Here is a 57,671-nt window from a genome sequence, read left to right as displayed (position 1 = left end):
GTAGTATTTCGCCATGAAGTCGAGATACCGCTTCATGCCGGCATCGTCCTTCCAGGTCGGATCGAGCGGGTCCTTGCCGTAGTTGACGCTGATGACGCCCTTGGCGGCATCGAGCCCCGCCGGCTTCATCACCGCGCCGACCGAGGTCGCGTTGATGTCGACGATCTGCACCGGATGCCAGCCGAGCTCGGCGATCTTCTTGATCGCCTGCGCCGCCTGCTTCGGCGTGGTCGCACTGAAGAACAAATCGGCGCCGGCATCCTTGATCTTGAGGATCTGCGAATCGACGGTCGGGTCGGACACCTCGTAGGACGCCTCCGTCACGATCATCTTGGCGGCCTTGTCGCCGAGGCCGGCCTTGATGCCGTTCAGATAGTCCTTGCCGAGGTCGTCGTTCTGATAGAGCACGCCGATCTTGGCGTTCGGATGCTCCCTCAGGATGTATTGGCCATAGATGCGGCCTTCGACGAAATAGTTCGGATTGTAGCCCATGGTCCACGGGAAGTTCTTGGGGTCCGTGAACTTCGAGGCGCCGGTGGCCGCGAACAGCTGCGGCACTTTCTTGGAGTTGAGATATTTCTGCACGGCCGCGTTCGACGGCGTGCCGATGATCTGGAAGGTGAGCAGCACCTCGTCTCTCTCGACGAGCTTGCGGACCTGCTCCACCGCTTTCGGCGGCGAATAGGCATCGTCGTATTGAATCAGATTGATCTTGCGGCCGTTGATGCCGCCATGGTCGTTGATCATCTTGAAGTAAGCGGCCTGGGTCTTGCCGATCGACGCATAGGCCGACGCTGGCCCCGAGAACGGCACGGTCTGGCCGACCTTGATCTCGGTGTCGCTGGCGCCCGGATCATATTTTTTCTGGGCATTGGCCGCAGAGATCGACAGCGCCAGGGTCAGCGCCGTTGCCGTGGCCAGATGCAGCATTCCATTCCTCATTCGCAATTTCCTCAGCTTGTTATTGCCGATGATCTGCCGGACGCACTGTTGCGCGCCCGGCGCCATCGCTGCCGGGGAGTGTGGAGGAGGCGTTGCTGCAACGCAAGGCGGGGATGTGCCCGCAGTTCGTAGGGTGGGCTGCGGTTCGCCAACCCACCCTGTGACGTCTCCGAGTCGCTAGCCCGACGGACCGTTGTCCTCGATGATCGGTCCGAACAGCTCCCAGCGCTCGCCGTTGAACTTCATCATCTGCATCTGCTTGTTGACGCGGTAGTCGTTCGGCCCGGTGTTGATCTTGATGCCGGGCAGCGCGAAGCTCGGGGTGAAGTCCTTGATGTTGGCGACCTGCTTCATGACGTTCTCACGCGTGAGGTCGTCGCCGCATTGCTTCAGGACCTGCACCAGCAGCTCGGCCACCGAATAGGCATAGGTGTTGACGGTGTTGAGCTTGTCGCCTTCCGGGAAGTACTTGTCCATGAAGGCGAAGAAGGCCTTCACGCCCGGATCGTCCTTCCACTGCGGATCGCTGGGTTCCTTGCCATACTGGGTCGAGATGATGCCCTTGGAGATCTCGAGGCCGGCCGGCTTCAGCGTCGCCGAGATCGGGCTCGCATTGATGTCGAGGATGTGCACCGGCGTCCAGCCGAGGTCGGCGAGCTTCTTGATGGCCTGCGCGGCGAATTTCGGCGTCGAGGCGTCATAGAACAGGTCGACGCCCATCGACTTCAGCTTGACCACCTGCGAATCCACGGTCGGATCGGTGACCTCGTAGGACACTTCGCCGACGATCATGCTGGCGGCCTTGTCGCCGAGGCCGCTCTTGAGTCCCGCGAGGTAGTCGCGGCCCATGTCGTCGTTCTGGTAGAGCACGCCGATCTTGGCGTTCGGATGCTCCTTGAGGATGTACTTGGCGTAGATGCGCCCCTCGGACACATAGTTCGGATTGTAGGCAATGGTCCAGGGATAGTTCTGCGGATCGTTGAAACGCGCCGCGCCGGTCGAGGCCAGCAGCTGTGGCACCTTCTTTCCATTGAGATATTTCTGCACGGCGGCGTTGGCCGCGGTGCCGATGAGCTGGAAGGTGAAGAGCACCTCGTCGCCTTCGACCAGCTTGCGGACCTGCTCGACGGTCTTCGGCGGCGAATAGGCGTCGTCATACTGGATCAGGTTGATCTTGCGGCCGTTGATGCCGCCCTGATCGTTGATCATCTTGAAGTAGGCGGCCTGGGTCTTGCCGATATTGGCATAGACCGAGTAGGCGCCGGAGAACGGCACGGTCTGGCCGATCTTGATCTCGGTGTCGCTCGCACCGGTGTCATATTTCTTCTGTGCGAGGGCTTGGCTGGCGGAGACCGCGAAGGCGAGCGCCGCCGTGGCAGCCATGAAGACTCTGCGATTGCTCATGTTGGGTTGTTCCTCCTGACGGAATTTTCGGCCGATGGTCTTTTTCCGTTGGTTGCAACGGTCGCCATCGCTGCCGAAGAGTGTGGAGGAACGTTCGCCGCCGCGCAAGGATCGCGGCACTGCGCCGTAGCGTCTCAGGCCAAGGATCTTAGGCCCAGGATCTTAGGCCCAGGATCTTAGGCCAAGGATCTTAGGCCAGCGGTCCTAGGCCAGGAACAATGCCACCAGCGCGATCGCCGCCGGCAGCGCCTGCACGAGCAGGATGCGCGTGCTGACGGTCGCCGCGCCATAGGCGCCGGCCACGATCACGCAAAGCAGGAAGAACGCCTTGATCTGGAATGCGAAGGCCGGGTTGCCGTGAAGCAAGCCCCAGATCAGGCCGGCGGCAAGGAAGCCGTTATAGAGGCCCTGATTGGCAGCCATCACCTTCGTGATCGCGGCCTTTTCCGGCGTATTGCGAAAGACCTTCAAGCCCTGCGGCTTGTCCCAGAGAAACATCTCCAGGATCAGGAAGTAGGCGTGCAGTGCGGCGACCAGCGCCACCAGGATATTCGCGATCAGACTCAAGTTGAGCTCCCCCAAAGCGTCAGCTTTCGGGTGGACGGTAGCACGTCCGGCATGGCAAGTGCGATCCCATGATTTGAAGTGATGGAGTCGCAATGGCCGCTCGATCAACCAGCCTGCCGGAACGCTTCGGCCTCGATCGTCTGGCGACGCCGATCGGAACCGCCCTGCTCGTCACCGATGCCGAGGGCGCCTTGCGTGCGCTCGACTGGGACGACTACGAGCACCGCATGCGCGAGCTGCTGCGCCTGCACTACGGCGCGGTGGATCTGAGCCAGCGCTCCGCGCCGGCAGCGATCAAGGCCGCGCTGTCGGATTACTTCGCAGGTAACCTCGGAAGGCTATCAGCGATCGCATGGCGCATCGCCGGCACACCGTTCCATAAAAGGTCTGGACCGCGCTTGCGCAAATCCCCGCCGGCACCACGATGAGCTACGGCGCGCTGGCCGCAAGGATCGACATGCCCAGGGCCATTCGCGCCGTCGGCCATGCCAACGGCTCCAACCCGATCAGCGTGGTGCTGCCCTGTCACCGCCTGATCGGCGCCGACGGCTCGCTGGTGAAATACGGCGGCGGGCTCGAGCGTAAGCGCTGGCTGCTGCGGCACGAGGGAGTGGAGGTCTAGGTTCTCACTCCCGTGGTCATTCCGGGGCGCGCGTAGCGCCGGAATCCATTTATCCGCGTCACCAGTGGCTCGATGGATTCCGGGCTCGCCGCTGCGCGGCGCCCCGGAATGACGAGGGGAGAGAGGTGCGCGCGACCGCCGTCACGCCGCGGGCTGAACCGCCTTGTCGCCGGCCATCACATGGGTCAGCGCGCTCTTGATCGCGGACTGGCGGGTCGGCGCGTTGATCTGCGCGCCGAGCAGGTCGGTGACGTAGAACACGTCGCGCGCGCGCTCGCCAAAGGTCGCGACGTGGGCGGAGGCGATGTTCAGATTGAGCTTCGAGATCGCGGTGGTGAGCTCGTAGAGCAGGCCGGGCCGGTCGAGGCCGGATACCTCGATCACGGTGTAGCGGTCGGACCACTGGTTGTTGATGGTCACTTCAGGCTCGATCACGAAGGGCCGTGCCTTGCTGCGCACCGTGCGCCGCGCCACCACCTCGGGCAGGCGCAGCTTGCCTTCCAGCACGTCCTCGATCATCTCGCCGATACGGGTGGCGCGCCTTCCCTCGTCCTCGTCGCGGTCGTATTCCCGGGAGATCGAGATCGTGTCGAGCGCGCGGCCGTCGGTCGTGGTGTAGATCTGGGCGTCGACGATGTTGGCGCCGGCGGAGGCGCAGGCGCCCGCGATGATCGACAGCAGCCAGGGATGGTCGGCCGCGAAGATAGTCAGCTCGGTGACGCCGCGCACCTCGTCGAAGCCGACATTGATCGCGAGCTTGTGGCCGGCCTGCTCGCTGGAGCGGACGAAGCGCGCGTGGCGGATCTTGCGCGGCAGCTCGACCTTGAGCCAGTAGGCCGGGTAGTGCCGGGCGATATAGGCGTCGAGCTCGTCCGCCGGCCATTCGGCGAAGGCGTTGCGGAATTCGGCGTATGCGGCCGTGAGGCGCTTGCCGCGGTCGACTTCCGAGAAGCCGCCGGTCAGCACCGGTTCTGTCTCGTAGTACAGTGAACGCAGCAGCTGCGCCTTCCAGCCGTTCCACACGCCGGGACCGACGCCGCGGATGTCGGCGGTAGTGAGGATCGTCAGCAGCTTCATCTGCTCGACCGACTGCACCACGGCAGCGAAATTCTCGATCGTCTTGCGGTCCGACAGGTCGCGCGACTGCGCGACCGTGGACATGGTCAGATGCTCCTCGATCAGCCAGGCCACGAGCTCGGTGTCGGCCGGGCTGAAGCCGAGCCGCGGGCAGAGCCGCCGCGCCACCTTGGCGCCAGCGATGGAGTGATCCTCCGGCCGGCCCTTGGCGACGTCGTGCAGGAGCGTCGCGATGTAGATCACCGAGCGATGCTCGGGCCGGATCTTGCGCATCAGGTCGCTGGCTACGGCGAATTCCTCGATGCCGCCGCGCTCGATGTCCTGGAGGAAGCCGACGCAGCGGATCAGATGCTCGTCGACGGTGTAGTGATGATACATGTTGAACTGCATCATCGAGACGATCTTGCCGAAGGCCCGGATGAAGTGGCCGAGCACGCCGGTCTCGTTCATCCGACGCAGCACGATCTCCGCGTTGTCGGAGGTGAGGATCTCCATGAACAGCCGATTGGCTTCGGGGTTCTCGCGAAGCTGGGCGTTGATCAGGCCGAGCGAGCGCGTCACGTCGCGCATCGCATCTGGGTGGAAGGCGAGGTTGTGCTTCTGCGCCAGGCGGAAGATGCGGATCAGGTTGACCGGATCGTGCTTGAAGACGTCGGGCGCGGCGACGTTGATGCGGTTGTTGTCGACGATGAAGTCGTCGCTGTCAGGCACGCGCCGCTTCGCGGGGGTCGGGCGCAGCCGCGCCATCATCCGGCTCAGGACCGGCGCGGGCTTGGCCTGCTGGTCCTCGAGCTTGGCGCAGAGGATGGCGGTGAGGTTGCCGACTTCCTTGGCGACCAGGAAGTAGTGCTTCATGAACCGCTCGACGTCCTGCATGCCGGGATGCGAGGTGTAGCCGAGCCGGACCGCGATCTCGCGCTGGAGATCGAAGGACAGGCGCTCTTCGGCGCGGCCGGAGTAGAAGTGCAGGTTGCAGCGCACCGACCACAGGAAATCGGCGCAGCGGCGGAACGTGCGGTATTCCTGCGCGTCGAACACGCCGCGCTCGACCAGCTCGTCGGTGTCGCGGACGCGGTAGACGTATTTGGCGATCCAGAACAGCGTGTGCAGGTCGCGCAAGGCGCCCTTGCCGTCCTTGACGTTGGGTTCGACCAGGTAGCGCGACTGGCCGCCGCGCCGGTGCCGCTCCTCGCGCTCGGCGAGTTTTGCGGTGACGAATTCGGACGCGGTGCCCTGCACCACTTCCTTGTCGAAGCGCTCGACCAGCTCGTCATAGAGCGGCTGGTCGCCGGTCAGGAAGCGCGTCTCCAGGATTGCGGTGCGGATCGTCATGTCGCCGCGCGCCTGCCGGATCGACTCGTCGACCGAGCGCGTGGCGTGTCCGACCTTCAGCCCCATGTCCCAGAGGCAATAGAGGATCGCCTCGGCGACCTGCTCGCCCCAGGCGGTCTGCTTGTAGGGCAGGATGAAGAGCAGATCGATGTCCGATTCCGGCGCCATCAGGCCGCGGCCATAGCCGCCGGTCGCGACCACCGCCATGCGCTCGGCGCCGCTCGGGATCGGCGAGCGGTAGAGATGGCGGGTCGCCGCCGAATAGAGGATGCGGATGATCTCGTCCTGCACATGGCACAGCCGCTCGGCGCAGCGACGGCCATGGCGGTCCTTCAGCAGGATCGCCTGCGCGGCGGCGCGCGCCGCGATCAGCTCGGCCTTGAGCAATTGCGCCATGGCCGTGCGGAACGCGTCCTCGCGTCCCTGGTGCTTTTCAGCAAGCGCATCGACCGCGGCGGTGATCCGCGCGGTGTCGAAGCGATCGTCCACCTCTTGCTTGTGCTCTGTCGTGACGCTGTCCATGTCACACCGGATATAAGAGGTGACAGGCGCTGTCACCCGCCATTCGCTGGCAATAGTCGTTCCATGCTTGAAAAGCCCGGCATCGGGCAAAGTTGTTCTCGGGCGACCCGCTTTCAAGGGTGGGATTTTCTCGTTGACCTCTAGATATAACTCATTGAAAAACAATGAAGTTTTTGAGGATGGCGGGCATGACCAAGGTGACACGACGCATTCTGCTGGTGGGCGCGATGGCGCTCGCCATGACCCCCGCGGCGCGGGCGGCCGATCCGCTCAAGGAAATCCGCATCGACTGGGCGACCTACAATCCGGTGTCGCTGGTGCTGAAGCAGAAGGGGCTGCTGGAGAAGGAGTTCGCCAAGGACGGCATCACCATCACCTGGGTGCAATCGGCCGTTGTCCCTGATAGTGAGTCTGACGAATCATTTCCGGAGGTGGTCGAGGTTCGGGACCCCCACCATCCTTTGTGGGGGCGCTCATATCGAGTGATTAGGAAGATCGGTCAGCGAGGCCGAGGCATTCCCGCTTCGTATGAAGTTGAGTATCGCGCAGGAAGCAGTCTTCTGATTCAAGCAACCGCAATCGAATATTATGAGCAAGAGGCAAATCAGATTAAGCTGAGTATGGAGGCTCTACTCGAGCTTTTATCGACAGCGGATTGTCCCGACGCACATGAGCATGGATCCAGCCGATCTTTGGTCGACGCTGACGCCCGCGCTCCGACGCCAGATCGTCGAAGACGTCGCCGCAATTTTGGCGGAGATCCCTCATGAAGTCCGAGCTGGTCACACCAAGCCACTTGGCGCGCAAAGCCGTAGTCTACATCCGGCAGTCGACGCCCCATCAGGTCGTAAGCAATCAGGAGAGCCTGCGCCTTCAATACGCGCTTCGCCCAGCGCGCCCGCGAACTCGGATGGCGTGAGGCGGCCATCGACGTGATTGATGCCGATCTCGGGTTGAGCGGCGCGTCTATAGCACAGCGTAACGGCTTCAAGGAACTCGTTGGCCGTGTTGGCCTGAGTGAAGTGGGACTCATCCTGTCGATCGACGTGACCCGCTTGGCGCGTAATTGTACCGACTGGTATCCGCTCCTGGATATCTGTGGTCTACGTGGCTGCCTGATCGCCGACCGCGATGGTGTCTATGATCCGGGCACTCCCAACGGACGGTTGCTTCTCGGGCTGAAGGGTTCGATCTCCGAGCTTGAGCTACATACGATCCGCAGCCGGCTGACCGCCGGCCTGCTGGCCAAAGCCGAACGCGGCGAACTTGCGGTTATGCTGCCAATCGGGCTGATGCGGGACCCGAGCGGTGTGGTCGTTAAGGATCCCGACATGGCCGTGCAAGGGCGGCTCGGTCTCGTCTTCCAGTTATTCCTGCAGCTGCGCAGCGTTGCCAAGGTCATGCGAGCGTTGAACGAGCGTGACCTGGAACTGCCGCGTCGTGATCGATATGGCGATTTGTGCTGGACGCGCGCGACGCTGGCTGCCGTCGCGGCGATCTTGAAGAACCCCGCATACGCGGGCGCCTTTGTCTATGGACGAACCCGCTTCCGGCCGCCGAAGCGGGAGGGGGCCCTGCCACAAAAGGCTCCGCGGCCGATGGAGGAGTGGCGGATCGTCGTTAAAGATCGATATCCAGCCTATATCGACTGGCCAATTTATGAAAAAATCCGATCCGTCATCAGAGATAACCGACCGAATACATGCGCATCAAAACCCGCGGCGCGCCTCGCAATGGCGAGCTCCTGCTCCACGGCATTGCCTGGTGCGCACGATGTGGCCATAAGATGTACGTCCGCTACAAGGGCGGCGGCGAATATGTATGCAATCACCTGCGTACCCAGGAAGGTCAGCCAACCTGCCAACACATCCGCGCCGCCCATATCGATGCAGCCGTTGGCGACGCATTCCTAACCGCACTAGCGCCGGCCGAACTCGATGCCTTGTCGCGCTCCCGCCGGGTGCAGCAGCAGACGAACAATGCGCTACGCTCCAGTGCAGAACGAGAGCTCGAGCGCAAGCGATACACGGCGGCGCTCGCCGAACGGCAGTTCAACCGAGCTGATCCAGATAATCGGTTGGTCGCCTCGGAACTCGAGCGTCGATGGGAAGCGGCGCTAAACGACGTGCGCGCCGCCGAAGAGGCGCTTGCCCGACAGACGCCGCCCAAAGCCATCACACAAGTGGCCATAAGCAAGGAGCTCAACGACAAGGTCATCAGCCTCACCGGCCGCCTCCCGCAGATATGGGGTGACGAGACTATCTCGGATGCGCATCGCAAGGCGTTGTTGCGATGTCTCATCGAAAAGGTCGTTCTCGACCGCGGTGAGCGCGACTTGGCCCTGGCTAGGATCGTCTGGCGGGGAGGCGCCGTGACGGAGCTCGAAGTGAAGATGAGCGTCAACTCCGTCACCAGATTGACGCGAGGCACAGAGATGCGGGAACGCCTTCTGACGCTCGCTCGCGACGGCGTCCCAGACGACAAGATCGCCACAATCCTTACTCGGGAAGGTCACCGCTCTCCCCGTTGCGCCGATAAGGTGCTGCCTATCACCGTTGGGCGGCTCCGTCGTGCCGCCGCCATCAAGGTAACTGCCCAGCGCAGCCGATGGGAGCATGACGACTCATACCTCAGCCCGCCCGAACTGGCCCGAAGGCTCGAGATTCCAGTAAACTGGCTCTATGTTCAGATCCGAACCAAGCGTTTGCTAATTGATCGCCAGCCCAGCGGCGCCTATCTCTTCCCGAATACACCATCCGTTCTTCACGCCATCGGAGACCTTCGAAACCACGTCATCGCGCAACTTGATCTAAGAATCTGTCAGCCTAACAAGGAGGGGCATCAACATGGGTGATCGAACAAGGCACTCGAATTCCTCAATGCCGGCTCGATCGATTTCGGCTCGACCGCGGGCTCGGCGGCGCTGGTGGCGAAGATCAACGGCAACCCGATCAAGTCGATCTATGTCTATTCGCGTCCCGAATGGACCGCGCTGGTGACGGGCAAGGAGTCCAGGATCGCAAGCGTTGCGGATCTCAAGGGCAAGCGCGTCGCGGTGACGCGCGGCACCGATCCGCACATCTTCCTGGTGCGCGCGCTGCTTGGCGCCGGCCTCACCGAGAAGGACATCACGCCGGTGCTGCTCCAGCACGCCGACGGCAAGACCGCGCTGATCCGCGGCGATGTCGATGCTTGGGCCGGGCTCGATCCGATGATGGCGCAGGCCGAAGTGGAGGAGGGCGCCAAGCTGTTCTACCGCAAGGCTGACGCCAACACCTGGGGCATCCTCAATGTGCGAGAGCATTTCCTGAAGGACTATCCGGACGTGGCCCGCCGCGTGCTCGCCACTTACGAAGAGGCGCGCAAATATTCGCTGGCGAACTATGACGAACTGAAGAAGACCTTCATCGCCGTGACGAAGCTTCCCGAGGCCGTCGTCGACAAGCAGCTCAAGGAGCGCACCGAGCTGACCCACAGCCGCATCGGCTCGCCCCAGCGCGAGTCGATCCTCGCCGCCGGCCTGGCGTTGCAGCAGGCGGGCGTCGTCGACGCCAAGGTTGACGTGAAGGCGACGCTGGATGCGCTGATCGACGACCAGATTCCGCTGCCGACGAATTAGTCGGCAGGAAGAGGCAGCCGCGCGTGCATCAAACTCCGCCGTCGTCCCGGCCTAGTTGCGCAATTGCGCACGGGGGGCCGGGACCCATCACCACAGGGAGTGGTTGTTGCGCGAAGGCGGTCACTCCGAATCCCCGTAACCACTCCTCCCCGTGGTTATGGATCCGGGATCGGCGCGCGCTTGAGGCGCGCTTGTCCGGGACGACGGTCGTGGGTGTGGCGACACTGTTGCATTCCCTCACAAGACGCGCTTGCTATGACCATGATCTCCGACGCGCCTGCCTTGCAACGATCCTCTGAACCGGCCGAGGGCGCCGCCGCGCCGTCGCGCATCGCGCGTTACGCGCGGCCGGTGCTGGGTGTGCTGTTGCCGCTCGCTCTCGCGCTCGGCTGGGAGCTCGTGGTGTGGTCCGGCTGGTCCAACGGCCGGCTGGTGCCGCCGCCCTCGCGCGTCTTTGTCACCATCACTGACCTCGCCCGCTCCGGCGAGCTGGTCCGTCACATCGCCGCGACGCTGTGGCGTGTCGGCCTTGGCTTCGCGTTCGGAGTGGTCGCCGGCACGCTGCTCGGCGCGATTTCCGGCTATTGGTCGCTGGCGCGCCGGCTGCTCGATCCGACCGTGCAGGCACTGCGCGCGATACCCTCGCTGGCCTGGGTGCCGCTGTTCATCCTCTGGCTCGGTATCTTAGAGACATCGAAGATCGCGCTGATCGCGGTCGGCGTGTTCTTCCCGGTCTATCTCGGCGTGATGGGTGCCATCCTCTCGGTCGATCGCAAGATCGTCGAGGTCGGGCGCACCTTCCGCCTCTCCGGCCCGGCGATGATCCGCCGCATCCTCTTGCCCGCGGTGCTGCCGGCCTATGTGGTGTCGTTGCGCGTCGGCCTCGGTCTCGGCTGGATGTTCGTGGTGGCGGCCGAATTGATCGGGGCGTCCGAAGGTCTCGGCTATCTCCTGCTCGACGGCCAGCAGCTCGGCAAGCCCGCGCAGATCCTCGCCGCGATCGTGATCTTCGCCATGCTCGGCAAGCTCACGGACTGGCTGATCGAGGTCGGGTCCGCGCCCTTCCTGCGCTGGCAGGACGGCTTCGGTAGCGCGATGCTCGTGCTCGACAGGGTCAGCAAGACCTATCCCAACGGCGTCGAGGCGCTGGCGCGTTTCTCGGCCGCGATCCGCCAAGGCGAGATCGTCGCCATTATTGGCGGCTCCGGCTGCGGCAAATCAACATTGCTGCGCGCCATCGCCGGCCTCGATCGCGCCAGCTCAGGCACGGTGACGCTCGACGACGAGGCGATCGCCTCGCCCCACGCCAAGATCGGCATCATCTTCCAGGAGCCGCGGCTTTTGCCCTGGCTCAGCGTCGCCGACAATATCGGCTTTGGCCTTGCCGATTTGCCCGCGGCCGAGCGGCGCGAGAAGGTGGCGCGCGCGCTCGCGCGCGTCGGGCTCGCCGACAAGGCGCAGGCCTGGCCGCGCGAGCTCTCCGGCGGGCAGGCGCAGCGCGTCGCGATCGCCCGCGCGCTGGTGCCGCAGCCCGAGGTGCTCTTGCTCGACGAGCCGTTCTCCGCGCTCGACGCATTCACCCGCAGGGATCTCCAGGATCATCTGCTCGATCTCTGGGCCGACACGCGCCCGACCTTGATCCTCGTCACACATGACGTCGACGAGGCCGTGGTGCTGGCAGATCGCGTGCTGGTAATGCGGCCGCGGCCGGGCCGCCTGTTCGACCAGATCGAGATCAATCTGGGCCGGCCGCGCGACCGCAATTCGCCGCTGTTCGAGAACTTCAAGCGAAGTGTGCTGACGTCACTCGACCGTTCGCTCGACCGCAGCGTGCCCGACCGTGACGCAACCCAGGGTCCCGGTCAGGCCATGTGGTGGTGACAATTTCTCCTCAAGCCGGTACATCGAGGGGCGATTTTTCCGGGAGAGAACGAAAATGGACGCTGCCCAACTGCGCCAGATGCAGGCCCCGATCAAGGAACGCTACAAGACCGATCCCAAGACCGCGCTGATCACGTTGAAGGCCAAGGGCTCGACCGACAGCGACGGCATCGCCTGCAAGGTCGAGACCGGCCGGGCTATCGCGCTTGCCGGCCTGCATCCGGCCACCGGCGGCTCCGGCCTCGAACTCTGCTCCGGCGACATGCTGCTCGAGGCGCTGGTTGCTTGCGCCGGCGTCACGCTGAAATCGGTCGCGACTGCGATCGAGGTGCCACTCAAGACCGGCAACGTCTATGCCGAGGGCGATCTCGATTTCCGCGGCACGCTCGGCGTCGACAAGGAGACGCCGGTCGGCTTCGCCGAGATCCGCCTCCGCTTCGAGGTCGACACGCCGGCGCCGCAAGACAAGCTCGATCTGCTGCTCAAGCTCACCGAGCGCTATTGCGTGGTCTACCAGACCATCAAGAACGGCCCGAAGGTTTCGGTGTCGATGCAGCGGATGTGAGACGCGAGAGTCGCTGCTCTACAATTGGTGTCGTTCCCGCGGAGGCGGGAACCCATAACCCCAGGCCGTCGTGATTTCGGACGGTCGTAGCTCCAGCTCTCGAATCACTACGCCCTGTGCCTATGGATTCCGGGTTCGCGCTTCGCGCGCCCCGGAATGACGGACAGAATGCCTTCCTTCCGGATCTGCGCTTCGCTTGTCCGGCACGACAAACAAAAAATGTCCCCCGAGCTCCACTTCATCCTCTTCCTGCTCCTGCGCATGGCGATCGCGGCGGCGTTCGTCGTGACCGCCTCGATCATCACCGAACGCTCGGGTCCGGTGATCGGTGCGCTGATCGCGACCCTGCCGGTCTCGGCCGGTCCGTCCTACGTCTTCCTCGCGATCGACCATGACGCCGCCTTCATCGCGCAGGGCGCGCTGGCGAGCCTGCCGGTGAACGCGGCGACCATCTTCAGGTGCCTCACCTATGTCGTGCTGTCGCAGCGGCACAATCTCGCGGTGAGTTGCGGCAGCGCCGTCGCGGTGTGGATCGGGCTGGCCTCGATCATCCGCCAGTTCGACTGGTCGCTCACCGCCGGGCTTGCCGCCAATCTGATCGCGTTCGGCATCTGCATTCCGCTGCTCGCAGGCTATCGCCACGTGAAGATGCCGCTGGTGACGCGGCGCTGGTACGACGTCCCGATGCGGGCTGCGCTGGTCGCGACCCTCGTCGCCATCGTGGTCTCGACTTCCAGCTGGGTCGGCCCCCGCATCAGCGGCATCATCGCGCTGTATCCCGTGGTGTTCTCCAGCATGATGGTGATCCTGCATCCGCGCATCGGCGGTCCGCCGACCGCCGCCGTGCTCGCCAACTCCGCCTGGGGTCTGCTCGGATTCGGAATGGCGGTCGCCGTCATGCACGTCGCGGTGGTGCAGTTCGGCCTGGCCGTCGGCTTGAGTCTTGCGCTCGGCACTTGCGTCACCTGGAACCTGACGCTGTGGGGGATCGGCCGGCGCGCGATGCACAAGGCTCGGCAGAAGCCGTGAGACTACGGATGAACGCGAAATGATGTCGAAGACATATCTGCGGCTAGTTCATTCGAGCAATCAGCGCGGCGTCCCGCAAGCCGTTGAATGACAAATGTCATTTCAAATTCGGGCCGAGACCGCCGCGGGGCGCCGTGTGCACCGGTGATTTTCCCCGGCTGCTGCTTTCCGACATTTCTATTAGAACTTTGTTCGAGCTTTTCCCGTACGAATCAACTTGCATACCCGCGTCCGACACCGCCCGCGTATATTTTGGCGGATCTCAATTCAAGCGATCGGACCTGCGGGAACCGCTGATTGGAATACGGCATCGCTGCCGCGCGGTCACATCCCCTGGTTCCGACGGGCACGTCCCGATCGGTGTTGTTTCGAGATGGAGATTCTTTGATGTTTGGTCGCAACTCCCGCAGTGATGCAGACGCACAGCTCGCCGCCATCGGCCGGTCGCAGGCCGTGATCGAGTTTGCGATGGATGGCACGATTCTTACGGCCAACCAGAACTTCCTGAAGGCGCTCGGCTACTCCTTCGACGAGATCAAGGGGAAGAAGCACGCCATGTTCGTGCCGGCCGACCAGCGCGACAGCGCCGAATACAAGGCGTTCTGGGCGCAGCTCAACCGCGGCGAGCCGCAGGCCGCCGAATTCAAGCGAATTGCCAAGGGCGGCCGCGAGGTCTGGATCGAGGCGTCCTACAATCCGGTGCTCGACAATGCCGGCAAGCCGGTCAAGGTCGTGAAGATCGCGACCGACATCACCGCCAAGAAGGTCCGCGCCATGACGGAAGCCTCCAAGGTGTCCGCCATCAGCCGCGCCCAGGCCGTGATCGAGTTCAAGCTCGACGGTACCGTCGTCACGGCCAACGAGAATTTCTGCAAGGCGCTCGGCTATTCGCTGGCCGAGATCGAGGGCAAGCACCACAGCCTGTTCGTGGCTCAGTCCGAGCGTGACGGCGGCGCCTATCGCGAATTCTGGGCCGCGCTCAACCGCGGCGAATACCAGATACGGCGCCGTTACTGCTTCGGCAGCTTGGCCTTCAACGCATACAGCGCGTCGAGCGCCTCGCGCGGCGACATCTCGTCGGGGTGCAGCGCCTTCACGGCGTCCATCAGCAGCTCCGCCTCGCTCGGCGGCGCGGCTTCCGCGGCGGCGCGTGAGGGCACGGCGAACAACGGCAGGTCGTCGGCGAGGGCCCGCGCGGTCTGGCCGCGATCCTGCGCCTCGAGTTTCGCCAGCACGGATTTGGCGCGCGTGATCACGGCCGGCGGCAGGCCTGCGAGTTTTGCCACCTGGATGCCGTAGGAGCGGTCGGCCGAGCCCGGCAGCACCTCGTGCAGGAACACGACATTGCCCTGCCACTCCTTGACGCGCACGGTGGCGTTGAACATCCGCGGCAGCTTGGCCGAGAGCGCGGTCAGCTCGTGATAATGCGTCGCGAACAGCGTGCGGCAGCGGTTGCTCTCGTGCAGATGCTCGATCGCGGCCCAGGCGATCGAGAGGCCGTCGAAGGTTGCCGTGCCGCGGCCGATCTCGTCGAGGATCACGAGCGCGCGCTCGCCGGCCTGGTTCAGGATCGCCGCGGTCTCGACCATCTCCACCATGAAGGTGGAGCGGCCGCGCGCGAGATCGTCGGCGGCGCCGACGCGCGAGAACAGGCGATCGATGATGCCGATGCGGGCGCGCGTCGCCGGCACGAAGCTGCCGATCTGCGCCAGCAGTGCGATCAGCGCGTTCTGGCGCAGGAAGGTCGATTTACCAGCCATGTTGGGACCGGTCAGCAGCCAGAGCTGTCCGGATTTTTGCGCGGGCGCCGGCGAGAGATCGCAGGCATTGGCAATGAACGGCTCGCCGTTGCGCTTCAGGGCCTGCTCGACGACGGGATGGCGGCCGGCTTCGATCGCGAAGCCGAGCGAGGAGTCCACTTCCGGCCGCACATAGTTCTCGTCGACTGCAAGCTTGGCCAGCGAAGTCGCAACATCGAGCAGCGCAAAGCCTTGCGCGGCGGCGCGCAGGTCGTCGCTGATCTCCAGCGCCTTGGCGCAGAGCCGCTCAAAGATCTCGAGCTCGAGGCCGAGCGCGCGGTCGCCGGCATTGGCGATCTTGGCTTCGATCTCGCCGAGCTCGGAGGTCGTGAAGCGGACCTGGCCCGCAAGCGTCTGGCGATGGATGAAGGTCGCGTTGAGCGGTGCCGACATCAGCTTGTCGCCATGCTGCGCGGTGACCTCGACGAAATAGCCGAGCACGTTGTTGTGCCGGATCTTGAGGCCTTTGACGCCGGTGTCGTCGGCGTAGCGGGCCTGCATCGAGGCCACCACGAGGCGCGAGGCGTCGCGCAGGTTCCGGGCTTCGTCGAGCGCGGGCTCGTAGCCCTGGCGCACGAAGCCGCCGTCGCGCTTGATCAGCGGCAGTTGCTCGTCGAGCGCTGTCGCAAACTCGGCCGCGAGCTCGCGCGATGGTCGCGTCAAGGCCGCCATCACCGCCGCGATCTCCTGCGGCGGCTGGTCGAGTTCGCCGAGCCGCGCTAGCACCTGGTCGGCGGCGATGATGCCGTCGCGCAAGCCCGCGAGGTCGCGCGGTCCGCCGCGGCCGACCGAGAGACGGGCCAGCGCCCGCGACATGTCGGGCGCGCCGCGCAGGATGCTGCGGATGTCTTCGCGCGCGGCCGAATCGGCAACGAAGGCGCCGACCGCGTCGAGCCGCCGCGCGATCGCCGGCGCATCCGTCAGCGGCGCCGCCAGCCGCTGCGCCAGCAGGCGCGAGCCCGCCGAGGTCACGGTGCAGTCGATCGCATCGAGCAGGGAGCCGCGGCGCTCGCCGGCGAGCGTCCGCGTCAGCTCGAGATTGGCGCGCGTGGCCGGATCGATCGCCATGGTCGCGCCCGAGGCTTCGCGCGCGGGCGGTGATAGTGGCGGGTGCCTGCCGACCTGGGTGCGGTCGACATAGGTGACGGCGGCGGCCGCGGCCGTCGCTTCGAGCCTGGTCAGCTGTGCCAGCCCGTCCATGGTCGCGACGGCAAAGTAGTCGCACAGCCGCTTCTCGGCGGTGGCGCCGTCGAAGACGTCGCGGGTCAGCGGCGTCACCGCCGGCAATTCGCGCAAGGTCTGTCCGAGCTCGTTGTCATTGTAGAGCGCGTCGGTGACGATCGCCTCGTTCGGATTGATCCGTGCCAGCGTTGCGGCGAGCTCGCCGCCCGAGCATTCCGTCACCATGAATTCGGCGGTCGAGATGTCGATCCATGCGAGCCCGAAGCGGTCGCCGCCGGTGGACGAGCGGGCGCGCGCGATCGCCAGCAGGTAATTGTTGGCGCGCGCATCGAGCAGCGTGTCCTCGGTCAGCGTGCCGGGCGTGACCAGCCGCACCACGCCGCGGCGCACCACGCTCTTGTTGCCGCGCGCTTTCGCGGCGGCGGGATCCTCGGTCTGCTCGCAGACCGCGACCCGGTGGCCGGCCGAGATCAGGCGGTGCAGATAATCCTCAGCGCGCTCGACCGGAACGCCGCACATCGGGATATCCGCGCCCTGGTGCTTGCCGCGCTTGGTCAGCACGATGCCCAGCGTCTTGGAGGCGATCTCGGCGTCCTCGAAGAACAATTCGTAGAAGTCGCCCATCCGGTAGAACAGCAGCAGGCCCTGATGCGCCGCCTTGATCTCCAGGTACTGTTCCATCATCGGCGTGACGCGCGCGGCGGCTTCCGCCTGCGGCGCGGGCGTTTCGTCGGGCGGCGGTACGGGTATCGGCTGTTGCATCGTCATGGGCGGCGCAACCTACAAAATTTCGTCCCGCGCTCCTATCGGTTTGGCCGGGGAAGCGAGGTTTTCCACGCTGTCCGTATGGCGGGATAAGCGCGCCTCATCTTCGGTCGTCATTCCGGGATGCGCCGAAAGGCGCAGGCCCGGAATCCATAACCCCGGCTTGTGGTTATGGATTCCGGGCTCGCCCTCCGGGCGCCCCGGAAAGACGGAGGGGTTTGAATGACGGCCACCCGCGAAACCGTCAATTGACCTGCCGCGGGCGCCCTCCTAAAACTCCGCCGGAATTGAAGAATTTGGCCGGACCGCGGCATTCAGGGAGAACAACGATGCGTGACGTCTTTATCTGCGATGCCGTGCGGACCCCGATCGGCCGTTTCGGCGGCTCGCTTGCCAAGGTGCGTGCCGACGACCTCGCCGCCGCGCCGATCAAGGCGCTGATGGCCAAGCACCCCAATCTCGATTGGGCGCAGGTGGACGAGGTGTTCTTCGGCTGCGCCAACCAGGCCGGCGAGGACAACCGCAACGTCGCACGCATGGCGTTGCTGCTCGCAGGCCTTCCCGACTCGGTTCCCGGCCAGACCCTGAACCGCCTGTGCGCCTCCGGCCTCGATGCAGTCGGTGCCGCCGGCCGCGCCATCCGCTCCGGCGAGATCGAGCTCGCCATTGCCGGCGGCGTCGAATCCATGACCCGCGCGCCCTTCGTGATGGGCAAGGCGCAGGAGGCCTTCTCCCGCTCGGCCGAGATTTTCGACACCACCATCGGCTGGCGCTTCATCAATCCGCTGCTGAAGGCGCAGTACGGCGTCGATGCGATGCCGGAGACCGGCGAGAACGTCGCCGAGGAATTCCAGGTCTCGCGCGCCGACCAGGACGCTTTCGCCATCCGCTCGCAGCAGCGCGCAGGCGCCGCGATCGCGGCCGGCTATTTCGCCGAAGAAATCACGCCGATCAGCATTCCCGGCGGCAAGGCCGGTCCGATCACGGTGGACAAGGACGAGCATCCGCGTCCCGAGACCACGCTGGAAGGCCTCGCCAAACTGAAGCCGATTGTGCGCAATCCCGGCACGGTCACCGCCGGCAACGCATCCGGCGTCAACGACGGCGCCGCCGCGATGATCCTGGCGTCCGAAGCTGCCGTGAAGAAGCATGGCCTGACGCCGCGCGCCCGCATCCTCGGCCTCGCCTCGGCCGGCGTGCCGCCGCGCATCATGGGCATTGGACCCGTGCCTGCGACCCGCAAGCTGATGGAGCGGCTCGGCAAGAAGATCAGCGATTTCGACCTGATCGAGCTCAACGAGGCCTTCGCCTCGCAGGGCATCGCCTGCATGCGCCAACTCGGTGTTGCCGACGATGCCGACTTCGTCAATCCGCATGGCGGCGCCATCGCGCTCGGACATCCCCTCGGCATGAGCGGCGCGCGCCTGGCGCTCACCGCCGTGCACGGCATGGAGAAGCGCGGCGGCAAGCTCGCGCTCGCCACCATGTGCGTCGGCGTCGGCCAGGGCGTTGCCGTGGCGATCGAGAAGCTGAACTGACGGGACGCTGCGCGTCCCGTCATCCCGGAGCCGCTCGTTAGAGCGGAATCCGGGATCTCGAGATTCCGGGTTCAGCCCTGTCGGGCTGCCCCGGAATGACGGGCGACCGGGAGGCAAGCATGATCATCGAACGTGAGCAGGACGTCACGGCCGCGGCACTGGCGGTGATGGAGCGGACGTCCGATCCGCGGCTTCGCCAGATCATGGTCTCACTGGTCAAGCACCTGCACGCCTTCGTCCGCGATGTTCGCCTGACCGAGGCGGAATTCCGCGACGCCACGGCGATCGTGGCCGAGCTCGGCAAGCTGACCACCGATACGCATAACGAAGTCGTGCTGATGGCCGGCTCGCTCGGCGTCTCGCCGCTGGTGTGCCTGCTCAACAATGGCGATCAGGGCAATACGGAAACCGACCAATCGCTGCTCGGACCGTTCTGGCGGTTGAACTCGCCGCGGGTCGAGAACGGCGGATCGATCGTTCGCTCCGAGACCCCGGGTGCGCCGCTGTTCGTCAGCGGCCGCGTCGTGGACAAGGATGGCCGTCCCGTCACTGGGGCGGAGGTCGATGTCTGGCATGCCTCGCCGGTCGGTCTCTACGAGAACCAGGACCCCGAGCAGGCGGACATGAACCTGCGCGGCAAGTTCACGACCGACCAGGACGGGCGCTTCGCCTTCCGTTCGGTGATGATGGTTGGCTATCCCATTCCGACCAGTGGTGTGGTCGGCCGCCTGCTGAAGGCGCAGAGCCGGCATCCCTATCGTCCCGCGCATCTGCACGCGCTGATCTTCAAGCCCGGATTCAAGGTGCTGATCTCGCAGGTCTACGACCCCGCCGATCCGCATATCGACAGCGACGTGCAGTTCGGGGTGACGCAGGCGCTGATCGGCAAGTTCCTGCGCCACGATACGCCGCATCCGACCGCGCGCGACGTCGCGACGCCCTGGTACTCGCTCGACCACACCTACCGGCTCGAGACCGGCGAGGCCGTGCTGCCACGTCCGCCGATCAAATAGGGCGCGGCTGCGGCGCAGAGAGGCTGCTAAACCCGCTTCCCCCAATTAGTTATATCCTATAATGATTGGCGGAAGTGTTGACCGGCCGGACCAAAATGGGCCGGGGGAGGAGTTCGCCAATGACATTCATCTATCCCGTCGATAGCAACAAGGCGCATCCGCTGCCGCTGTCGCCCGAGTACAAGAGCTCGATCAAGCGCGCACCGAACAAGCCCTTGATCCCGATGCGCCACACGCTGTCGGAATTGACCGGCCCGGTCTACGGCCACGAGACCGTGCGCGAGGGCGACAACGATCTCACCACACAGCATACCGGCGAGCCGATCGGTGAGCGCATCATCGTGCACGGCCATGTGCTCGACGAGGACGGCCGCGGCGTGCCGAACTCGCTGGTCGAGATCTGGCAGGCCAATTCGTGCGGCCGCTACGTTCATGTCCGCGACCAGCATCCGGCGCCGCTGGATCCGAACTTCACCGGCGCAGGCCGCACCCAGAGCGATGCCTCCGGCTACTACCGCTTCGTCACCATCAAGCCCGGCGCCTATCCGTGGGGCAATCACCACAACGCCTGGCGTCCCGCGCACATCCATCTCTCGGTGTTCGGCCATTCCTTCGTCACGCGCCTGGTGACGCAGATGTACTTCCCGGCCGATCCGCTGTTCCCGTTCGATCCGATCTTCAATTCGGTGCCGGACGAGAAGGCGCGCGCGCGGATGGTCTCGTCGTTCGATCTCGAGAACACCCAGCCCGAATGGGCGCTGTGCTACCGCTTCAACATCGTGCTGCGCGGCAAGAACGCCACGCCCATGGAGAACCACTAACGTGCAGGATTCTGTGAAGCCCGAGGGGATCACCCCATCGCAGACCGTCGGTCCGTTCTTCAAATACGGCCTGACGCCGACCGGCGACTACGCCTGGAACGACGCGTTCACCAACTCGACGCTGACGCCCGACGTCACGGGCGATCGTGTCCGCATCGAGGGTCGCGTGCTCGACGGTGACGGCGTCGCCGTGCCGGATTGCATGCTGGAGATCTGGCAGGCGGATGCTCAAGGCCGCTTCGCCGACCCGCAGGACAAGCGCGCGCTGCCGAACGCCAGCTTCCGCGGTTTCGCCCGCTGCGGCACCGACAAGGACGGCAATTACGCCTTCGACACCGTCAAGCCGGGCGCGGTGCCCGATCCCGACGGCAAGCCGCAGGCGCCGCATATCCTCCTTGCGGTGTTCGGCCGCGGCATGCTGCGGCATCTCTACACCCGGATCTATTTCAGCGACGAGGCCGGCAATGCCGCCGATCCCGTGCTGGCGCTGGTGCCCACTGAGCGCCGCGCCACGCTGATTGCAACGCGCGAGGCCGGCAAGCCGGTCTATCGCCTCGACCTGCGTTTGCAGGGCGACAACGAGACGGTGTTCTTCGACGTGTGAGGCGGCACGCGTGGCGGCGATATCGACGGCCGGCACGCGTTTCTCATCCAGCGCAACCGAGTCGGCTGCTGCTCCGCATCGGGCCTGAGTCGTTTCTCTTCGCGCCGTGAGTCGGTCTCGCTGCCTGAAAACCGACCGTTCGACATCCAATTCCCGTAATTTTCCGGTCTCCGCGGAATACAATTTCCGCGCGAAGCAATCCCGTGTTTACCGCAATCGTTTAGGGTCCGTTCGGATTTCGACCAGCGGCATTGGATTGTTCCATGAAATTTCGTCTCTCGCTTTCTTCTGCGGTCATTGCATTCGGGATCGTTCTCGCCATCGGCTTCACGGCGGTCGTTTCCACCAGCCTCTACGCCCTGCGCGAGCTCAAGGTCGGCGGTCCGCTCTATTCCGACATCAAGCTGGGCAACGACCTCATCGCGGACATCCTGCCGCCGCCGGAATATGTCATCGAGGCCTATCTCGAAGCGACCCTCGCCATGCGCGAGCCGGATCAGCTGGCGGCCCATGGCGAGCGCCTGGTCCAGCTCCGCAAGGATTACGACGAGCGCAAGGCATTCTGGATCGCCTCCAGCCTCTCGGCCGATCTGAAGAACGCGCTGGTGTCGAAGTCCGATGCCGAGGTACAGAAGTTCTGGAAAGTCCTGTCCGATCAGCTCCTGCCGGCCCTCAAGGCCAAGAACAGCGCCGCTGCCGAAGGCGCCTACGCGCAGCTCAAGGACGCCTACACGGCCCACCGCGCCGTCATCGACAGCATCGTCGAGAGCGCCAACAAGCAGAACGCCGACATGGAGAAGCTGGCCGCGGAGCGCGACAGCACCATGCTCTATATCCTCCTCGGCGTCTCTGCCGCCGTCCTGGCCTTCGTTGCCGCAGGCCTGCTTGGCGTTGCCCTCGGCGTGGTGCGCCCGATCGTGCGCATGACGGATACGATGCAAAGGCTCGCGACCGGCGATCTCGCCGCCGACATTCCATTTGCACACCGCCAGGACGAGGTCGGCTCGATGGCGGGCGCGCTTGTGGTGTTCAAGCAGGCGGCGGCCGAGAATTCGCGGCTGCGCGAGGAGCAGTTGCAGAAGGAGCAGGAGGCCGCGCTCGCCAAGCGCGGCGCCCTGCACCAGATGGCCGAGACCGTCGAGCGCGAGACCGGGCGCTCGGTCGACACCGCGAGCGCGGCGAGCCAGGGCGTCGAGCGGGCCGTCTCCAGCCTGTCCGAGATCGCGCGATCGCTGTCCTCGGAGTCGCAGGCGGTGGCCGCGGCCTCCACCCAGGCCCTCGGCAGTTCCCAGACCGTTTCGGCCGCGGCCGAAGAACTGAGTGTTTCGATCCGCGAGATCGCGGGCCAGGTCGCGCGGACCAGCACGGTCACCAGATCGGCCGTTGCCGGCCGTGAGCAGGCGCGTTCGACCATTCAAGCGCTGGCGGGATCGGTGAAGAAGATTGCCGAGGTCTCCGATCTCATCGGCGGCATCGCCGGCCAGACCAACCTGCTGGCGCTCAACGCCACGATCGAGGCGGCGCGCGCCGGCGAGGCCGGCCGCGGCTTTGCGGTGGTGGCCGCCGAAGTGAAATCCCTGTCCGACCAGACCGCCAAGTCCACGGAGGAGATCGGGCGGCTGATTGCCGAGATCCAGGCCTCGACGCAGGCCGCGGTCGATGCCGTCGAGACCATGGGGGGCCACATCGTCGAGATCGACGGCGTGGCGTCCTCGGTTGCTGCCGCGATGGAACAGCAGGACGCCGCGACGCGGGAGATCGCGCGGTCGATTTCCGAATCGGCGTCCGCCGCGAAGGAGGTCTCGGCCAAGATCGGCAATGTCAGCCGCGACGCCGCCTCCGTGAACGAGCGCGCCGCGGAGGTCAGGCAGGCGATCGCCGGCATGGCGTCCAATCTCGAACAGCTGCGGTCGGTCGTGGTCCGGACTGTGCGCGACTCGACCGCCGCGGCTTGAGCCCGGCATCGCGTCGGCCGCTGGTGCCCGGGGGCGTGATCGTGCAGTATGGCGCGGGACAGGGGCATCGTGGCTATGACATCTCCACAATTGCCGGCGGTCGTTGAGTCCGCCCAACTGACGGCGGCGCTGCGCAGGGGCGGCGTGCTTGACGCGGGCGCGGTGCGCGAGGTGAAGGTGCTGCATCAGCGTGACACCCTCGTGTCACAGATCGTCAGGCTCGGGCTGCGCTATGTCGGCGAGTCCGCTGGCGCCCCGCAGTCGCTGATCCTCAAGACTCCCAATTCCGCTTTCGCCGAGAGCCTCGCCAATGGCGGCCGGCGCGAGGTGGACTTCTACACGCAGCTTGCGCCGAAGATGCCGCCGGGACTGGTGCCGCGCTGCTTTGACGGGCATTTCGACGAGGACGGCCCCACCTGGCACCTGCTGCTCGAGGACCTTACCGACAGCCATGAGATCGCAACGAAGTGGCCGCTGCCGCCGTCGCGTGAGCAGGCGATGGCGATCGTCACGACACTGGCGCGCTGGCATGCGGCATGGTGGGACCATCCCGGTCTTGGCGACACCGTCGGCACCTGGGCGAGCGCCGAGGACCGCGCGCAGCACATGGAAACCTTCGCCGGCCATTACGACCGCTTCGCCGATCTGCTCGGTGATCGCCTCGGCGAAGAGCGCCGCACCCTCTATCGCCGCCTGATCGAGCACTCGGCTCGGCTATCCCAGCGCTATCATTCGCGGCGTCACATCAGCATTGCCCATGGCGATGCCCATATCTGGAATTTCATGCTGCCGCGCCCCGGCGTCGCGGATACCGTGCGCATCTTCGATTTCGACCAGTGGCGCATCAACGTGCCGACGAGTGACCTTGCCTACATGATGGCGATGCAATGGTACCCGGACCGCAGGCAGGCGCTCGAACGGCCGCTGCTCAATCGTTATCACGAGACGCTGGTCGCGAACGGCGTCAGCGGCTACACGCGCGGCGCGCTCGATCAGGACTATCGTCTGTCGGTGCTCTGGCACATCACGGGGCCGGTCTGGCAGTGGAGCATCAACATCCCGCCGCTGATCTGGTGGAACAATCTGGAGCGGGTGATGATGGCGGTCGAGGATCTGGGGTGTGAGGAGTTGTTGGGGTAGGCGACGCTACATACTTGCTGTCGTCCTGGCGAAAGCCAGGACCCATTACCCCAGGGCGAGGTTGTGGCGCGAAGCTGGTAATCACGAGTCTTCGCCAAACTCCTCCCTGGGGTAATGGGTCCTGGATCTGCGCTTCGCTTGTCCAGGACGACGGCGGAGCTTGTGACGCCCCTCCCCTTACTCCATCACCGCATGTTCCGGCCCCGCGGCCTGCCTGCGCAGCGTGGCCTTGGTCGAGCCGATCAACAGGGCGAGCGGGATGGTGCAGAGGATGAAGACCATCACCAGCATATAGTCGTGCGCGAAGGCGATGATCTGCGCCTGCACGCTGACCATCCTGTCGGCCATGGCGCGGCCCGCGTCGGTGGATAAGTTGATCATGCCGCTGACGCTGGGCATCTGGAGCGCGTGGTTGAACGGGTTGACGTGCTCGGACAGGATCGCATAGGTCCGCCGCGTGCCCTGCGTCAGCTGGGCGATGACGACGGAAATGCCGACCGAGCTCGCGACGTTGCGCATCAGGGTCAGCATCGCGGTGCCGTCGGTGCGCAGCTCGTTCGACAGCGTCAGGAACGCAACGGTCGAGAGCGGCACGAAGACCAGGCCGAAGCCAAAGCCCTGGATGACGCTGACGGTCACGATCTCCGGCACCTGGGTCAGGTCGGTCCAGCCGGTCATTTGATACAGCGAGCCCGCGGTCAGCGTCAGGCCGGAGATGATCAGCGTGCGTGCCTCGAAATAACGCATCATGCGGCCGACCAGCATCATGGCGAAGAAGGTGCCGAAGCCGCGGCTCGCCAGCAGCAGGCCGGCGGTGATGATGGGGTAGCCGATCACGTTCTGCATGTAGGGCGAGGCCAGCGCCATGGTCGAGAACAGCACGAGCCCCATCACGACCATGAACATGCAGCCGGTGACGAAATTGCGATCCTGGAACAGCGCGAAGCGGATGAACGGCGTCGAGGTCGTGAAGGAGTGCGCGACGAAGAAGTAGAACGCGACGGCGGAGACGATGAACTCCGCGACGATCTCATTGGATTCGAGCCAGCCCAATTGCTCGCCGCGGTCGAGCGCGAGCTGAAGCGAGCCGATCGCGACCGCCAGCGCAGCGAAGCCGAACCAGTCGAATTTGAGGCTGATGTCCTTCCTGGTCTCGTCCATGAAGATGATCAGCCCGAGCACGGTGATGGCGCCGAACGGCAGATTGACGAAGAACACCCAGTGCCAGGAATAGGTCTCGGTGAGCCATGCCCCTAGCGAGGGACCCATGATCGGGCCCATCATCACGCCCATGCCCCAGATCGACATCGCCTTGGCGCGTTCCTGGAGCGTGTAATAGTCGAGCATCACCGACTGCGACAGCGGCACCAGCGCCGCGCCGAACACGCCTTGCAGCAGGCGGAACAGCACCATCTGGTTGATGTCCTGCGCGAGGCCGCACAGCACCGACGCCATGGTGAAGCCGGCGGAGCAGATGATGAAGATGCGCTTGCGGCCGAAGCGGTTGGCGATCCAGCCCACCGGCGCCGTCATGATCGCAGCAGCGACGATGTAGGAGGTCAGGACCCAGTTGATCTGGTCCTGCGAGGCCGACAGCGTGCCCTGCATGTAGGGCAGGGCGACGTTGGCGATGGTGGTGTCCAGCGCCTGCATGATGGTCGCGGTCATGGCGCAGATCGTCACCATGTTCCGGCGCAGGCCGGGGACCATCAGGCTGGCATTGGGGCCGGACATCGGATCAGTCCTTGTCCTGGCCCGCGGTCGCCGACAGGCCGAACAGGCCGGCGAGCGAGCGCCGATGGCCGGTGTCGATGGTGGCGTAGACGCTCATGCCGGCCTTCAGCTTCCGCACGTATTTGTCGGTCTCGTCGAAATAGATGCGGATCGGCACGCGCTGCACCACCTTGACGAAATTGCCGGTGGCGTTCTGCGGCGGCAGGATCGCGAACTGCGCGCCGGTGCCGGGCGAGAGCGAGCCGATCTTGCCCTTGAACACGTGGTTCGGGAACGCGTCGACCTCGAGGGTAACAGGCTGGCCTTCGGTGACGTAGGTGAGGTCGCTTTCCTTCGGATTGGCGTCGACCCAGGGATGGGCGACGTCGATGATGGAGAACACCGGCGTGCCGGCAGTGACGTAACGGCCGAGCTGAATCTGCTCGACCTGCGTCGCGACGCCACCCATCGGCGCGCGCACCACGGCGTGATCGAGATTGCGCTCGGCGTTGTCGAGCTTGGACTTGGCCTGCGCGTAGGGCGGGAATTTCTCCAGCGGCAGGTCGGTATCGCCGAGCAGTTGCGTCTTGGCCGCCGAGATCTGCTGCTTGACGTATTGCGCGATCGAGCCTGACGTGACCAGCGCGTTCGCGGCGTTGTCGAGGTCGAGCTGCGAGCCGTAGCTGTTCTTGACCAGCGCCTGCTTGCGCTCGACGTCGCGCTGCTTGAGGTCGACGCCCTGCTGGGCGAGGCTCAGCATGTCGCCGTAGATCTTGATGTTGGCGCGGAGATTGTCGTAGGTCGACTGCGCCTGCGCGAGCTGCGCCCTGGCCTCGTCCACCGCGAGGCGGAACGGCACGGGATCGATCTCGAACAGCTCATCGCCCTGCTTGACGAGCTGACCTTCCCTCACGACGACCTTCTCGATCTTGCCGGAGATGTCGGGCGTCACCAGCACCTTCTGCGCGCCGACATAGGCGTCATCGGTACCGACATAGCGGCCGCCATTCAGATAGAAGGTCAAGCCGCCAATGGCGACGACGATCGGCAGCACGACCATCAGCAGGAAGCGGCGATAGCGCCGCAGGCCTGCGACGATGCGGCGGCGGGGATCGGTGCCGGCTTTCTTGGTGGGCTTGCCGCTGTCGATCTTCTGCTCGGGCTGGAACTTGATGACTTGATCAGCCATAGCGCTGCTCCTTACGTGCTTGTTCCGCTCCGGATGTCTGGATCGCGGTACGCACGTTTTCCTTGATTGCTTCGAGTTGGGTGAGGAGGCGATGGGCATCCGCCGGATTGATACCGTCGAGCGCGTTGGCCGTGATTTCGGACCTGAGCCCGCTCATCTTGCCGAGCAATTGCCGGCCGGCCTTCCTCAGGTAGAGGCGCTTGACGCGCCGGTCCGAGGCGTCGCTGCGGCGCTCGATCCAGTCATTGTCGCAGAGCTTGTCGATCAGGCGCGTCAGCGTGATCGGCTGCACCTCGAGGAGCTCGGCGAGCTCCGACTGCTTCATGCCCTCGCTACGCTCGACCTTGGCCAGCACCGCCCATTGCGCGCGGGTGATGCCGAAGCGCGACGCCTCCTTGTCGGCATAGACGCGCAGCAGGCGATAGAGCTCGGCGAGCGTAAACAGGAAGTTCTGGTCCACGGGCCCGCGGCTCATGAGCTTGGTCTCCTATAAGCTTGAGATACTATAAGCAAGCTTATGATTTTTTCATGGCGGGGTAACGGGACGCTGTCCCGCTGCAAGAGCATGGCTGACCGCCGTTCGCCGGTCGTGCTTTGGGTTCCCTCGCCGAAATGCTAGAAGGCAGGCCAAATGACCCTCGCAAAGCCGGCATTCCCCGCGCCCGACCACGATCACGGCCGCTGCACTGCGGACGCGCTGGCGCATGCCGAGGAGGTTTGCGAGCAGCGCGCGCAGAAATTCACGCCGATTCGCCGCCAGGTGCTCGGGGCGCTGCTCTCCAGCCACCGCCCGCTCGGGGCCTACGAGGTGATCGACGAACTCGCCAAGTCGATGCCGCGGCCGGCCCCGATCACGATCTACCGTGCTCTCGATTTCTTGATGGCCAACGGCCTCGTGCACCGCATCGAAAGTCGCAACGCCTATCTCGCCTGCGCCGCCCACGACCACGATGCGACCTCCGCGGTGGCGTTCCTGATCTGCGAGCGCTGCGGTCTGGTCGGCGAGATCCCGTCGGCGTCCTTCGCCAAGGATATCAACGCCGCTGCGCGCAGCTCAGGTTTTGCCCCCAAATTGTCTGTGGTGGAGATCACGGGCATCTGCACCCATTGTCAGAAAACTGCATAAAGCAACAACGGCGCAAAGCCGATATCGGGAAGAAATGTCCTCACCTCAAGCCATACCGTCCGCCGGTCGCCCCCTCAGTGCCGGCGCCATCGCCCTGATGCTGATGCTGTGCCTGACCTGGGGGTTCAACCAGATCGCGGTGAAGCTGGTGCTGCCGGACATCCCGCCGATGCTCCAGGCGATGATCCGCTCGATGGGCGCGCTGCCGGTACTCTTCATCATCGGCACGCTGCGCGGCGTCAAATTCTTCGAGAAGGACGGCACGTGGAAGCCCGGCCTGATCGCCGGGCTGATGTTCGGCATCGAGTTCGTGCTGATCTTCCAGGGCCTGCGCCTCACGCCGGCGTCCCGGGCCGTGGTGTTTCTTTACACCGCACCGTTCTTCGTCGCGCTCGGCTCTTACCAGGTGCTCGGCGAACGGCTCGGCGGCACGCAATGGCTGGGGCTCGCGGTGAGCTTTGCCGGCGTCGCGCTCGCGATCGGCGTGCCGCAGCCGGATGTCGACGCCAAGGTGCTGCTCGGCGACCTCATGATCGTCGGCGGTGCCGCGCTGTGGGCGGCCACCACGCTGGTTGCCAAGGGCACGCGGCTGCGCTTCGCCGCGCCGGAGAAGGCGCTGGGCTACCAGGTTGCGACCTCGATCCCGATCCTGGGCCTGGCGGCCTGGTTGTTCGGCGAATCCATCACCCACACCCCGGCGCCGCTGTCCCTCGCCCTGATGGCCTTCCAGGCGATCTGGGTGGTGGGAACCACGTTCACGCTTTGGTTCGCGCTGGTGAAGGCCTATTCGGCCAGCAAATTGTCCGCTTTTACCTTCATCACCCCTTTGTTTGGCGTGGTGGGTAGCTATTTCATCATGCACGACACCTTGAGCCTGACATTCGGGGCCGCCGCGGTCCTTGTAATTGCTGGGCTTTTTCTGGTTAACCGTCCCAGCCAAACGGCTGCGGCGCCGCGCGATGCATTGCTGAACGTCACCAAAACCTGATATTTGGACCCCATGAACAAGCTCGAAGACACCATCGATTCAGACATCGCGGGCCCCGCGCCCCGGCACCGGACCACCCAGGTCAAGGTCGGAGACGTCGCCGTGGGCGGCGGTGCGCCGATCGTCGTGCAGTCGATGACCAACACCGACACCGCCGATATCGACGGCACCATCGCCCAGGTTGCAGCGCTCGCGCGCGCCGGCTCCGAAATGGTCCGCATCACCGTGGATCGCGAGGAGGCCGCGGCCGCCGTCCCGCACATCCGTGACGGCCTCGCCAAGCGCGGCATCACCACGCCCTTGATCGGCGACTTCCATTATATCGGCCACAAGCTGCTCGCGGCCTATCCGGCCTGTGCCGAGGCGCTCGCCAAGTACCGCATCAATCCCGGCAATGTCGGCTTCAAGGACAAGCGCGACACCCAGTTCGCCGACATCATCGAGATCGCGAACAAGAACAGCAAGCCGGTCCGCATCGGCGCCAATTGGGGTTCGCTCGACCAGGAGCTGCTGACCAAGCTGATGGACGAGAACGCCGCGTCCGCCAATCCGCGCGACGTGCGCGCGGTGACGCGCGAGGCCATGGTGCAGTCGGCACTGCTCTCGGCCGCGCGCGCCGAAGAGCTCGGCATGCCCAAGGACCGCATCATCCTCTCCGCAAAGGTCTCGGCGGTGCAGGATCTCATCGCGGTCTACCAGGATCTCGCATCGCGCTCCGACTACGCCATCCATCTCGGTCTCACCGAGGCCGGCATGGGCTCGAAGGGCATCGTCGCCTCCTCGGCCGCGCTCGGCATCCTGCTGCAGCAGGGCATCGGCGACACCATCCGCATCTCGCTGACGCCGGAGCCCGGCGGCGACCGCACCCGTGAGGTGCAGGTCGGCCAGGAGCTCCTGCAGACCATGGGCTTCCGCACCTTCGTGCCGCTGGTCGCGGCCTGCCCCGGCTGCGGCCGCACCACCTCGACCACGTTCCAGGAGCTGGCGCGCTCGATCCAGGATTTCATCCGCGACGAGATGCCGGCCTGGAAGACGAAATATCCGGGTGTGGAAGAGCTCAACGTCGCGGTGATGGGCTGCATCGTCAACGGCCCCGGCGAATCCAAGCACGCCAATATCGGCATCTCCTTGCCGGGCACCGGCGAAGCGCCGGCCGCGCCCGTCTTCGTCGACGGCAAGAAGTTCCGCACGCTGCGCGGCCCGACCATTTCCGCCGACTTCAAGGCGCTGGTGATCGACTACATCGACCAGCGCTACGGCCAGGGCGCCAAGGTACCGGTGACCGCGGCGGAGTAGTCGTTCCCAAACATTGGAATCGTGAGGCGGGTTCGCGAAGCGTAACCCGCCTTATTTTTTGCGCGGGTCGTAGCCCAGATTGCGCTTCGCTCCATCCGCGCTACGATGTCTCCAATCAAAATGATCGGGAGACACGCCATGAGCTCACTCGCCGGCAAGCAGGGTCCGCGCTATCGCCACATGGCCGAGGACGGCGCGCCTTACGAAACCATCGCGGTCGAAAAGCTCACACCGATCATCGGCGCGGAAATCTCCGGCGTCGACATCGGCAGGCTCGTCTCCGATGACGTTCGTTCCAATCAACAGATGGACGAGATCCATCGCGCACTCGCGGAAAATCTCGTCATCTTCTTCCGCGACCAGCACATCTCGCCACAACAGCATCTCGCCTTCGGCCGCAAGTTCGGCGAGCTGCATTTCCATCCCGCAGCGCCGCACGAGGACGAAGACCCGGCACTGATGAAGATCTATGCCGACAAGAACTCGCCGCGCGCCAACGGCGAGGGCTGGCACTCCGACGTGTCCTGCGACCTCGAGCCGCCAATGGGCTCGATCCTCTACATCAAGCAGTGCCCGCCCCGCGGCGGCGACACGCTGTTCGCCAACATGTATGCGGCCTATGAGGCGCTGTCGGATCGCATGAAGGCCTATCTCGACGGCCTGACCGCACTGCATGACGGCGAGCCGATCTATCGCGGCCTCTATGCCAACTATGGCGTCGCCGATCGTCCATCCTATCCGAACGCGGAGCATCCGGTGCTGCGCACGCACCCGGTCACCGGCAGGAAGGCGCTCTACGTCAACCGCGGCTTCACTCGCCACATCAACGGCATCCCGCGCGACGAGAGCGACGCGATGCTCGCCTATCTCTACCAGCACGCCGAGAACCCGCTGTTCCAGTGCCGCTTCCGCTGGACCGAGAACGCCATCGCCTTCTGGGACAACCGCTGCACCCAGCACCGTGCGATGTGGGACTACTGGCCGCACACGCGCTCGGGGACACGGGTGACGGTGAAGGGGGAGCGGCCGGTTTAGGCATGGCTGCCGTAGGGTGAATATGGCGCGTCAGCGCCGTGCCCGCCATCTCGCTGTGCATGCAACAGGACGGTGGGCACGACGCGCGAAGAGCGCGCCTTTGCCCACCCTACGAAACCGTTCTTGCGTTGACGTCGTCTCACGTCCGCGCCAATCTTCCCAAAAACAAATCGGGAGGATTTTCCATGCTCCGCGCAGAGGACAATAAATTCCTGACCGAGTCCGGCCCCGGGACGGGCATGGGCGAGCTGCTGCGCCGCTTCTGGATTCCTGTGCTCCTGTCGAAGGAGCTTCCTGAAGCCGATGGCGAGCCGAAGAAGATCGTCGTGCTCGGCGAGGAGCTGCTCGCCTTCCGCGATTCGCGCGGCGTCGTCGGTGTCATCGATCAATACTGCCCGCATCGCGGCGCCAATCTCTGGCTCGGGCGCAATGAGGAATGCGGCATCCGCTGCGTCTATCACGGCTGGAAGTTCGACACGGACGGTCGCTGCGTGGACATGCCGACCTCCTATCCCGATCTCAACGCCAAGGATCTCATCCGCATCAAGTCTTATCCGGTGCGCGAATGGGGCGAGATGATCTGGGCCTATATGGGCCCGGCGGACGTCATGCCCGAGCTGCCCGATCTCGAAATGGCGATGCTGCCGGCCTCGCATCGTTACGTCAGCAAGAAATGGCAGGACTGCAACTGGGTGCAGGCGCTGGAGGGCTCGATCGACACCGCGCATTTCACCTTTGCGCATCTCTCCTTCGACAAGGAGGAGAACGAGATCCTCGACATCAAGAAGCATTTTGTGAATCCGATCGCGCGGATGTCGAGCGACCACATGCGCTGGATCGCCGAGGACCCGCGGCCGGTGATCAAGATCGCCCCGCACGACGCCGGCCTCTCCATTGCCGGTGGCCGGCTCACCGGCAGCGACAACATCTATTGGCGGATCGCGCAGTTCCTGATGCCGTTCCACGCCTACGCACCGAGCGCGATGCCGGGCGAGAACATCTTTGGCCAGACCTTCGTGCCGGTCAGCGATACCAATTGCTGGATCTACACCTACGCCTGGAATCCGGAGCGGCCGCTGACGCAGGCCGAACGCGACGCCTATGACCGCGGCAATGGCGTGATCGCGGAGGTCGACGACAATTACGTGCCGCTGCGCCACAAGGGCAACGACTATCTGATCGATCGCAAGCTCCAGAAGACGAGGAGCTATACCGGCATCAAGGGCGTCTCCGAGCAGGACGCCGCCGTGCAGGACAGCCAGGGGCCGATCGCCGACCGCACCCGCGAGCATCTCGGCCCGACCGATCTCGGCATCATGCATTTCCGGAAAGTCGTGATGGATCTGGCCCGCGCGCTCCAGCGCGGCGAAGCGCCGCCGCAGGCCGCGCATCAGGATCGCTACGCGGTGCGCTCCGGCGCCTGCGTCACCAGCAAGGCCAAGGACCTGCCCGCGGTGATGCTGGAACGTTTTGGCGATGTCGCGGGCTTCGTCGGCCGTCCCAAGGTCGCAGCAGCGGAGTAGCGCTTGGGCCAATTGCGCAGCATCATCGCCGGATTGGTCGCGTCGACCCTGCTGTCGTCGCTTGCCCCTGTCGAGCGCGGACATGCCGCTGCCGCGCGAACAATGACGAAGCCGCCGGCGTCACCGGCCAAATGCCAGATGCCGAAATTCCGGATCGTCGTGGATGTCGGGCACACCCCGGACTCCTATGGCGCGCTGAGCGCGCGCAATGATACGGAATTCGGCTTCAACTTCCGGCTCGGAAAGCTGATCACGGCGAAACTCAGGGACCAAGGCTTTGCCGCAACCCGCCTGCTCGTGACGGACGGCAAGGCGCGGCCGAGCCTGTTCAAGCGCGTCAGTGCCGCGAATGACGGCCGGGCCGATCTCCTGCTGTCGATCCATCACGACTCGGTGCCGGACAAGCTGCTCGAGACCTGGGAATTCGACGGCGCGATGAGTTATTTCAGCGATCGGTTTTCAGGCCATTCGCTGTTCGTATCCGAACGCAATTCGCACTTCGCCACCAGCCTGTTGCTGGCCCGGATGATCGGCCGGCAGTTGAAAGAGCAGGGCCTGCATTATGCCAGCCAATACACATTGCCGGTGATGGGGCGCTACCGGCGCCAATTGCTGGACAGGGATTTCGGTGTCTACCGCTACGACGGGCTCGTCGTGCTGTCGCGAACGAACAGCGCCGCGGTGCTGCTCGAAGCCGGCTCGATCATCAACCGCGACGAGGAGATGGCGATGAACTCGCCGGAGCGGCAGGAGATGATCGCGGGAGCCGTCGCGGCGGCGATGGGGGAGTTTTGCGAGAGGCGGTAGTGCTGACATCGGGCGTCGCGATGCTCACCGTCGTCGTCCTGGCGAAAGCCAGGACCCATTACCCCAAGGAGAGGTCGCGGAGCCATGCTGGCAACCGCGAGTCTTCGTCAAACTGCTCCCTGTGGTAATGGGTCCTGGATCTTCGCTCGCTCTGCTCGCTTGTCCAGGACGACGCAAGGAGATTGACGTCGCGCAGCCAACCCGTATCGCTGTCCGACAGCGCACTACAGCGGCACGCCCCGATACTCCCGGTTCGCCAGACTCGCCTCCTCCAGATCCAGATCCCGCTCGATCCGGCGCCGCGTCTCGTCGGTGATCTGGCCGTCGCGCAGGAGGTCGTGGATGAATTTTCGTTCGGCGGCGATCAGCTCGCGGGTCAGCGCGGTGCCGGCGGCGGAGACGTCGTGATGGGTGGGATCGAGTGAATCAGGGAGCTGGTTGACGCGGATCTCGTGGCGGGCGCGCAGCAGCCGCATCACCTCGTCCGACACCTCCTTCGCCTCGGTCAGCGCATCGAGCGACTTCAGCGCAGCGTCGAGCGCCTGGCGGCGTGCCGCGATCTCGGCCTCATGCTCGGCGACATGCTCGTTGCGGCCGGCTTCGGCGACGCCGAGCCAGCGCACCACCGGCGGCAGCGTCAGTCCGACGCCGATCAGCGTGACGAAGATGACGCCGAAGGCGACGAACAGGATCAGGTCGCGATACGGAAAGGCATTGCCATCAGGCAGCGTGAACGGCAGCGCCAGCGCCGCCGCCAGCGACACCGCGCCGCGCACGCCGGTGAAGGCGAGCACGAACGGCCATTGCCATGGCGGCGACGGGTCGCGCTTGCGCAGCGATTTGGAGAGGATCCGCGGCAGATAGGTCGCGGGATAGAGCCAGGCGAAACGCGCGGTCACAATGATCGTCAGCACGACGGCGGTCGCGATGAGAATGTCGTCGAGCGGGAACGCCTTCGATTTCTCGTAGAGCGCGCGCATTTGGAAGCCGGTGAGCAGGAACAGCAGGCCCTCGATCAGGTAAATGATGAGGTCCCAGAAGAAGATGCCTTGCAGGCGTGTCGCCGAGGAGATCAGCAGCGGGCCGTTCCAGCTCACATAGAGGCCGCAGGCGACGGTGGCGATCACGCCGGAGCCGCCGACATGCTCGGGCAGCCAGTAGGAGACGTAAGGCGTGATCAGCGACAGCGTCAGCTCGACCTGCTGATCTTTCGCCCATCTGCGGAAGCGCAGGGAAAGCCAGCCGACGCCGATGCCGAAGGCGATCTCTCCGGCGATAATGAGGACAAACTCGCCGGCCGCCATCGGAAGCGATAGATGGCCGACCATGATGGCGGCGAGCGCGAAGCGGTAGAGGATCAGCGCGGTGGCGTCATTCGCGAGCCCTTCGCCTTCGAGTATGACCAGGAGGCGGCGCGGTATGTTGAGCCGCCGCGCGATCGCGAGCGGCGCCACCACGTCGGGCGGCGCGACGATGGCCCCGAGCAGGAAACCGATGGCCCATGGCAGGCCGATCAAATAGTGCGTGGCGGCCGCCACCATCGCCGCGGTGAAGATCACCGCGCCGACCGCGAGCAGCACGATCGGGCGCAGATTGTTCCGGAACTCGCGCCAGCTCATGGCGACGCTCGCCGAGTAGATCAGCGGCGGCAGCACCATCAGCAGCACCAGCTCCGGCGGCAGTTCCACCGGCGGCATGCCCGGCACGAAGGCGAGGCCGACACCGGACAGCATCAGCAAGATCGCAGGCGCGATGTTGAAACGGCGGGCGACGAGCGCGGTGCCCGCCAGCACCGCGAGCAGGATGAGGAAGGTCTGGAATTTCGCTGCGATCATGGCCTGTCTTCGCCCGGAAGCGGCCAAGAGGTCAATGCGGGGGCCTTACGCCAGGCGCCCTGCCACCATGCGTCCGATGCGCGCGAACACGGCCTCGATCTGCCGGCGAGCCGCCCTGGGTGTAGGCCGCGATCAGGATCGGCGCATCGGGCTTAGTATCGGGCTTGGGCCAGGCGACCGCGATATCGCCCGATGCGTCCTTGCCGTTGTTGCCGGTCTTGTCGCCGATGGTCCAGCTCGCGGGCAGGCCGCCGCGCAGCCGGTTCGCACCGGTCTTGCAGCCCACCAACCATTCGGTGAGCTGGGCGCGCGACGCCGGCGACAATGCCTCGCCCGTCACCAGCCGCCGCAGATTGCCGGCCATCGCGGCCGGCGTCGTGGTGTCATGGGGATCGCCGGGCGCTGACTTATTGACCTCAGGCTCGTTGTGGTCGATCCGTGAGGTGGTGTCGCCAAGCGATCGCCAGAACGCCGTGAGGGCGGCCGGCCCTCCGATCCGTGCCAGCAGCAGATTGGCGCAGGTGTTGTCGCTGAGCTCGACGATCGCCTTGCACATCTCGGCGACCGACATCTTGCCGGCCGCGAGATTTTGCTTGGCAACAGGCGCATAGCTCAGCAGGTCGGCCTGGCCGTAAGGGAGCATGGCCGCGAGCTGCTCCTCGCCGCGATCGACCCGCGCCAGCACGCAGGCCGCGAGCGAGGCCTTGAACGTCGAGCACATGACGAACCGCTCGTCGGCGCGCCAGGCGATCTTCGCGCCGGTTGCAAGGTTCTCCGCATAGAGCCCGATCCGTCCGCCGCTTTCGCGCTCATAGGCTTCGAGCTCAGGCGGCGCGTCGGCGGCGAGCACGGGAGTGGCGGCCATCCAGCACAGCGAGGCGAGGAGGGAGCGGCGGTCGAGCAGCATGGGGGACCTTTGGGACAGATGGAACAGGGGGAGGGAAGGTCGCGCACGATTGTCCCACATCGTCATTGAGAGCGTAGCGAAGCAATCCAGTGTGTTTCCGCGGAGAGATTCTGGATTGCTTCGCTACGCTCGCAATGACGGAGGATGGGCATCGAGCGCGGCAGATATTGGGCAGCGGGAGATTGAGGCTCCCTCACTCCCTCAGGTCATACCGGTACGATTTCGACACGATCTGCCAGCCGTCGGCGAGCTTCATCGCCACCAGATAATCGGTGAAAAAACGTGGCGGCAGTTGGCACCGGACCTTGATGAAGGCGGTCTTGTCGTCCGAACGGTCGATGGTGACGATGAAATCCTCGCGCGGCTTGCCTTCCGCCTTGGCCGAGGGGCGCTTGCGCACCCAGGCGAGCCAGTCCGGCACGGTCAGGATCTTCAGCTCGCCCTTTTCCACCCAACGCAGATCGGCGGACGGATGGAATACGTCGCCGAGCTTGTCGGCGTCGCCCTCGTAGAGCCCGTCAAAATAGCTTTGCACGACGGCCTCGACGCTCGAACGATTCTGGCTCATGGGTCATCCCTTTGAATGATGGCTCGGCGGGAATTTAGTCGTACGCATAAAAATGCGCTATGGGTGTGTCAACCATTTGCACGCAGGCGTTGCCATGACCGGATCAGAAAATTCGAATGCTCGTATCCTCACCGGCGAATGCTACTGCCGCGCCGTGCGCTACGAGGTCGCGGACCAATTCTCTTACGCAATGAACTGCCACTGTTCGAATTGCCGTCGCACCACCGGCTCCGCCTTCAAGCCGTTCGCCGGCATCGCGCAAGAGAAGCTCCGCATCGTCCGGGGTGACGACCAGCGGATCATTTTCGGGGACGACACCACCCATGACGCCCACTGCGCTCGTTGCGGCTCGCTGCTTTATTCCCGGGTGCGCGACGGAAAATGGGTCCATGTCGCGATGGGAACCCTGGTCGATGCCCCCTCGATCCGGCCGAGCGCCCACATTTTCGTCGGTTCGAAGGCGCCCTGGCATGAGATTACGGACAATCTGCCGCAATATCGGGGGCACCGGGGACGGATGAGGGAACCCGGCCGGGACCCCAGCGAACCGCGACGGCGCTGGCGCGACGAACCAAAGGGGGCATTCGATCTGACAAGCACCGGCGCTGGAGCCTGCTAGTACCCGGAATCAGAGCTGAGTGATACGGCGGCCTTTGAAACGGCGTTGACGGACCTTTTTCTTGGTCCAGACGAAGGGCTCGGCTCTGTCGTTGTATGCGTTGACGTAGGCATCGATGTGTTCCTGAAGCTGCTTGAGGCTCGTGAAGGAGGTGCCGCTGAGCGACTGCCCCTGCAAGATGGAAAACCATACTTCGACCTGATTGAGCCATGACGCACTTGTCGGCGTGAAATGAAATTGCACGTTGGGGTGGGCCTTGAGCCAGTCCTCGTTCTTTTTATGGGTGTTGAGGTTGTCGAGGATGACGTGAAGCTTGCGGTTCGGAAAAGCCGCGGTGACGCTGTTCATGAAATCGAGAAACTCGACGCGGCGCCGGCGTTTTGAATGGGTCGCGATGATCTTTCCGGTGGCGACTTCGAGCGCCGCAAACAATGTTGTGGTGCCATGCCGCTTGTAATCGTGGCTTTGGCCGGTCAAGGCGCGGCCATTGGGCAACTTCAGATAACCCTGCGCTCGCTCCAAAGCCTGGATCGAGGGCTTCTCGTCCACGCACAGCACAATGGCCTTCGCCGGCGGCGCGACATAGAGGCCGACAACATCGGCGGCTTTGGCCGTAAAGTTCGGGTCGTTGCTCTCGCACCAGGACTTGCGAGCCACCAGGTCAATCTTGTGGCTGCGCAGGAACCGCCAGACATATTGGACATCGACATCGCCCAGCGCCTCGGCCAGCAGGGGGCCGGTCCAGCGCGCAAACCCTTGCGGTGGCGGCTTATCCAGCAGCTTCAGAATCCGCTTGTCGGTCGTCTTCGTATAGATCGGCTGCTTGCCAGGCCGCGGCTTGTCTTGCAGCCCTTCAAGGCCATGGTCGGCATAGCGATGCCGCCAAAGGCTGACAATCCGCGGCTGGACCCCAACTTCCTTGGCGATCGACCGGGTGCTGCGCCCATCCGCCGCCAACAGAACTATCCGCGCCCGCTTCAAATCGCGCTGCAACGTCACCGGTGAGCGACAGCACGCCTCAAGCACCTTGCGATCTTTCCTCGAAAGGTGGACTTCTCTTGCTTCGGGTATCATCCCGACCTTGAATCACGACTCACGTTCCAAGAAAAGTGGGTACTAGAACGATCCCAAAGGGGGGCTCGAACGGCCCTGAACTTCGGAATTCGTGTCATGCGCAATTTGCTCAGACTTTGCCCGCTTCTCCTCGCCCTCGCGCTGCTGTTCGGCGCAGAACCTGCTTTTGCCGGAAAGCGCGTGGCGCTGGTACTGGCCAATTCGGCCTATCAGCACGCGCCGTCACTCACCAACCCTGTCAATGACGGTTCGGTGATGGCGAAGACGCTGAAGGATGCCGGTTTCGACATTGTCGATTCCCGGCACGATCTGTCGGCCCTCGAGGCGCGGCGCGTGCTGCGCGACTTCGCGGACGCGACCCGCGATGCCGACATCGCCGTGGTCTACTATGCCGGTCACGGCATCGAGGTCGAAGGCTCCAATTATCTGATCCCCGTTGACGCCAGGCTCGAGCGCGATACCGACGTCTATGACGAAGCACTCTCGCTCGACCGCGTCCTGGTCGCCGTCGAACCCGCCAAGCAGCTTCGCCTGGTGATCCTGGATGCCTGCCGCGACAATCCGTTCGGCAAGACCATGAAGCGCTCGGTGGCTTCGCGCGGCATCGGCCGGGGCCTCGCCCAGGTCGAGCCGAGCAGCCCCAACACGCTGATTGCCTATTCGGCCAAGGCCGGCTTCACGGCGCAGGACGGCGACGGTGCCAACAGCCCGTTTACGGTTGCGTTGTCGAAGCACCTGACGACGCCGGGCCTCGATGTCCGCCGCGCCTTCGGCTTCGTGCGCGACGACGTGCTCAAGTCGACCGGCAACAAGCAGGAGCCGTTCGTCTATGGCTCGCTCGGCGGCGCCGACGTCCCGCTGGTGCCGGTCAAGGTGGCGGCTGCAGCGTCGCCCGTGGCGAACCCGCAGGCCGACATCCGCCGCGACTACGAGCTCGCGCTCCAGGTCGGCAACAGGGCGGCATGGGACGCCTTCCTCGCCCAGCATCCCGACGGTTTCTATTCCAGCCTCGCCAAGCTTCAGCTCGAGAAGATCGGCGCCGAGCAGGCCCATGCGGCGGCGATCGAGAAGGCCAAGCAGGCCGAGGCCGAGCGCGATCGTCTTGCCGCCGTCGGTGCGCAGAAGGATGCGCAGGCCAAGGCCGCGGCCGATGCGAAGGCCGCCGAGCAGGCGCAGCTTGCCGCCCAGAAGGCGAAGGAGCAGGCGCAACAGCAAGCGGCCGCCGCCGAGCAGCAGCGCGTCAACCTTGCCGCCGCGGCCCCGAGCGCTGCGCCGGCCAGCACGGCGAGCCCGGCCGGCACCAACGTTGCGTCCCTGACGCCGGCGACCACGCCGGCCGATCTCAGCCGCTCGGTCCAGACCGAGCTCGGCCGCGTCGGCTGTTTCTCGGGCCAGGCCGACGGCAACTGGAACACGTCTTCGCAGCGGTCGCTGTCGCAGTTCAACCGCTATGCCGGCACCAAGCTCGACGTGAAGGTGGCGAGCACCGATGCGCTCGATACGGTCAAGTCGAAGCCGTCGCGCGTCTGCCCGCTGGTCTGCGAGCACGGCTTCAAGGCCGACGGCGACGAGTGCACCAGGATCGTCTGCGGCGACGGCTATGCGCTGAACGACGACAACGAATGCGAGAAGAAGCGCGCCGCCAAGCCGACGGCTTCCAAACCCGCGACCTCGCGGCGCGACGACAGCGAGGATCGCCCGGCGCGGCAGCGTCCGCAGATCGGCGCCGCGGGCGGCCTCGGGGGCTTGGGCGGCGCCGCTGCCGGCATCGCGACCGGTGCGCGGCGCGCCTTAGGCGGCGGGCAGGTCTTCTGCACTAATGGCGGCTGCCGTCCGGTCAACCGCGGTTGCCATCTCGAGTATCGCGGTGGCGGCGGCCCCGGCAACGATGCCAACGCCGAGGTGTGTAATTGAAGGGCACGGTGTCGTCCCGGCGAAGGCCGGGACCCATAACCACAGGAAGTGGTTTGGCGAAGATTAGCTATGATCTATAGAGTCTTCGGTACTCGCACCGTTCTCATACGATAGATCACGCGGTATGGGTCCCGGCCTTCGCCGGGACGACGTTACGTCGCAATCGCGCTCGCCGCGATGTTCACCGTCAGCGCCAGCAAGGCCGTGTTGTAGATGAACGAGATGATGCCGTGCGCGGTCGCGGTGCGGCGGATGGTCTTGTCGGTGATGCCGACATCGGAGACCTGCGCGGTCATGCCGATCACGAACGAGAAATAGACGAAGTCCCAATAATCGGCGTGATCTTCCTTGTCGCCGCTCGGGAATTGCAACCCGCCCGGCGGGTGCCGATAGTAATCATGGGCGTAATGCAGCGCGAAGGTTGTATGCACGGCGGCCCATGACAGCGCGATGGTGGTGATCGCGATCGTCAGCTCCGTGGCGCCGCGATGGGCGCCGAGCTCGGCGACGATCGCCGCGATGCTCGCGAATGCGCCGATCGCCGTCACCAGCAGGATCACGAAGCGGCCGTCGTCCTGCATCGCAGCGTTGCGGCGGATGTGCTGGTGGTCGTTGTTCAGCATCATCACGTAGACCAGCACCAGATAGGCCGCGATCAGCGCATCCCAGCCGAGCACGAGCCGCGTCGCCAGCCGCAGGGAGCCGGGCAGCAGCAGGCAGACCAGAATGCCGAAGCCGAGTGAAATGAAAGTCCGCGGCCGCGCGTAAATCACGCGCATCGGCCGCGACATTCTCTGGAAGCGCGCGAGGACGGGATCTTCCTTGTCGACGCCCGTCATCGCCCGGTCAGTTCTTGCGCTCGGCGACGAACCGCGCGGCGGCTTGCAGCACGGCGGCGCGGTCGCCGAAGATCGAGACCGCGCTGTCGGCCCGCGCGAGCAGGTCGCGCACGCGCTGCTTGGCGCCTTCGATGCCGAGCTGGGTGACGAAGGTGGTCTTGCCGAGCGCAGCATCCTGGCCCGAAGGTTTGCCGAGCGCCGCGGCATCGCCTTCGACGTCGAGCAGATCGTCGGCGATCTGGAAGGCTTCGCCGAGCGCGCGGCCGTAATCGTCGAGCGCCTGATATTCCTTGGCCGTGGCCTGGCCGAGAATCGCGCCGGCGATGCAGCCGTAGCGCAGCAGCGCGCCGGTCTTCATCTGCTGAATGCGGGCGACATCGATCGGCTCGTTGCCGCCGAAGCGGCCTTCGCCTGCGAGGTCGAGAATCTGGCCACCGACCATGCCGCCGATGCCGGCGCAGCGCGCCAGCGCGCGCGTCAGCAGCAGCCGTACATTGGCGTCGCGATGGATCTCGTCGCGGGTGACGATATCGAAGGCGAGCGTCAGCAGGCCGTCGCCGGCGAGGATCGCGGTCGCGTCGTCGGTCTTCTTGTGCAGGGTGGGCCGGCCGCGGCGCAGGTCCGAATTGTCCATCGCCGGCAGGTCGTCATGGATCAGCGAGTAGCAGTGGATGCATTCGAGCGCCGCACCGGCGAGCAGCGCCGCCTCGCGCGGCACGCCGAACACGGCTGCGCTTTCAACCACCAGGAACGGCCGCAGGCGCTTGCCGCCGTTCAGGCTCGAATAGCGCATTGCGTCCATCAGTCGCTTGGGACGGGCGATTTCATCGGGCAGGATGTCGTCCGCGAGGAGGCGCCCGAGCAGGGCCTCGGTGTCATCAGCGGTCTTGTCCAGACGTTTGGCGAAATCGGACGGGGACGTGCCGGTCATCAAGAAGGGCTCCAGAACTAAAATTCGGCGGGACAATCCTTTATGAGCCCGCCTCAGTCAATCGTTTGGAAGGCCTAAAAAGTGCTGGAAAAGACCCGAATTATCACAGACTTAATGGCTGGGCCCGTGGCTGCGTTTCATTTTGCGCCGGAAAGGTCGATTTGCGCATCGTTAAAATCCTGCTGGTAGCGCTCGCGGTCGTGGTTCTCGCGCCCTATGTGATCGCGCCGTTCTACCGCACCGGCCATCCCGTTTCGACGCTGATGGCCTGGCGCAGCTTGCGGGGCGCGCCGATGCAGCGGGAATGGATCGATCTCGCGGCGATGTCGCCCTACCTGCCGCGGTCGGTGGTGGCGGCCGAGGACGCTCATTTCTGCAAGCATCACGGCATCGACTGGGGCGCGTTGCGCGAGGCGATCGACGACGCGAAGGAGGACGGCACCGCCTTCCGGGGCGCCTCCACCATCACCCAGCAGGTGGCGAAAAACCTGCTCCTCTGGCAGGGGCGGGACTTCATCCGCAAGGCGCTGGAATTCCCGCTGGCGTTGTGGATCGATTTCGTCCTGCCCAAGCCGCGGATCCTGGAAATTTACCTCAACATCGCCGAGCTCGGTCCGCAGGGCCAGTTTGGGGTGGAGGCGGCCAGTGCCTATGCGTTCGGTAAATCGGCCGCCAGCCTCTCCCCCCGGGAGGCGGCACTTCTGGCCTCGATCCTGCCGAATCCGGTCAAACGCAGCGCCAGGACCCCCGGACCGGGCGTCCGGCGGCTCGCCGGGACCTATGTGGCAAGGGCGCAGGCCTCGACGCTTGCGACCTGCTGGCGAGAAAATCGCTGATTTCGGGCCCTTTTCGGGCGCATTTTCCGGCCCAAGAGCCTAGCTTTGCGGCCAGCCTTCCTCTATAAGCGCGGCCTTGATCGGCATTCAGCTCGCCTCGTATTGCGGGTGCTGAGCCGTCCCTCGCGGACGATGCCCTGATGACACCAATCCCTAGAGGATATTGAAATGGCCGTTCCGAGAAGAAAAACCTCGCCGTCGCGCCGTGGCATGCGCCGCTCGGCAGACGCCATCAAGAAGCCGACCTATGTGGAAGACAAGGACTCCGGCGAGCTCCGTCGTCCGCACCATCTCGACCTCAAGACCGGCATGTACAAGGGCCGTCAGGTCCTGAAGAAGAAAGAGTCCTGAGGTCGGACTCTTCTTCGGGCAGGGTTATCCTCAATCAGGATGACGTGACCTGCCTGATTTCGGCCAACCCATGAGATATGACGGTGACGGCGGCGGAGCGAATGCTTCGCCGCTGCATTGTTCTGTCCGGATATCTTGATCGAGAAGGCATTTCGCCGATGGTCGGTTTCCCGCTGCTCCTGATTCCGCTCGCGGTCTACAACATCATCGCCTTCCTGATGCCCAGCGTGTCCTTCTCGGACGTGCTGTTCAAGGTGCCGATGATCACGGGCGAGACCTGGCCGGTCACGCTCGCCGATCTGATGCTTGCGCTCGGTATCGTGCTGCTGCTGCTCGAGGTGGTCAAAGGCGCGCGGCCCGGCTCGAAATTCCTGATGGATCATCTGCTGTCGCTGATCGTGTTCGGCGCGGCCGCCGCCGAATTCGTGATGTGGCCCAAATTCGGCAACTCCACCTATTTCCTGCTGGTGCTGCTCGCGATGGCCGATTTCCTCGGCGGCATCGCCCAGCGCACGCGCCGCCGCGTCACCTATGTCGCCGAGACGACGGTGCCCGCGCCGCGCAAGGCCAAGCGCCAGGCCGAGGCGCCGGCGGATGACGTCGCGTCCGAGCCCAAATTCGAGCCGGTGTCGGCACCGCAAGCAGCCCCGGTGCCGCCCGCGCCCACCGCGCAATCGGTCGCCGAATCCGTGCTGATGGACCATCCGGCGCCGAAGCCGGTGAGCCCGCCCTCGCCGGAAATTCCCTCGCCGCATCTGCAGCCGGGCAATGGCACGCCGTCGTCGCCGGATACGCCGCGCTGATCGATTTCAAGCCACCTGCCGCGTGCGCGCGCTGACGCTTCCGAGCGGGCGCTTGCTGCCATAGGCCATCCGCGCATCTTCAGGGGAGGCGCGGCGGAGCCGGCTGGCCTGGGGCAAATGCTCGGCATTGGCGATGAGTTGGGTGACGAAGCTCGGATCGGGGCGAGGCAGCGGCGCCTTGATAACCCACTGCAACGTCGGCAGCAGCGGCACGAGGGCCGAGCCTGTGCCGTAGTCCGCCAAGTCCGATCGATCAGTACTCAACATCGCAATCACCGTTGATCCGGCGAAGATCGTCGCGTTTCGGGACGCGGGCGCCGGTGCGAGTCACGTACTCGCAAGGCCTATGCCGGCCGGGCCGGTTTGGTTCCGCGCTGCCCCGAAACATGGTTTCCAAATTGTTTATCAACTTTGCCTAGGGTTGGGGGCGAATCTGGCTCTATCCTGTGCCGGCTCAGGACTCCCCGCTGTCCCGAAATGAGGCGATTTTGACCCCCGCATTGCCACAAGCCTCCGACATCCTGGCCGCGCTCGGCCAGGCCGTGTTCGCCTGGGACATCGCCAGCGACGTCATCGTCTGGGGGGAGCACGCCGGCGCCGTCTTCCCCGGCATCCCCGCCGAGCGGCTTGCGACCGGCGCCGAATTCGCCAAGCTGATCGAACCCGCGCCGTCGCTGCGGACCGCCGCGCTGGCGCAGACATCCGCCGTGCACGGCGCCGACGGCACGCCCTACCGGGTCGAATACGGCGTGCGCATGAGCGCCTCCGATCCCGTGGTCTGGGTCGAGGAGACCGGCCGCTGGTTCGCCGGCCCCGACGGCCGCCCGGTCCGCGCGATCGGCTCCGTCCGCATCAACAATGAGCGCCACGCCCGCGACGAGGAATTGACCAGGCTGGCCCGGCTCGATCCGCTGACCGGCGAGCTCAACCGCTCGCATCTGATCGCGGCGCTGGCCGAGGCGATCGAGGAGACGACCCGCTTCCGCTCGACCGCGGCCTTCATGCTGGTCGGCATCGATCATCTCGCCCGCGTCAACGACGCCTTCGGCTTCGACGTTGCTGATGCCGTGATTCTCGATGTCGGCAAACGCATTCGCGCGCGGCTGCGCGGCGGCGACGTGCTCGGGCGCTTCTCCGGCAACAAGTTCGGCCTGATCCTGAAGAACTGCACCATCGACGACATGAACGTCGCCGCCGAGCGTTTCCTCGCCGGCATCCGGGACGAGGTGGTGCCAACCAAATCCGGCCCGGTCTCGGTCACCGCGTCGATCGGCGCGGTCAGCGTGCCGCGCTATGCCCGCAACACCGACGAGGCGGTCAACCGCGCCCATGAGACGCTGGACGCCGCAAAGCGCCGCCGCGCCGGCTCGTTTGCAGCGTGGCGTCCGGATGCCACGCGCGACGCGCAGCGCCGCGTCAACATCCGCGTCACCGACGAGATCGTCACCGCACTGAACGAGCGCCGCATCAAGCTCGCCTATGAGCCGGTGGTCTCGGCCGTCTCGCGCGAGCGCGCATTCCATGAATGCCTGGTGCGGATGGACCAGGGTGACGGCCAGGTGCTGCTCGCGCCCGACATCGTGCCGGTTGCCGAGCGCCTCGGCCTGATCCGCCTGGTCGATCACCGCGTGCTCGAGCTCGTGGTCGCCGAGCTTGCGGCCGCGCCCGATGTCAGTCTCAGCCTTAATATCTCGCCGGACACCACCATGGATCCGGACTGGTGGGCGGGAATCGAGTCGCTGATGCTGGCGCATCCCGGGGTCGCCGAGCGGCTGATCGTCGAGATCACCGAAACGGTCGCGATCCAGGACATCGACGATGTCCGCGGTTTCGTCACGCGGCTGAAGAATTTCGGCAGCCGCATCGCCATCGACGATTTCGGCGCCGGCTACACCTCGTTCCGTAATTTGCGCAAGCTCGGCGTGGACATCGTCAAGATCGACGGCGCCTTCGTGCAGAACATCACCCGTTCCGCCGACGATCGCGCCTTCGTGCAGACCCTGATCGACCTCGCCCGCCGCCTCGACATCAAGACGGTGGCCGAATGGGTGCAGGACGACGAGGCCGCAAACATGCTGCGCGACTGGGGTTGCGACTACATCCAGGGCCGTCTGATCGGGCTGGCGTCAGCCGAACGCCCGTGGAGTGCGCCGCCGGACAGCGCGCTGCCTGCGGCGGGGTAGGAGTTCATCGTTTAATCGCGCTGCGATCTCGCTTCCCCTCCCTCACGCTCCCTCATCCAGCGCCACCAGCTCGCGCTTCCTGCGCAGCGACGGCAGCAGCGGGGCGACCAGCAGCGCCAGCGCCAGCGCAAGACACGCCGCCGAGATCGGCCGCTGCACGAAGGTCCAGAGATCGCCCTGCGACAGGATCAGCGACTTGCGCAGATTGTTCTCCAGCATCGGTCCGAGCACGAAGGCGAGCACCAGCGGTGCCGGCTCGTAGCCGAGCTTGCGCATGAAATAGCCGATGATCCCGAACGCGATCATCACATAGACGTCGAACACGTTGTTGCTGGAGCAGTATACGCCCAGGATCGTGAACAGGATGATCAGGGGAAAGAGGATGTTATAGGGCAGCTTCAGGAGCTGCACCCACATGCCGATCATCGGCAGATTGAGGATCAGCAGCATGACGTTGCCGATATACATGCTGGCGACGATGCCCCAGAACAGGCCGGGGTTTTGCGTGATCAGCAGCGGCCCCGGTTGCAGGCCGTGGATGACGAAGGCGCCGAGCAGCAGCGCCATCACCACGTTCGGCGGGATGCCCAGCGTCATCAGCGGAATGAACGCGCCGCCGGCCGCCGCGTTGTTGGCGGATTCGGGGCCCGCGACGCCCTCGATCGCGCCATGGCCAAACCGCTCCGGCGTTTTCGACAGCCGCTTCTCCAGCGCATAGGACGCAAACGAGGCCACCACCGCGCCGCCGCCGGGCAGGATGCCGAGCAGGAAGCCGAGCAGCGTGCCGCGCGCGACGGGGCCGGCGCTGGCCTGCCAATCGGCCTTGTTCGGCAAGAGCTGCGTGATCTTGGCGTTGATGATGTCGCGCTTGATCGCCTGCTCGGTGTTGAGCAGCACCTCGGCGACGCCGAACAGGCCCATCACCACGGGCACGAGGCCGATGCCGTCGATCAGCTCCATGCGGCCGAAGGTCAGGCGCGGCTGCGCCGTGATGCTGTCGAGCCCGATCAGCCCGAGCACGACGCCGATGCACGCCATCAATAGCGCCTTCGGCATCGAGCCCTGGGTGAGGAAGGTGAGCACCACGAGGCCAAGCACCATCAGGCTGAAATACTCGGCCGGGCCAAATGCGATCGCAATGCTGGCAAGTCTCGGCGCCACCAGCATCAGCGCCACCAGCGCGAACGTGCCGGCGATGAAGGAGCCGAAGGCGGAGATGCCGAGCGCGGGGCCGGCGCGGCCCTGCTTGGCCATCTGGTGGCCGTCGATGCAGGTCACGACGGAGGCCGCCTCGCCGGGGATGTTGACCAGGATCGAGGTGGTCGAGCCGCCATACATCGAGCCGTAATAGATGCCGGCCATCATGATGATGCCGGATTCCGGCGTACCCGACAACGTCACGGGCAGCAGCAGCGACATCGCCGAGATCGGCCCGATGCCCGGCAGCACGCCGACCAGCGTGCCGATGAAGACGCCGATGAAGCAATAGAGCAGGTTGATCGGCAGCAGCGCGACGCCGAACCCATGCGCGACGTTGACGAGCGTATCCATGCGATCAGCCGATCCCGAACAGGCCGGAGGGCAACTGGATCAGGAGCAGGCGCTTGAGCACCCACCACATGCCTGATGGCACCAGCACGGCGATCGGGATCGCCAGCGTCCAGCGCACCGGATCGATCAGCCGCAACATCAGCAGCAGCAAGGGGATCGACGACAGCAGAAATCCCAGCGGCTCCAGCGCGAAGGAGAACGCGACGAGGCAGACGATGACGAGCAGCGGCTTGCCCCAGCGCACATTTTCCCAGCGCGAGGCCAGCGTCGGCCCGCCCTCGGTGACGGCCGAGACGATGATGGAGGCCGCGAACACGCACATCAGGATGCCGGTGTAGAACAGCACGTAGCCGGAGCCGGGATCGTTGATCGTGCCGAGCTTCAAGCGCAAGCCCTGCCAGATCACGAAGCCGCCGAGCCCGAGCCCGATCAGCCCGCCCCAGAGTTCGGAGTTGGAGAGGCGGAGTTTGACGTTGGTTTGGTCGCCCATGTGAAACACTCCTAGACCACCGTCACCCCCGCGCAACGGCGAAGCCGTTGTCGCTGAGGCGGCCGCTTCTTCAGCGAAGGGCGACGGTGCCCGTGTCCATCCTTCGAGGCGAGCCGCAAGGGCGGCTCGCACCTCAGCATGACGTCAGAATTTGCAGTAGCCCAAGTTGTTCTCGCGATTCTACTTCTTCGCGAGCCCGAGCGTGTCGATGACCTTGCGTTCGGACTCCGTGACCTCGACGACGAACTTCCTGTAGTCCTCGGTGTTCTTGTAGTTCGGCACCATGTCGTACTTGGCGAGCGTGGCGATCACCGCGGGATCTTCGACGGCCTTCTTGAAGGCGTCGTGCAGCTTGGCGACGATCTTGGGGTCCATGCCCTTCGGGCCGGCGATGCCGAACGGGGAATCGTAGACCATGGGGTAGCCGAGCTCCTTCAGCGTCGGCACGTCGGGATAATTCGGCGATCGCGCGCCGGTCCACACCATCAGAAGCTTCAGCTTGCCGGCATCGACCAAGGGCCGCCATCCCGTGGAATCGGCCTGGAGCATCGTGTGCTGGCCCAGCACTGCGGCGTTGGTCTCGGCGCCGCCCTTGAACGGCACCTGCGTGAGCTTGATGCCGGACATCGCCGCGATCTGCTCCATGCCGATATGGAGCGAGGTTCCGGTGCCCGGTGTCGCATAGGTCACCTTGCCCGGATTCGCCTTCGCGAACTCGACCACGTCCTTCCAGGACTTGAACTGCGACTCCGCGCTGGTGGTCACGCCGAACGTGTAGCCGGTGAGGTGAATGATATAGGTAAAGTCCTTCGCCGGGTCCCATGACACGTCCTGCATCAAGGGCAGGCGGAAGACGGTGATCGGGATCTGCGAGATGGTGTAGCCGTCGGGCTTGGCGGCCGCTGCCATGGTCGCGGGGCCCACCGTGCCGCCGCCGCCGGCCTTGTTGTCGATCACGATCGGCTGTCCCAGCACTTTCGAGGCGCTGTCCGCGATCGCGCGCATCGAGATGTCGGTCGAGCCGCCGGCCGGCCATGGCACGATCAGCGTGACCGGCTTGCTCGGATAGTCCTGCGCGCCGGCCGCGGTCGCGAGCAGCGCTCCCACGGCAATATGTATGGCGGCGAATACAGCCGTCCTCAGCCCATACCGCGACATCGGGTTACCTCCCTCGCGGCGGCCTCGTTCGGGCCGCCGTCTCTCTTTGTTATGACGGGATTGTCCCTGAAATCACCAGAGAAGAAAAGCGCATTGCGCGGACCGTGCGCAGCGGTCGACGCGGCTATCCAGCCGGAAACGGTATGTGCGACAATTGGTCGTTTGGAGGCGTGCCGAGGCACGGAATTTGACGTGGGCGTCCTTACGCCACGCGGCGAACCGCGTTCAGCGTCTCGATGGTACGTGCAACCTCGGCCGCCGGGCACGGTCTGCCGAAGTAATAGCCCTGCACCGCGGTGCAGCCGCATTCGCGCACGAAGTCGAGCTGCTCCTCGGTCTCCACACCCTCAGCGGTGGTCTCGACGCCGAGCACGGAGCCAAGGCTTGCGATGGTGCGAACGATGGCGACGCTCTCCGGGCTTTCGCCGAGCGTGCCGACGAAGGAGCGGTCGATCTTGATGCGGTCGAACGGAAACTTGCGCAAATAGCTCAGCGAGGAATAGCCGACGCCGAAATCATCGAGGCTGACGCGCACGCCGAGCGCGCGAAGCTGGTGCAAGATCTCGATCGTCGCCTCGCTGTCGTCGAGCAGCGCGGTCTCGGTGACCTCGAGCTCGACCGCTGCGTCGGCAGGCCGGCTTCCGCGAGCGCGCTTGTGACCATCGCCGCCAGCCCGCGCGCGCGGAACTGCACCGGCGACAGGTTCACCGCGACCGTGACATCGGGCCAGGACGCCGCGGTCGCACAGGCCGTGCGCAGCACCCATTCGCCGATCGGAACGATCAGTCCGTTCTCTTCGGCGATCGGAATGAATTCGGCCGGCGAGACGAAGCCGCGCGAGGGATGCTTCCAGCGCAGCAGCGCCTCGAAGCCGGTGAGCTCCGAGGACTCGAGCCGCACCTGTGGCTGGAACACCAGGTGGAATTCACGCGCCTCCAGTGCGCCGCGCAGGTCGTGCTCGAGCGCGTGCCGGCTGCGGGCCTCTTCCTCCATCTCGGGTTCGAACAGCTGATAGGCGCCGCGCCCCCTTGCCTTGGCCTGGTACAGCGCGAGATCGGCGCATTTCATCAGCTCGTCGGCATCGAGCCCGTGGTCGGGCGCGATCGCGATGCCGACGGAGACGCCGACATGGATCGACTGGCTTTCCAGCGGCGGCGGGTGGCCGATGATCCCGACCAGGCGGCGGGCGAGCTTTTCGGCCGACTGTGGCTGCGGGCCGCGCTGGAGAACGGCGAACTCGTCACCGCCGAGGCGGGCGACGGTGTCGTGCTCGCCGACATTCTCCTTCAGGCGCGCAGCGACCCAGCGCAGCAAGCGGTCGCCGGCGGCATGGCCGAGCCTGTCGTTGACGGTCTTGAAATTGTCGAGGTCGAAGCACAGCACGGCCATGGCGCCGCCGGCGATCGCGACCTGGTTCAGTCCCTCGCCCATCTTGTCGCGGAACAGCGTGCGGTTGGGCAGGTCGGTGAGTGAATCGTGCCGGGCCATGTGCGCGACGCGGGCCTGGGCTTTGTGGCGCTCGGTGACGTCCTCATAGGTGACGACCCAGCCGCCAAGCTCCATCCGCTTGTGGTTGAGCTTGATGATACGGCCGTCGCTCAAATGGCGGTGCAGCGTGTGTTCGCCCTCGCGCAGCCTTTCGACATAATCGGCATAGAGCTTGGCGCCGGTCGTGTCCGGATGGATGCCGAGCTCGCAGCTGTGATCCATGATCTCGCGCATCGAAATGCCCGGCTTCACCACGTCGGGCGACAGCCCGTACATCTCGATATAGCGGCGATTGCAGACGATCACGCGCAGGCTCGAATCGAGCATGCACAGGCCCTGGCTCATGTTGTTCAGCGCCGCGTCGAAGCGGCGATACTGTTCGCTCAGTTCCTCGATCGCGCGCTCGCGCTCGGTGATGTCTTCATAGGTGGCGACGAAGCCGCTCTCGGCCAGGGCGCAGTAGCGCACCGAGATCACGGTGTCGTTCGTCATGCGCCGGCGCATCGGCGAGGAATCGCGGTTCGCGATCTTCGCGCTGGCGGCTTCCAGGAGCTGTCGCGGACTGTATTCCGAAACGAACGCGCCGTTCGCCATCGATCTTTCGATCAGCTCGCCGAGATGCGTGCCGGGCCTGGTTTCCTCCGGCGACAGCCAATAGATCTTGCGGTAGGTGGTGTTGCAGACGCGCAGGCGCATGTCGCTGTCGTAGAAGGCGAGCCCGTGCGCCATGTTCTCCATCGCCGCGTCGAGGATGAAGTTCTGCTGCCTCAGCGTCTCCTCGTATTTCAGCCGCTCGGTGACGTCTTCGTGCACCGTCACCCAGCCGCCGTCGGGCAGGAAGCGGGAGACCGCCTGCACCATCCGCCCGTCGTAGCGCATCACCAGCAGCGTCTTCGCCTTCCGGCTGCGCACGTCCTCGAGCCTGGTGTCGTGGAATTCGTCGGCCGACATGCCCGGCGTGTTGCCGCGCGAGAGCCAGTGTTCGATGGCCGCGCTGTGCGTGACGCCCGGCTTCACGACTTCTGGGTCGAGGTTGTAGAGTTTCAGGAAGCGTTCGTTGCAGACGACGACGCGGCTGTCGGCGTCATACATGATGAGGCCGTGAGACATGTTGGCGAGCGCATGCTGGCTGCGTTCTGTCTGCACGCGCAATTCCGCCTCGAGCCGGGCGAGGCGGCTGACGTCGTCACAGATCGTCATCCAGCCGCCGCCGGGAAGCGGCTTCAGCTCGAGTGCCATGACGAGGCCAGTCGCCAGCCGTTGCTCGGTACGGAACGGCTTGCCCGCCGCGATCTGCGCGATCCGCGTCGAATACAGCGAGTCGAGCTCGCTTTCCGGAAAATTCCCACGCGTCGCGCTGTGCGCGAGCACCTCGCGATAGCTCGCGCCCACCCGCACGACATCGGCCGACATGTCGAACAGCGACAGGTAGCGCTGGTTGACCAGCACGATCCTGTTGTCGGCATCGTAGACGCAGACACCCTGCTCCATGTGGTCGAGCGCAAGCTGGCTCAGCGCGACCAGGGCCTCCGGGCCCTGCTCGCAGCGTGCACCAAGCTCGTTGTCGCGGGTCGACGTCATGGGGTCGGCGTGATCTCGGCGGGCAATAGACTTAACGCAGCGTAATTCGAGCGCCGAGGGTAACGGAGACCCCGGAAAATTCCCTTAAGCGCAGTAGTTTACGGAGGGTGACCGGCGGTGGAGAGCGTCTCCGGATTGCAAAGGTGCCTGCAAGAGTTGGCCGAGAGAGGGCGCAACATATTCTGGTGTCGTCCCGGCGAAGGCCGGGACCCACAACCATAGGGAGAGGTTTGGCGAAGACTAGGGTCCAGACTCAATTGAGCCAATATGCGACGAGAGCGGCGAGATGAACAGCGGCCAAAAAATTACGGGCGAGCTTGTCATATCGCGTGGCGATGCGCCGGAAGTCCTTGAGCCTGCAAAAGCAGCGTTCGATGACATTTCGTCCTTTGTAGGCGCGTTTGTTGAAGCGATGGATGACGACACGGTTAGATTTATTGGGGATTACGGGCTTGGCGCCACGACGAATGATTTCGCCGCGAAGCTTGTCGCCATCATACCCTTTGTCGGCGAGGAGCACGCTCATGGGTGGCGCGAGCGCCAGGACATCGGGAGCCGCAGCGATATCTGCATCCTGGCCTGGAGTCAGATGCAGGACGACCGGCCGGCAGAGCGGATCGCTCAGCGCATGGATTTTTGTCGTGCGGCCTCCGCGCGAGCGGCCGATTGCTTGATTGTGCTCCCCCCTTTTCCGCCGGAGGCACACCGGTGAGCTTTAATCGAGGTCGAGTCGAGCGACAGTACGACGCCGTCTTCGCCAGGCTTGGCCAGCGCTTCGAAGATTGCGCACCATCGTCCTCGCTTGGCCCAGCGATTGAAGCGATTGTAGATCGTCGTGTAAGGGCCGTATTCACGTGGACAATCACGCCATCGTGCACCCGATTGCAGCATGTGAATGATGCCGCTGACGATGCGTCGGTCGTCGTCCCGATCCGGCCCCGTCAGTCCCCTCGGCAGATGCGGTTCGATACGCGCCCATTGCCTGTCGTTCAGCCAAAACAAACCAGCGCGCATTCTCTCGCCCCCGAATCAACACGTAGGCAAGAGAATCACGTGGCGCTATTTAGGTACAGACCCTAGTAGTGAACAGGTTTTCCCGCGGTACTAGCACCCTGCGCTTACAGACAGATCACGCGGTATGGGTCCCGGCCTTCGCCGGGACGACACTGAGTGTGGCGGCATCTGCCCTCACGGCCCGTAGAGCACGAGTTCCGTGTCGGTGAGATCGGCGAGCTGCGGCTGGTGCGGACCCTTGAAATATTTGCGGCCACGCCGCTCGGTATAAATACCGACGAGGCCGGGAACCGGGCCGTTGGCATCGACCGCCACCGAGATCTTGCCGAGCCGCAGCAGCAGCCGGCCGATGCGGCCTGCGCAGGCGGCGTATTCGGCGGCGCTGCGGCAGTAGATCAGCTTCATTGCGGGCGGCGCGATGAAGCCGCGGCGGATGCGCACCGGTTGCAGGATGAAGGGGAAGGTTCCCTGCGGCGTGCGGCAGACGAGGCTAAGGCAATTGTAGCGCGCATGCCGCGTCAGCAGTTCGGTCTCGGCCTCGGAAAGTCCCTCGATCGTCTTGGCGTGCTGCGAGATGACTTCGATCTTGCTCCAGCGCGGGGGCCGCGCCAGCGCTGGCACCGAAAAGAATATGCCGCGGCAATAGGCACGGAAGCCCTGCGTCTCGATGATCGGCCAGGTCCACGGCGCCGGGCTGATGTTGAGATAGGTCACGTCCTTGTGCCGCTGCGCGATCTTGGTCAGCAGCGGGGCGTAGTTGCGATACGCCGGATCGACATACCAGCTCGACAGGTTGCACTGGATCGCGGTCTCTTCACCGTTCTTCCGTGCCGTGTAGATCAGCAGCAGCACGCCGACCGGCGTGCCGTCATTGTCGATCATGTAGCCGAAGCGCGGATAGCCCTCCGGCACCGGCCGGAAGGCCTGCCGGCGCAGGCCCTGGATCCAATAGTTGCGCGAGCGGCCCACGAAGCCGCGCGTCAGCAAGTCCGCGATGGCATCGACATCGGACTCGGTAATCTCGCGGCATCGAGCCTTGGCGTGGATCACGCTCGTCTTACCCGTGGAAATGGTCGGCCTCGTTTGGTCTATCGTTTCAGCATGATCTTTTCGGAAAACCGCTTCGCACTTTTCCGGATCATGCTCTAGTACCCGGAATCAGAGCTGAGTGATACGGCGGCCTTTGAAACGGCGTTGACGGACCTTTTTCTTGGTCCAGACGAAGGGCTCGGCTCTGTCGTTGTATGCGTTGACGTAGGCATCGATGTGTTCCTGAAGCTGCTTGAGGCTCGTGAAGGAGGTGCCGCTGAGCGACTGCCCCTGCAAGATGGAAAACCATACTTCGACCTGATTGAGCCATGACGCACTTGTCGGCGTGAAATGAAATTGCACGTTGGGGTGGGCCTTGAGCCAGTCCTCGTTCTTTTTATGGGTGTTGAGGTTGTCGAGGATGACGTGAAGCTTGCGGTTCGGAAAAGCCGCGGTGACGCTGTTCATGAAATCGAGAAACTCGACGCGGCGCCGGCGTTTTGAATGGGTCGCGATGATCTTTCCGGTGGCGACTTCGAGCGCCGCAAACAATGTTGTGGTGCCATGCCGCTTGTAATCGTGGCTTTGGCCGGTCAAGGCGCGGCCATTGGGCAACTTCAGATAACCCTGCGCTCGCTCCAAAGCCTGGATCGAGGGCTTCTCGTCCACGCACAGCACAATGGCCTTCGCCGGCGGCGCGACATAGAGGCCGACAACATCGGCGGCTTTGGCCGTAAAGTTCGGGTCGTTGCTCTCGCACCAGGACTTGCGAGCCACCAGGTCAATCTTGTGGCTGCGCAGGAACCGCCAGACATATTGGACATCGACATCGCCCAGCGCCTCGGCCAGCAGGGGGCCGGTCCAGCGCGCAAACCCTTGCGGTGGCGGCTTATCCAGCAGCTTCAGAATCCGCTTGTCGGTCGTCTTCGTATAGATCGGCTGCTTGCCAGGCCGCGGCTTGTCTTGCAGCCCTTCAAGGCCATGGTCGGCATAGCGATGCCGCCAAAGGCTGACAATCCGCGGCTGGACCCCAACTTCCTTGGCGATCGACCGGGTGCTGCGCCCATCCGCCGCCAACAGAACTATCCGCGCCCGCTTCAAATCGCGCTGCAACGTCACCGGTGAGCGACAGCACGCCTCAAGCACCTTGCGATCTTTCCTCGAAAGGTGGACTTCTCTTGCTTCGGGTATCATCCCGACCTTGAATCACGACTCACGTTCCAAGAAAAGTGGGTACTAGCGCCAGCCTTCGCCATGGGCGCCGGCCGCAACATGCGGCTGCAGGCCCAGGATGTCCCGCACCTTGGCGGGCCAGGCGGAAAGATCGGTGCCGTGGGTGTGAAACATGGCGACCGCGAGCCGGTCCATGCCGAAGGCGACGCAGCCGGTGTGGGCCGGCTCGCCATTGGCGTCCTGGATGCCCCAGGTGGTGCCGAAATGCTCGCGGTGATAGTTGAAGCTCATGCAGGCGGTCGGCTGCTCTTCCGAGCGCAGCGGGATCAGGAGCTCGAACTTGAGCTGCTGCTGCTTCTGGCTCACCGCCTTCATCTGGCCGACGCGGCCGAAGAAGGGATCGCTGGCGTAGCCGACGCGGAAGGTCAGGCCGAGATCGCGGGCGATCGCCTGCGCGCGCACCATCCAGCGCTCGCGGAAATCGGAAACGTCGTCGGGCGTGCCGATGCAGACATATTCGCGCATCCGGAACGATTGCAGCCGGTCGAGATGCTTCGACGGCTCGCGGCGGAAGCAATCGGCGGCGACGTCGAAGCGGAGACCGCCCTTCGGCAAGGGGCCGCGGCTCGCCGCGATCGGATAGACAGGGTAGCAGGCGGCCGGCGACAGCACGAGGTCGGCCGGCGACAGTGACGTGGTCCAGTCGCCGCCGGCATCGAAACGGCTCACCGCGGCGTTGATCTCACGCTCGGTGCCGTGCAGGCCGCAGACGCATCCGAGCAGGTTCGGAAAGCTCTTGAGATAGCCGGACTTCTCGAGCTGGGCGCGGCTCATCACCGGTGGGAAGCGCAGCGCTTCGGTGCCGGCTTCGCGATGGCTGGTGATCAGCGCGGCGAGCCGCTCGACGACGCCCTCATAGAGCGCGGTGCGGGCGTAGACACCGTCCGAGCCCATGCTGTGGAACAGCTTGTCGGCGAGATGATCGAGCGGATCGGCGATTTGCGGCGCGGTGTCAGGCGAGTTGGGGAGAACAGCAATGTTCATGTTCGACTTCCTGCTATCTGAAATTATTCTTGTTGGACGAAGGCACGTCAGTCTCGAAAACCTGTCAGTCCCGCAGGCTCGCCGGAATGCCGCTCATCAGCGTCGAGGTCGCAGCGTTGGCCAGGATACGGTCGTTGTTGATCATGATCGGCGACGACAGCACGTCGCGCAGGTGGCGGCCCATGGTGAACTCGCCGTCGTTGCGGTAGCCGGAGAGGCCCGCGGTGCG

44 protein-coding genes and 9 pseudogenes (2 of these 53 only partly in view) are annotated in these 57,671 nt (G+C 64.8%); 29 read left to right on the top strand and 24 right to left on the bottom strand.

Features of this window, described 5'->3' with window-relative positions; all coding sequences use genetic code 11:
• The 3 genes from ACFLEY_RS45970 to ACFLEY_RS45960 form a co-directional block, all read right to left on the bottom strand.
• Window positions 1-942: the 5' portion of an ABC transporter substrate-binding protein gene (locus ACFLEY_RS45970; protein ID WP_060912792.1), read on the bottom strand. Its footprint begins 285 nt before the window's first position; only the first 942 of its 1,227 coding nucleotides appear in the window; it begins with the start codon at window positions 940-942; its stop codon lies beyond the left edge, outside the window.
• A 177-nt stretch (window positions 943-1,119) separates the two neighbouring features.
• On the bottom strand, window positions 1,120-2,346 hold the full coding sequence (locus ACFLEY_RS45965; RefSeq protein WP_060912791.1) for an ABC transporter substrate-binding protein: 1,227 nt from the start codon (window positions 2,344-2,346) through the stop codon (window positions 1,120-1,122).
• A gap of 204 nt (window positions 2,347-2,550) precedes the next feature.
• Entirely contained in the window at window positions 2,551-2,907 is a 357-nt protein-coding gene (locus ACFLEY_RS45960; protein WP_211434386.1) for a DUF1304 domain-containing protein, read from the bottom strand.
• A 98-nt stretch (window positions 2,908-3,005) separates the two neighbouring features.
• On the opposite strand from ACFLEY_RS45960, the pseudogene ACFLEY_RS45955 reads away from it, so the two are divergent.
• Window positions 3,006-3,535: pseudogene (locus ACFLEY_RS45955) on the top strand (methylated-DNA--[protein]-cysteine S-methyltransferase).
• Window positions 3,536-3,676: 141 nt separating this feature from the next.
• On the opposite strand, the gene ACFLEY_RS45950 reads toward ACFLEY_RS45955, so the two are convergent.
• Window positions 3,677-6,466 carry a [protein-PII] uridylyltransferase gene (locus ACFLEY_RS45950; RefSeq protein WP_038965190.1) on the bottom strand — a complete coding sequence of 930 codons (2,790 nt, stop codon included), beginning with the start codon at window positions 6,464-6,466 and terminating at the stop codon, window positions 3,677-3,679.
• A gap of 188 nt (window positions 6,467-6,654) precedes the next feature.
• Here ACFLEY_RS45950 and ACFLEY_RS45945 point away from each other — a divergent pair.
• The 10 genes and pseudogenes from ACFLEY_RS45945 to ACFLEY_RS45900 all read left to right on the top strand — a co-directional run.
• Window positions 6,655-6,858 (top strand): annotated as a pseudogene (locus ACFLEY_RS45945) (aliphatic sulfonates ABC transporter substrate-binding protein); the annotation flags it as partial.
• Window positions 6,859-7,232: 374 nt separating this feature from the next.
• Window positions 7,233-7,385 (top strand): hypothetical protein, encoded by a 153-nt coding sequence (locus ACFLEY_RS45940; RefSeq protein WP_396604456.1) that lies wholly within the window; start codon window positions 7,233-7,235, stop codon window positions 7,383-7,385.
• Window positions 7,386-7,398: 13 nt separating this feature from the next.
• Window positions 7,399-8,094 (top strand): annotated as a pseudogene (locus ACFLEY_RS45935) (recombinase family protein); the annotation flags it as partial.
• Window positions 8,095-8,252: 158 nt separating this feature from the next.
• The gene (locus ACFLEY_RS45930) at window positions 8,253-9,320 is read left to right on the top strand and encodes a hypothetical protein (RefSeq protein ID WP_253580090.1); all 1,068 of its coding nucleotides are present in this window, start codon (window positions 8,253-8,255) and stop codon (window positions 9,318-9,320) included.
• Window positions 9,321-10,085: pseudogene (locus ACFLEY_RS45925) on the top strand (aliphatic sulfonate ABC transporter substrate-binding protein); the annotation flags it as partial.
• A gap of 261 nt (window positions 10,086-10,346) precedes the next feature.
• Window positions 10,347-11,177: pseudogene (locus ACFLEY_RS45920) on the top strand (ABC transporter permease); the annotation flags it as partial.
• A gap of 3 nt (window positions 11,178-11,180) precedes the next feature.
• Complete coding sequence (locus ACFLEY_RS45915) at window positions 11,181-11,966, top strand: ABC transporter ATP-binding protein (RefSeq protein WP_060909486.1); 786 nt, start codon at window positions 11,181-11,183, stop codon at window positions 11,964-11,966.
• Window positions 11,967-12,021: 55 nt separating this feature from the next.
• A complete protein-coding gene (locus ACFLEY_RS45910) occupies window positions 12,022-12,531 on the top strand; it encodes an OsmC family protein (protein WP_027542149.1) in 510 nt (169 codons plus the stop codon).
• A gap of 219 nt (window positions 12,532-12,750) precedes the next feature.
• A complete protein-coding gene (locus ACFLEY_RS45905) occupies window positions 12,751-13,560 on the top strand; it encodes a hypothetical protein (protein WP_211434113.1) in 810 nt (269 codons plus the stop codon).
• 387 nt (window positions 13,561-13,947) lie between these two features.
• Window positions 13,948-14,559 (top strand): annotated as a pseudogene (locus ACFLEY_RS45900) (PAS domain-containing protein); the annotation flags it as partial.
• An 11-nt stretch (window positions 14,560-14,570) separates the two neighbouring features.
• On the opposite strand, the gene mutS reads toward ACFLEY_RS45900, so the two are convergent.
• Entirely contained in the window at window positions 14,571-17,309 is a 2,739-nt protein-coding gene (gene mutS, locus ACFLEY_RS45895; protein ID WP_060909484.1) for a DNA mismatch repair protein MutS, read from the bottom strand.
• Window positions 17,310-17,635: 326 nt separating this feature from the next.
• Here mutS and pcaF point away from each other — a divergent pair, with 326 nt between their 5' ends.
• The 6 genes from pcaF (at window position 17,636) to ACFLEY_RS45865 (ending at window position 24,377) form a co-directional block, all read left to right on the top strand.
• Window positions 17,636-18,844, top strand: coding sequence for a 3-oxoadipyl-CoA thiolase (gene pcaF, locus ACFLEY_RS45890; protein ID WP_028172612.1), 1,209 nt, complete (start codon window positions 17,636-17,638; stop codon window positions 18,842-18,844).
• 119 nt (window positions 18,845-18,963) lie between these two features.
• Window positions 18,964-19,857, top strand: coding sequence for a dioxygenase (locus tag ACFLEY_RS45885; RefSeq protein ID WP_060912787.1), 894 nt, complete (start codon window positions 18,964-18,966; stop codon window positions 19,855-19,857).
• Between the two features lie 119 nt (window positions 19,858-19,976).
• Window positions 19,977-20,678, top strand: coding sequence for a protocatechuate 3,4-dioxygenase subunit beta (gene pcaH / locus ACFLEY_RS45880; protein WP_028172614.1), 702 nt, complete (start codon window positions 19,977-19,979; stop codon window positions 20,676-20,678).
• A 1-nt stretch (window position 20,679) separates the two neighbouring features.
• On the top strand, window positions 20,680-21,282 hold the full coding sequence (pcaG, locus tag ACFLEY_RS45875) for a protocatechuate 3,4-dioxygenase subunit alpha (protein WP_082755677.1): 603 nt from the start codon (window positions 20,680-20,682) through the stop codon (window positions 21,280-21,282).
• A gap of 263 nt (window positions 21,283-21,545) precedes the next feature.
• On the top strand, window positions 21,546-23,237 hold the full coding sequence (locus tag ACFLEY_RS45870; RefSeq protein WP_011083751.1) for a methyl-accepting chemotaxis protein: 1,692 nt from the start codon (window positions 21,546-21,548) through the stop codon (window positions 23,235-23,237).
• A 48-nt stretch (window positions 23,238-23,285) separates the two neighbouring features.
• A complete protein-coding gene (locus ACFLEY_RS45865; RefSeq protein WP_011083752.1) occupies window positions 23,286-24,377 on the top strand; it encodes a phosphotransferase in 1,092 nt (363 codons plus the stop codon).
• A gap of 177 nt (window positions 24,378-24,554) precedes the next feature.
• On the opposite strand, the gene ACFLEY_RS45860 is transcribed toward ACFLEY_RS45865, so the two are convergent.
• From ACFLEY_RS45860 to ACFLEY_RS45850, 3 genes are read right to left on the bottom strand one after another with little or no spacing between them, the layout of a single operon-like run.
• Window positions 24,555-26,111: an MDR family MFS transporter gene (locus ACFLEY_RS45860; protein WP_011083753.1), complete on the bottom strand. Its 1,557-nt coding sequence runs from the start codon at window positions 26,109-26,111 to the stop codon at window positions 24,555-24,557.
• Between the two features lie 4 nt (window positions 26,112-26,115).
• On the bottom strand, window positions 26,116-27,279 hold the full coding sequence (locus ACFLEY_RS45855) for an HlyD family secretion protein (protein WP_028172618.1): 1,164 nt from the start codon (window positions 27,277-27,279) through the stop codon (window positions 26,116-26,118).
• Entirely contained in the window at window positions 27,272-27,754 is a 483-nt protein-coding gene (locus ACFLEY_RS45850) for a MarR family winged helix-turn-helix transcriptional regulator (RefSeq protein ID WP_011083755.1), read from the bottom strand. Before ACFLEY_RS45850 ends, ACFLEY_RS45855 begins: the two co-directional genes overlap by 8 nt.
• A 156-nt stretch (window positions 27,755-27,910) precedes the next feature.
• On the opposite strand from ACFLEY_RS45850, the gene ACFLEY_RS45845 reads away from it, so the two are divergent.
• The 6 genes from ACFLEY_RS45845 to ACFLEY_RS45820 all read left to right on the top strand — a co-directional run bounded on the left by ACFLEY_RS45845 (window position 27,911) and on the right by ACFLEY_RS45820 (window position 34,054).
• The gene (locus tag ACFLEY_RS45845) at window positions 27,911-28,405 is read left to right on the top strand and encodes a Fur family transcriptional regulator (RefSeq protein WP_011083756.1); all 495 of its coding nucleotides are present in this window, start codon (window positions 27,911-27,913) and stop codon (window positions 28,403-28,405) included.
• Window positions 28,406-28,439: 34 nt separating this feature from the next.
• Window positions 28,440-29,393: a DMT family transporter gene (locus ACFLEY_RS45840; RefSeq protein ID WP_011083757.1), complete on the top strand. Its 954-nt coding sequence runs from the start codon at window positions 28,440-28,442 to the stop codon at window positions 29,391-29,393.
• Between the two features lie 12 nt (window positions 29,394-29,405).
• Entirely contained in the window at window positions 29,406-30,689 is a 1,284-nt protein-coding gene (ispG, locus tag ACFLEY_RS45835) for a flavodoxin-dependent (E)-4-hydroxy-3-methylbut-2-enyl-diphosphate synthase (protein WP_060909482.1), read from the top strand.
• 138 nt (window positions 30,690-30,827) lie between these two features.
• On the top strand, window positions 30,828-31,724 hold the full coding sequence (locus ACFLEY_RS45830) for a TauD/TfdA family dioxygenase (protein WP_028172619.1): 897 nt from the start codon (window positions 30,828-30,830) through the stop codon (window positions 31,722-31,724).
• A 185-nt stretch (window positions 31,725-31,909) separates the two neighbouring features.
• A complete protein-coding gene (locus ACFLEY_RS45825; RefSeq protein WP_011083760.1) occupies window positions 31,910-33,247 on the top strand; it encodes a Rieske 2Fe-2S domain-containing protein in 1,338 nt (445 codons plus the stop codon).
• 3 nt (window positions 33,248-33,250) lie between these two features.
• Window positions 33,251-34,054, top strand: a complete 804-nt coding sequence (locus ACFLEY_RS45820; RefSeq protein WP_060909481.1) for an N-acetylmuramoyl-L-alanine amidase — start codon at window positions 33,251-33,253, stop codon at window positions 34,052-34,054.
• 224 nt (window positions 34,055-34,278) lie between these two features.
• Here the strand turns inward: ACFLEY_RS45820 and ACFLEY_RS45815 are convergent, their stop codons facing one another.
• From ACFLEY_RS45815 to ACFLEY_RS45805, 3 genes and pseudogenes are all read right to left on the bottom strand, one after another.
• Window positions 34,279-35,889, bottom strand: coding sequence for a Na+/H+ antiporter (locus ACFLEY_RS45815; RefSeq protein WP_011083762.1), 1,611 nt, complete (start codon window positions 35,887-35,889; stop codon window positions 34,279-34,281).
• A 45-nt stretch (window positions 35,890-35,934) separates the two neighbouring features.
• Window positions 35,935-36,796 (bottom strand): annotated as a pseudogene (gene bla / locus ACFLEY_RS45810) (class A beta-lactamase).
• A 193-nt stretch (window positions 36,797-36,989) separates the two neighbouring features.
• Entirely contained in the window at window positions 36,990-37,364 is a 375-nt protein-coding gene (locus tag ACFLEY_RS45805) for a nuclear transport factor 2 family protein (protein ID WP_011083764.1), read from the bottom strand.
• A gap of 94 nt (window positions 37,365-37,458) precedes the next feature.
• On the opposite strand from ACFLEY_RS45805, the pseudogene ACFLEY_RS45800 reads away from it, so the two are divergent.
• Window positions 37,459-37,878 (top strand): annotated as a pseudogene (locus ACFLEY_RS45800) (GFA family protein); the annotation flags it as partial.
• A gap of 114 nt (window positions 37,879-37,992) precedes the next feature.
• Here ACFLEY_RS45800 and ACFLEY_RS45795 read toward each other — a convergent pair.
• The gene (locus ACFLEY_RS45795) at window positions 37,993-39,057 is read right to left on the bottom strand and encodes an IS630-like element ISRj1 family transposase (protein WP_026192128.1); all 1,065 of its coding nucleotides are present in this window, start codon (window positions 39,055-39,057) and stop codon (window positions 37,993-37,995) included.
• A 96-nt stretch (window positions 39,058-39,153) separates the two neighbouring features.
• Here ACFLEY_RS45795 and ACFLEY_RS45790 point away from each other — a divergent pair, with 96 nt between their 5' ends.
• On the top strand, window positions 39,154-40,971 hold the full coding sequence (locus ACFLEY_RS45790; protein WP_211434330.1) for a caspase family protein: 1,818 nt from the start codon (window positions 39,154-39,156) through the stop codon (window positions 40,969-40,971).
• 152 nt (window positions 40,972-41,123) lie between these two features.
• Here the strand turns inward: ACFLEY_RS45790 and ACFLEY_RS45785 are convergent, their stop codons facing one another.
• Window positions 41,124-41,810: a DUF1345 domain-containing protein gene (locus ACFLEY_RS45785; RefSeq protein ID WP_028172626.1), complete on the bottom strand. Its 687-nt coding sequence runs from the start codon at window positions 41,808-41,810 to the stop codon at window positions 41,124-41,126.
• 7 nt (window positions 41,811-41,817) lie between these two features.
• The gene (locus ACFLEY_RS45780) at window positions 41,818-42,741 is read right to left on the bottom strand and encodes a polyprenyl synthetase family protein (protein WP_011083768.1); all 924 of its coding nucleotides are present in this window, start codon (window positions 42,739-42,741) and stop codon (window positions 41,818-41,820) included.
• 161 nt (window positions 42,742-42,902) lie between these two features.
• Here ACFLEY_RS45780 and mtgA point away from each other — a divergent pair, with 161 nt between their 5' ends.
• The 3 genes from mtgA (at window position 42,903) to ACFLEY_RS45765 (ending at window position 44,731) form a co-directional block, all read left to right on the top strand.
• Complete coding sequence (mtgA, locus tag ACFLEY_RS45775) at window positions 42,903-43,577, top strand: monofunctional biosynthetic peptidoglycan transglycosylase (protein ID WP_211434331.1); 675 nt, start codon at window positions 42,903-42,905, stop codon at window positions 43,575-43,577.
• Between the two features lie 168 nt (window positions 43,578-43,745).
• On the top strand, window positions 43,746-43,928 hold the full coding sequence (gene rpmF / locus ACFLEY_RS45770) for a 50S ribosomal protein L32 (protein ID WP_007598106.1): 183 nt from the start codon (window positions 43,746-43,748) through the stop codon (window positions 43,926-43,928).
• A gap of 158 nt (window positions 43,929-44,086) precedes the next feature.
• Complete coding sequence (locus tag ACFLEY_RS45765) at window positions 44,087-44,731, top strand: hypothetical protein (protein ID WP_028172628.1); 645 nt, start codon at window positions 44,087-44,089, stop codon at window positions 44,729-44,731.
• A gap of 6 nt (window positions 44,732-44,737) precedes the next feature.
• On the opposite strand, the gene ACFLEY_RS45760 is transcribed toward ACFLEY_RS45765, so the two are convergent.
• Window positions 44,738-44,998, bottom strand: a complete 261-nt coding sequence (locus ACFLEY_RS45760) for a hypothetical protein (RefSeq protein WP_038965203.1) — start codon at window positions 44,996-44,998, stop codon at window positions 44,738-44,740.
• 221 nt (window positions 44,999-45,219) lie between these two features.
• Between ACFLEY_RS45760 and ACFLEY_RS45755 the strand changes: the two genes are divergently transcribed.
• The gene (locus ACFLEY_RS45755) at window positions 45,220-46,914 is read left to right on the top strand and encodes a bifunctional diguanylate cyclase/phosphodiesterase (protein WP_060909479.1); all 1,695 of its coding nucleotides are present in this window, start codon (window positions 45,220-45,222) and stop codon (window positions 46,912-46,914) included.
• A gap of 42 nt (window positions 46,915-46,956) precedes the next feature.
• On the opposite strand, the gene ACFLEY_RS45750 is transcribed toward ACFLEY_RS45755, so the two are convergent.
• The 9 genes and pseudogenes from ACFLEY_RS45750 to ACFLEY_RS45710 all read right to left on the bottom strand — a co-directional run.
• Complete coding sequence (locus ACFLEY_RS45750) at window positions 46,957-48,465, bottom strand: tripartite tricarboxylate transporter permease (RefSeq protein ID WP_011083773.1); 1,509 nt, start codon at window positions 48,463-48,465, stop codon at window positions 46,957-46,959.
• 4 nt (window positions 48,466-48,469) lie between these two features.
• Window positions 48,470-48,955 (bottom strand): tripartite tricarboxylate transporter TctB family protein, encoded by a 486-nt coding sequence (locus ACFLEY_RS45745; RefSeq protein ID WP_060909478.1) that lies wholly within the window; start codon window positions 48,953-48,955, stop codon window positions 48,470-48,472.
• 180 nt (window positions 48,956-49,135) lie between these two features.
• Complete coding sequence (locus ACFLEY_RS45740) at window positions 49,136-50,113, bottom strand: tripartite tricarboxylate transporter substrate binding protein (protein ID WP_011083775.1); 978 nt, start codon at window positions 50,111-50,113, stop codon at window positions 49,136-49,138.
• 202 nt (window positions 50,114-50,315) lie between these two features.
• Window positions 50,316-53,092 (bottom strand): annotated as a pseudogene (locus ACFLEY_RS45735) (PAS-domain containing protein).
• A gap of 343 nt (window positions 53,093-53,435) precedes the next feature.
• Window positions 53,436-54,196 (bottom strand): IS5 family transposase gene (locus tag ACFLEY_RS45730; RefSeq protein ID WP_110115998.1). Its coding sequence is split into 2 segments (ribosomal slippage): window positions 53,436-53,857 and window positions 53,857-54,196, totalling 762 coding nucleotides; the frame shifts between segments, so codons are not numbered across the junction.
• Between the two features lie 174 nt (window positions 54,197-54,370).
• Entirely contained in the window at window positions 54,371-55,246 is an 876-nt protein-coding gene (locus ACFLEY_RS45725) for a hypothetical protein (RefSeq protein WP_060909477.1), read from the bottom strand.
• Window positions 55,247-55,354: 108 nt separating this feature from the next.
• On the bottom strand, window positions 55,355-56,419 hold the full coding sequence (locus ACFLEY_RS45720) for an IS630-like element ISRj1 family transposase (RefSeq protein ID WP_026192128.1): 1,065 nt from the start codon (window positions 56,417-56,419) through the stop codon (window positions 55,355-55,357).
• A gap of 42 nt (window positions 56,420-56,461) precedes the next feature.
• On the bottom strand, window positions 56,462-57,442 hold the full coding sequence (locus ACFLEY_RS45715) for an amino acid--[acyl-carrier-protein] ligase (RefSeq protein WP_211434207.1): 981 nt from the start codon (window positions 57,440-57,442) through the stop codon (window positions 56,462-56,464).
• A gap of 64 nt (window positions 57,443-57,506) precedes the next feature.
• On the bottom strand, window positions 57,507-57,671 hold the final stretch of the coding sequence (locus ACFLEY_RS45710; protein ID WP_060909475.1) for an acyl-CoA dehydrogenase family protein. Its footprint extends 1,053 nt past the window's final position; only the last 165 of its 1,218 coding nucleotides appear in the window; its start codon lies beyond the right edge, outside the window — the gene reads right to left on this strand; it ends in the stop codon at window positions 57,507-57,509.

Source organism: Bradyrhizobium sp. YCK136 (genome assembly GCF_044570075.1).
Taxonomy (GTDB): Bacteria; Pseudomonadota; Alphaproteobacteria; order Rhizobiales; family Xanthobacteraceae; genus Bradyrhizobium; species Bradyrhizobium diazoefficiens.
The sequence above is the reverse complement of the archived record's forward strand: the minus strand, read 5'-3'. Positions and strand labels throughout refer to the sequence as shown.

Bases quoted from the DNA above. Each gene is read 5' to 3' on its own strand.
- ACFLEY_RS45965 (WP_060912791.1), bottom strand. From the start codon at position 2,346: ATGAGCAATCGCAGAGTCTTCATGGCTGCCACGGCGGCGCTCGCCTTC.
- ACFLEY_RS45950 (WP_038965190.1), bottom strand. From the start codon at position 6,466: ATGGACAGCGTCACGACAGAGCACAAGCAAGAGGTGGACGATCGCTTC.
- ACFLEY_RS45940 (WP_396604456.1), top strand. From the start codon at position 7,233: ATGAAGTCCGAGCTGGTCACACCAAGCCACTTGGCGCGCAAAGCCGTA.
- ACFLEY_RS45930 (WP_253580090.1), top strand. From the start codon at position 8,253: ATGTACGTCCGCTACAAGGGCGGCGGCGAATATGTATGCAATCACCTG.
- ACFLEY_RS45915 (WP_060909486.1), top strand. From the start codon at position 11,181: ATGCTCGTGCTCGACAGGGTCAGCAAGACCTATCCCAACGGCGTCGAG.
- ACFLEY_RS45910 (WP_027542149.1), top strand. From the start codon at position 12,022: ATGGACGCTGCCCAACTGCGCCAGATGCAGGCCCCGATCAAGGAACGC.
- ACFLEY_RS45905 (WP_211434113.1), top strand. From the start codon at position 12,751: ATGTCCCCCGAGCTCCACTTCATCCTCTTCCTGCTCCTGCGCATGGCG.
- mutS (WP_060909484.1), bottom strand. From the start codon at position 17,309: ATGACGATGCAACAGCCGATACCCGTACCGCCGCCCGACGAAACGCCC.
- pcaF (WP_028172612.1), top strand. From the start codon at position 17,636: ATGCGTGACGTCTTTATCTGCGATGCCGTGCGGACCCCGATCGGCCGT.
- ACFLEY_RS45885 (WP_060912787.1), top strand. From the start codon at position 18,964: ATGATCATCGAACGTGAGCAGGACGTCACGGCCGCGGCACTGGCGGTG.
- pcaH (WP_028172614.1), top strand. From the start codon at position 19,977: ATGACATTCATCTATCCCGTCGATAGCAACAAGGCGCATCCGCTGCCG.
- ACFLEY_RS45870 (WP_011083751.1), top strand. From the start codon at position 21,546: ATGAAATTTCGTCTCTCGCTTTCTTCTGCGGTCATTGCATTCGGGATC.
- ACFLEY_RS45865 (WP_011083752.1), top strand. From the start codon at position 23,286: ATGGCGCGGGACAGGGGCATCGTGGCTATGACATCTCCACAATTGCCG.
- ACFLEY_RS45860 (WP_011083753.1), bottom strand. From the start codon at position 26,111: ATGTCCGGCCCCAATGCCAGCCTGATGGTCCCCGGCCTGCGCCGGAAC.
- ACFLEY_RS45855 (WP_028172618.1), bottom strand. From the start codon at position 27,279: ATGGCTGATCAAGTCATCAAGTTCCAGCCCGAGCAGAAGATCGACAGC.
- ACFLEY_RS45850 (WP_011083755.1), bottom strand. From the start codon at position 27,754: ATGAGCCGCGGGCCCGTGGACCAGAACTTCCTGTTTACGCTCGCCGAG.
- ACFLEY_RS45845 (WP_011083756.1), top strand. From the start codon at position 27,911: ATGACCCTCGCAAAGCCGGCATTCCCCGCGCCCGACCACGATCACGGC.
- ACFLEY_RS45840 (WP_011083757.1), top strand. From the start codon at position 28,440: ATGTCCTCACCTCAAGCCATACCGTCCGCCGGTCGCCCCCTCAGTGCC.
- ispG (WP_060909482.1), top strand. From the start codon at position 29,406: ATGAACAAGCTCGAAGACACCATCGATTCAGACATCGCGGGCCCCGCG.
- ACFLEY_RS45830 (WP_028172619.1), top strand. From the start codon at position 30,828: ATGAGCTCACTCGCCGGCAAGCAGGGTCCGCGCTATCGCCACATGGCC.
- ACFLEY_RS45825 (WP_011083760.1), top strand. From the start codon at position 31,910: ATGCTCCGCGCAGAGGACAATAAATTCCTGACCGAGTCCGGCCCCGGG.
- ACFLEY_RS45815 (WP_011083762.1), bottom strand. From the start codon at position 35,889: ATGATCGCAGCGAAATTCCAGACCTTCCTCATCCTGCTCGCGGTGCTG.
- ACFLEY_RS45805 (WP_011083764.1), bottom strand. From the start codon at position 37,364: ATGAGCCAGAATCGTTCGAGCGTCGAGGCCGTCGTGCAAAGCTATTTT.
- ACFLEY_RS45795 (WP_026192128.1), bottom strand. From the start codon at position 39,057: ATGATACCCGAAGCAAGAGAAGTCCACCTTTCGAGGAAAGATCGCAAG.
- ACFLEY_RS45790 (WP_211434330.1), top strand. From the start codon at position 39,154: ATGCGCAATTTGCTCAGACTTTGCCCGCTTCTCCTCGCCCTCGCGCTG.
- ACFLEY_RS45785 (WP_028172626.1), bottom strand. From the start codon at position 41,810: ATGACGGGCGTCGACAAGGAAGATCCCGTCCTCGCGCGCTTCCAGAGA.
- ACFLEY_RS45780 (WP_011083768.1), bottom strand. From the start codon at position 42,741: ATGACCGGCACGTCCCCGTCCGATTTCGCCAAACGTCTGGACAAGACC.
- rpmF (WP_007598106.1), top strand. From the start codon at position 43,746: ATGGCCGTTCCGAGAAGAAAAACCTCGCCGTCGCGCCGTGGCATGCGC.
- ACFLEY_RS45765 (WP_028172628.1), top strand. From the start codon at position 44,087: ATGGTCGGTTTCCCGCTGCTCCTGATTCCGCTCGCGGTCTACAACATC.
- ACFLEY_RS45760 (WP_038965203.1), bottom strand. From the start codon at position 44,998: ATGTTGAGTACTGATCGATCGGACTTGGCGGACTACGGCACAGGCTCG.
- ACFLEY_RS45750 (WP_011083773.1), bottom strand. From the start codon at position 48,465: ATGGATACGCTCGTCAACGTCGCGCATGGGTTCGGCGTCGCGCTGCTG.
- ACFLEY_RS45745 (WP_060909478.1), bottom strand. From the start codon at position 48,955: ATGGGCGACCAAACCAACGTCAAACTCCGCCTCTCCAACTCCGAACTC.
- ACFLEY_RS45740 (WP_011083775.1), bottom strand. From the start codon at position 50,113: ATGTCGCGGTATGGGCTGAGGACGGCTGTATTCGCCGCCATACATATT.
- ACFLEY_RS45720 (WP_026192128.1), bottom strand. From the start codon at position 56,419: ATGATACCCGAAGCAAGAGAAGTCCACCTTTCGAGGAAAGATCGCAAG.
- ACFLEY_RS45715 (WP_211434207.1), bottom strand. From the start codon at position 57,442: ATGAACATTGCTGTTCTCCCCAACTCGCCTGACACCGCGCCGCAAATC.